Origin of the sequence: Mesonia ostreae, assembly GCF_031845265.1 — a bacterium.
Classification (GTDB): domain Bacteria; phylum Bacteroidota; class Bacteroidia; order Flavobacteriales; family Flavobacteriaceae; genus Mesonia; species Mesonia ostreae.
Map to the genome: position 1 here is coordinate 57,672 of NZ_JAVRBG010000011.1, position 50,061 is coordinate 107,732.

General features: G+C 34.7%; 48 protein-coding genes (1 of these 48 cut by a window edge). 16 read left to right on the forward strand and 32 right to left on the reverse strand.

Features of this window, described 5'->3' with window-relative positions; translation table 11 throughout:
- The 3 genes in view from RLT85_RS11495 to RLT85_RS11505 are tightly spaced (each overlapping or abutting the next) and all read right to left on the reverse strand, a layout consistent with a single transcriptional unit that may run on beyond the window.
- Positions 1 to 195: the 5' portion of a thiamine-binding protein gene (locus RLT85_RS11495; protein WP_311402199.1), read on the reverse strand. Its footprint begins 66 nt before the window's first position; 195 of the gene's 261 nt are visible here — the first part of the coding sequence; it begins with the start codon at positions 193 to 195; its stop codon lies off the left edge, out of view.
- Positions 152 to 904 (reverse strand): phosphoglycerol geranylgeranyltransferase, encoded by a 753-nt coding sequence (locus RLT85_RS11500; RefSeq protein ID WP_311402200.1) that lies wholly within the window; start codon positions 902 to 904, stop codon positions 152 to 154. Before RLT85_RS11500 ends, RLT85_RS11495 begins: the two co-directional genes overlap by 44 nt.
- Positions 901 to 1,545 (reverse strand): 4'-phosphopantetheinyl transferase family protein, encoded by a 645-nt coding sequence (locus RLT85_RS11505; RefSeq protein ID WP_311402201.1) that lies wholly within the window; start codon positions 1,543 to 1,545, stop codon positions 901 to 903. The genes RLT85_RS11500 and RLT85_RS11505 overlap by 4 nt, the downstream gene beginning before the upstream one ends.
- Positions 1,546 to 1,607: 62 nt before the next feature.
- On the opposite strand from RLT85_RS11505, the gene ahcY reads away from it, so the two are divergent.
- The gene (gene ahcY / locus RLT85_RS11510; RefSeq protein WP_311402202.1) at positions 1,608 to 2,924 is read left to right on the forward strand and encodes an adenosylhomocysteinase; all 1,317 of its coding nucleotides are present in this window, start codon (positions 1,608 to 1,610) and stop codon (positions 2,922 to 2,924) included.
- 138 nt (positions 2,925 to 3,062) lie between these two features.
- Here the strand turns inward: ahcY and rpmA are convergent, their stop codons facing one another.
- The 3 genes from rpmA to RLT85_RS11525 form a co-directional block, all read right to left on the reverse strand.
- Positions 3,063 to 3,323, reverse strand: coding sequence for a 50S ribosomal protein L27 (gene rpmA, locus RLT85_RS11515; protein ID WP_308865676.1), 261 nt, complete (start codon positions 3,321 to 3,323; stop codon positions 3,063 to 3,065).
- Between the two features lie 22 nt (positions 3,324 to 3,345).
- Positions 3,346 to 3,822: a 50S ribosomal protein L21 gene (gene rplU, locus RLT85_RS11520; protein ID WP_311402203.1), complete on the reverse strand. Its 477-nt coding sequence runs from the start codon at positions 3,820 to 3,822 to the stop codon at positions 3,346 to 3,348.
- A 150-nt stretch (positions 3,823 to 3,972) separates the two neighbouring features.
- The gene (locus tag RLT85_RS11525; protein WP_311402204.1) at positions 3,973 to 4,443 is read right to left on the reverse strand and encodes a DUF4199 domain-containing protein; all 471 of its coding nucleotides are present in this window, start codon (positions 4,441 to 4,443) and stop codon (positions 3,973 to 3,975) included.
- A 175-nt stretch (positions 4,444 to 4,618) separates the two neighbouring features.
- Between RLT85_RS11525 and RLT85_RS11530 the strand changes: the two genes are divergently transcribed.
- Both RLT85_RS11530 and RLT85_RS11535 read left to right on the forward strand, forming a co-directional pair.
- Positions 4,619 to 5,944 carry a M16 family metallopeptidase gene (locus tag RLT85_RS11530; protein ID WP_311402205.1) on the forward strand — a complete coding sequence of 442 codons (1,326 nt, stop codon included), beginning with the start codon at positions 4,619 to 4,621 and terminating at the stop codon, positions 5,942 to 5,944.
- A gap of 18 nt (positions 5,945 to 5,962) precedes the next feature.
- Entirely contained in the window at positions 5,963 to 8,029 is a 2,067-nt protein-coding gene (locus RLT85_RS11535) for a M16 family metallopeptidase (RefSeq protein ID WP_311402206.1), read from the forward strand.
- Positions 8,030 to 8,287: 258 nt separating this feature from the next.
- Here RLT85_RS11535 and RLT85_RS11540 read toward each other — a convergent pair whose 3' ends face one another.
- From RLT85_RS11540 to mutY, 5 genes are all read right to left on the reverse strand, one after another.
- A complete protein-coding gene (locus RLT85_RS11540; RefSeq protein ID WP_311402207.1) occupies positions 8,288 to 9,175 on the reverse strand; it encodes a DMT family transporter in 888 nt (295 codons plus the stop codon).
- A gap of 142 nt (positions 9,176 to 9,317) precedes the next feature.
- Complete coding sequence (gene gldD, locus RLT85_RS11545) at positions 9,318 to 9,926, reverse strand: gliding motility lipoprotein GldD (protein WP_311402208.1); 609 nt, start codon at positions 9,924 to 9,926, stop codon at positions 9,318 to 9,320.
- Entirely contained in the window at positions 9,916 to 11,238 is a 1,323-nt protein-coding gene (locus RLT85_RS11550) for a gliding motility-associated protein GldE (protein ID WP_311402209.1), read from the reverse strand. The genes gldD and RLT85_RS11550 overlap by 11 nt, the downstream gene beginning before the upstream one ends.
- Before the next feature lie 16 nt (positions 11,239 to 11,254).
- Complete coding sequence (locus RLT85_RS11555) at positions 11,255 to 11,725, reverse strand: single-stranded DNA-binding protein (RefSeq protein ID WP_311402210.1); 471 nt, start codon at positions 11,723 to 11,725, stop codon at positions 11,255 to 11,257.
- A 37-nt stretch (positions 11,726 to 11,762) separates the two neighbouring features.
- Complete coding sequence (mutY, locus tag RLT85_RS11560; RefSeq protein WP_311402211.1) at positions 11,763 to 12,827, reverse strand: A/G-specific adenine glycosylase; 1,065 nt, start codon at positions 12,825 to 12,827, stop codon at positions 11,763 to 11,765.
- A gap of 140 nt (positions 12,828 to 12,967) precedes the next feature.
- On the opposite strand from mutY, the gene RLT85_RS11565 reads away from it, so the two are divergent.
- From RLT85_RS11565 to RLT85_RS11575, 3 genes are all read left to right on the forward strand, one after another.
- The gene (locus RLT85_RS11565) at positions 12,968 to 13,258 is read left to right on the forward strand and encodes an HU family DNA-binding protein (protein ID WP_308865651.1); all 291 of its coding nucleotides are present in this window, start codon (positions 12,968 to 12,970) and stop codon (positions 13,256 to 13,258) included.
- A 279-nt stretch (positions 13,259 to 13,537) separates the two neighbouring features.
- Positions 13,538 to 15,079, forward strand: a complete 1,542-nt coding sequence (locus tag RLT85_RS11570) for an Rne/Rng family ribonuclease (RefSeq protein WP_311402212.1) — start codon at positions 13,538 to 13,540, stop codon at positions 15,077 to 15,079.
- Positions 15,080 to 15,142: 63 nt separating this feature from the next.
- Positions 15,143 to 15,610 carry a regulatory protein RecX gene (locus tag RLT85_RS11575; protein ID WP_311402213.1) on the forward strand — a complete coding sequence of 156 codons (468 nt, stop codon included), beginning with the start codon at positions 15,143 to 15,145 and terminating at the stop codon, positions 15,608 to 15,610.
- Here the strand turns inward: RLT85_RS11575 and RLT85_RS11580 are convergent.
- From RLT85_RS11580 to RLT85_RS11625, 10 genes are all read right to left on the reverse strand, one after another.
- Positions 15,605 to 16,474 (reverse strand): cupin-like domain-containing protein, encoded by an 870-nt coding sequence (locus tag RLT85_RS11580; RefSeq protein WP_311402214.1) that lies wholly within the window; start codon positions 16,472 to 16,474, stop codon positions 15,605 to 15,607. The genes RLT85_RS11575 and RLT85_RS11580 overlap by 6 nt on opposite strands.
- Positions 16,471 to 17,343 (reverse strand): cupin-like domain-containing protein, encoded by an 873-nt coding sequence (locus RLT85_RS11585; RefSeq protein ID WP_311402215.1) that lies wholly within the window; start codon positions 17,341 to 17,343, stop codon positions 16,471 to 16,473. The genes RLT85_RS11580 and RLT85_RS11585 overlap by 4 nt, the downstream gene beginning before the upstream one ends.
- Before the next feature lie 430 nt (positions 17,344 to 17,773).
- A complete protein-coding gene (locus RLT85_RS11590) occupies positions 17,774 to 18,187 on the reverse strand; it encodes a putative signal transducing protein (protein WP_311402216.1) in 414 nt (137 codons plus the stop codon).
- Positions 18,188 to 18,384: 197 nt separating this feature from the next.
- Positions 18,385 to 18,786: a monovalent cation/H(+) antiporter subunit G gene (mnhG, locus tag RLT85_RS11595; RefSeq protein WP_311402217.1), complete on the reverse strand. Its 402-nt coding sequence runs from the start codon at positions 18,784 to 18,786 to the stop codon at positions 18,385 to 18,387.
- Positions 18,783 to 19,088, reverse strand: a complete 306-nt coding sequence (locus RLT85_RS11600; RefSeq protein WP_311402218.1) for a cation:proton antiporter — start codon at positions 19,086 to 19,088, stop codon at positions 18,783 to 18,785. The genes mnhG and RLT85_RS11600 overlap by 4 nt, the downstream gene beginning before the upstream one ends.
- Positions 19,085 to 19,561: a Na+/H+ antiporter subunit E gene (locus tag RLT85_RS11605; protein WP_311402219.1), complete on the reverse strand. Its 477-nt coding sequence runs from the start codon at positions 19,559 to 19,561 to the stop codon at positions 19,085 to 19,087. The genes RLT85_RS11600 and RLT85_RS11605 overlap by 4 nt, the downstream gene beginning before the upstream one ends.
- A gap of 3 nt (positions 19,562 to 19,564) precedes the next feature.
- The gene (locus RLT85_RS11610) at positions 19,565 to 21,076 is read right to left on the reverse strand and encodes a proton-conducting transporter transmembrane domain-containing protein (protein WP_311402220.1); all 1,512 of its coding nucleotides are present in this window, start codon (positions 21,074 to 21,076) and stop codon (positions 19,565 to 19,567) included.
- The gene (locus RLT85_RS11615) at positions 21,073 to 21,426 is read right to left on the reverse strand and encodes a Na+/H+ antiporter subunit C (RefSeq protein ID WP_311402221.1); all 354 of its coding nucleotides are present in this window, start codon (positions 21,424 to 21,426) and stop codon (positions 21,073 to 21,075) included. Before RLT85_RS11615 ends, RLT85_RS11610 begins: the two co-directional genes overlap by 4 nt.
- Before the next feature lies 1 nt (position 21,427).
- On the reverse strand, positions 21,428 to 21,841 hold the full coding sequence (locus tag RLT85_RS11620) for a Na+/H+ antiporter subunit B (RefSeq protein WP_311402222.1): 414 nt from the start codon (positions 21,839 to 21,841) through the stop codon (positions 21,428 to 21,430).
- A gap of 19 nt (positions 21,842 to 21,860) precedes the next feature.
- Complete coding sequence (locus tag RLT85_RS11625; RefSeq protein ID WP_311402223.1) at positions 21,861 to 24,173, reverse strand: putative monovalent cation/H+ antiporter subunit A; 2,313 nt, start codon at positions 24,171 to 24,173, stop codon at positions 21,861 to 21,863.
- Between the two features lie 177 nt (positions 24,174 to 24,350).
- Here RLT85_RS11625 and RLT85_RS11630 point away from each other — a divergent pair, with 177 nt between their 5' ends.
- The 4 genes from RLT85_RS11630 (at position 24,351) to RLT85_RS11645 (ending at position 26,526) form a co-directional block, all read left to right on the forward strand.
- Positions 24,351 to 24,860 (forward strand): DUF2975 domain-containing protein, encoded by a 510-nt coding sequence (locus RLT85_RS11630; RefSeq protein WP_311402224.1) that lies wholly within the window; start codon positions 24,351 to 24,353, stop codon positions 24,858 to 24,860.
- Complete coding sequence (locus tag RLT85_RS11635; protein ID WP_311402225.1) at positions 24,857 to 25,369, forward strand: DUF2975 domain-containing protein; 513 nt, start codon at positions 24,857 to 24,859, stop codon at positions 25,367 to 25,369. Before RLT85_RS11630 ends, RLT85_RS11635 begins: the two co-directional genes overlap by 4 nt.
- Before the next feature lie 3 nt (positions 25,370 to 25,372).
- A complete protein-coding gene (locus tag RLT85_RS11640; RefSeq protein ID WP_311402226.1) occupies positions 25,373 to 25,576 on the forward strand; it encodes a helix-turn-helix domain-containing protein in 204 nt (67 codons plus the stop codon).
- An 89-nt stretch (positions 25,577 to 25,665) separates the two neighbouring features.
- Entirely contained in the window at positions 25,666 to 26,526 is an 861-nt protein-coding gene (locus RLT85_RS11645) for a hypothetical protein (protein ID WP_311402227.1), read from the forward strand.
- 84 nt (positions 26,527 to 26,610) lie between these two features.
- Here the strand turns inward: RLT85_RS11645 and RLT85_RS11650 are convergent, their stop codons facing one another.
- The 5 genes from RLT85_RS11650 to RLT85_RS11670 form a co-directional block, all read right to left on the reverse strand.
- Positions 26,611 to 26,889, reverse strand: coding sequence for a hypothetical protein (locus RLT85_RS11650; RefSeq protein WP_311402228.1), 279 nt, complete (start codon positions 26,887 to 26,889; stop codon positions 26,611 to 26,613).
- Between the two features lie 77 nt (positions 26,890 to 26,966).
- Positions 26,967 to 28,478: a F0F1 ATP synthase subunit beta gene (gene atpD / locus RLT85_RS11655; protein WP_311402229.1), complete on the reverse strand. Its 1,512-nt coding sequence runs from the start codon at positions 28,476 to 28,478 to the stop codon at positions 26,967 to 26,969.
- Between the two features lie 113 nt (positions 28,479 to 28,591).
- Positions 28,592 to 30,439: a glutamine--fructose-6-phosphate transaminase (isomerizing) gene (glmS, locus tag RLT85_RS11660; protein WP_311402230.1), complete on the reverse strand. Its 1,848-nt coding sequence runs from the start codon at positions 30,437 to 30,439 to the stop codon at positions 28,592 to 28,594.
- Between the two features lie 2 nt (positions 30,440 to 30,441).
- Positions 30,442 to 31,971: a BamH family beta-barrel-assembly machinery protein gene (bamH, locus tag RLT85_RS11665; protein ID WP_311402231.1), complete on the reverse strand. Its 1,530-nt coding sequence runs from the start codon at positions 31,969 to 31,971 to the stop codon at positions 30,442 to 30,444.
- A 4-nt stretch (positions 31,972 to 31,975) separates the two neighbouring features.
- The gene (locus RLT85_RS11670) at positions 31,976 to 32,797 is read right to left on the reverse strand and encodes a glycogen/starch synthase (RefSeq protein WP_311402232.1); all 822 of its coding nucleotides are present in this window, start codon (positions 32,795 to 32,797) and stop codon (positions 31,976 to 31,978) included.
- 111 nt (positions 32,798 to 32,908) lie between these two features.
- Between RLT85_RS11670 and panC the strand changes: the two genes are divergently transcribed.
- Genes panC through radA form a run of 5 tightly spaced genes read left to right on the forward strand, consistent with a single transcriptional unit; the run spans position 32,909 to position 37,688 of the window.
- Complete coding sequence (gene panC, locus RLT85_RS11675) at positions 32,909 to 33,754, forward strand: pantoate--beta-alanine ligase (RefSeq protein WP_311402233.1); 846 nt, start codon at positions 32,909 to 32,911, stop codon at positions 33,752 to 33,754.
- Positions 33,755 to 33,772: 18 nt separating this feature from the next.
- Entirely contained in the window at positions 33,773 to 34,123 is a 351-nt protein-coding gene (gene panD, locus RLT85_RS11680; protein ID WP_311402234.1) for an aspartate 1-decarboxylase, read from the forward strand.
- 58 nt (positions 34,124 to 34,181) lie between these two features.
- Positions 34,182 to 35,099, forward strand: coding sequence for a lysylphosphatidylglycerol synthase transmembrane domain-containing protein (locus tag RLT85_RS11685; protein ID WP_375712352.1), 918 nt, complete (start codon positions 34,182 to 34,184; stop codon positions 35,097 to 35,099).
- A 38-nt stretch (positions 35,100 to 35,137) separates the two neighbouring features.
- Positions 35,138 to 36,289: an alpha/beta hydrolase gene (locus RLT85_RS11690; RefSeq protein ID WP_311402236.1), complete on the forward strand. Its 1,152-nt coding sequence runs from the start codon at positions 35,138 to 35,140 to the stop codon at positions 36,287 to 36,289.
- A gap of 31 nt (positions 36,290 to 36,320) precedes the next feature.
- Entirely contained in the window at positions 36,321 to 37,688 is a 1,368-nt protein-coding gene (radA, locus tag RLT85_RS11695) for a DNA repair protein RadA (protein WP_311402237.1), read from the forward strand.
- Between the two features lie 163 nt (positions 37,689 to 37,851).
- Here the strand turns inward: radA and RLT85_RS11700 are convergent, their stop codons facing one another.
- From RLT85_RS11700 to RLT85_RS11710, 3 genes are all read right to left on the reverse strand, one after another.
- Positions 37,852 to 39,231 (reverse strand): OmpA family protein, encoded by a 1,380-nt coding sequence (locus tag RLT85_RS11700; protein ID WP_311402238.1) that lies wholly within the window; start codon positions 39,229 to 39,231, stop codon positions 37,852 to 37,854.
- 120 nt (positions 39,232 to 39,351) lie between these two features.
- Positions 39,352 to 40,548, reverse strand: coding sequence for a glycine C-acetyltransferase (gene kbl / locus RLT85_RS11705; RefSeq protein ID WP_311402239.1), 1,197 nt, complete (start codon positions 40,546 to 40,548; stop codon positions 39,352 to 39,354).
- Positions 40,549 to 40,569: 21 nt separating this feature from the next.
- Complete coding sequence (locus tag RLT85_RS11710; protein WP_311402240.1) at positions 40,570 to 43,728, reverse strand: UvrD-helicase domain-containing protein; 3,159 nt, start codon at positions 43,726 to 43,728, stop codon at positions 40,570 to 40,572.
- Between the two features lie 368 nt (positions 43,729 to 44,096).
- Between RLT85_RS11710 and RLT85_RS11715 the strand changes: the two genes are divergently transcribed.
- Positions 44,097 to 44,705 (forward strand): superoxide dismutase, encoded by a 609-nt coding sequence (locus tag RLT85_RS11715; protein ID WP_311402241.1) that lies wholly within the window; start codon positions 44,097 to 44,099, stop codon positions 44,703 to 44,705.
- A 57-nt stretch (positions 44,706 to 44,762) separates the two neighbouring features.
- Here RLT85_RS11715 and RLT85_RS11720 read toward each other — a convergent pair whose 3' ends face one another.
- The 3 genes from RLT85_RS11720 to RLT85_RS11730 form a co-directional block, all read right to left on the reverse strand.
- Positions 44,763 to 46,691 carry a tetratricopeptide repeat-containing sensor histidine kinase gene (locus tag RLT85_RS11720; protein WP_311402242.1) on the reverse strand — a complete coding sequence of 643 codons (1,929 nt, stop codon included), beginning with the start codon at positions 46,689 to 46,691 and terminating at the stop codon, positions 44,763 to 44,765.
- A 202-nt stretch (positions 46,692 to 46,893) separates the two neighbouring features.
- Entirely contained in the window at positions 46,894 to 48,792 is a 1,899-nt protein-coding gene (locus tag RLT85_RS11725; RefSeq protein ID WP_311402243.1) for an amidophosphoribosyltransferase, read from the reverse strand.
- Positions 48,793 to 48,873: 81 nt separating this feature from the next.
- Positions 48,874 to 49,797, reverse strand: coding sequence for a PfkB family carbohydrate kinase (locus RLT85_RS11730; RefSeq protein WP_311402244.1), 924 nt, complete (start codon positions 49,795 to 49,797; stop codon positions 48,874 to 48,876).
- Between the last annotated feature and the right edge of the window lie 264 nt (positions 49,798 to 50,061).

The following is a 50,061-nucleotide window of genomic DNA, read 5'->3' on the forward strand; positions in this document are numbered from 1 at the left end:
TACTGCATCTAGTGCTTCTTTCATTTCTTTATTCAAAACCTTCATCACCTCATCATAATCTCCATAGACTTGCGTGCTTAAAGGGTTTTCTTGTACTTCTAAACCTGATTCTCTCAGCGCATCGATAAAATTGATAATCGCTGGCTCGTACTCATCTTGAATTGGAGTAAGTGTTAACTCTACTGATATTTTCATGGGATTTCTGTTTAAATTCTTCTTCAAAAGCGGTACCTACCACGACCAAATTGGCTCCGGCTTGATAACACGCCTCTATTTCCTTTTCGGTTCGTAATCCTCCGCCTACAATAATTGGTAAATTTACTTCTTTTTTTACAGCTTGAATAATATTCGGGTGAACCGAAATAAGCGCACCACTTCCCGCTTCTAAATAAATTATTTTTTTTCCTGCCAATTGGCTTGCTAAGCAAATAGAAACAATTCTCTCTACTTCCAATTGTGGGATGGGTAAGGTTTCACTTACGCGTTGTACGGCGGTTTCTTTTCCCCCGTCAATTAAAACATAAGCGGTAGAAATGACTTCTAACTTACTAGCTATTATCGCTTTCGCGGATTTAATTTGCTGTCCTATAAGGTATTCTGGATTTTCTCCTGAAACTAAACTTAGAAATAAAATTCCGTCTGCTTCTGGAGTTACTTGAGAATAATCTCCAGGAAATAAAATAATAGGAAGTGAAGAATGTTTTTTTAATTCTTTAACTACCCGCTCACATTTTCCTGACTTAACTGTGCTTCCTCCAACAAAAAGATGAGTTGTGAAAGAAGGAATATCTTTTAGAAGCAAAATAATCTCTTGCTTCTCTACCTTATCTGGATCAATAAGAATAGCAAAGCTGCGTTCCCTTCCTATAATTTCTCTATATAATTGGTCTGGTGCCATTTTCATTTGAATTTCTTTTGTAGAGGTAGAGCATAAACACAGGTAAAACCTTCAAATTCTAGATAATCAATAATAAAGGTTTCTTCTTTTCCCTTATAATTTACTTTGGCTGTAGTTTTACTTTGATCAAAATCAAAATCTTCTATATATATATGATGCAAAAACAGCAATCCAGGAATGCTCATACATTTATAAATAGATTCCTTTGCCCCCCAAACAATAGTTAGCTTTCTTATGATGGCTTCATCGTTTGCCATCGTACGGTATTCTTTAAGCGGCGTAAACTTGTGCGCAATTTTCATGATTTTCTCCCGCTGCTTTTCTATATCAATACCAATGGGTTTATCGCTTATGATAATTCCTGCAAAGGTAAATGAATGTGTAATGGAAATATGTTTGCCATCTTTAAGGTGAGGCTTTCCGTTATCATCATAATACAAATCATGATCTGTATAGCCTTCCGCAGCCAATAAATGTCTAATACTCATAAAACCTCTACGATGGAGGTCGCTTTTCATACCATCTACTCGATTTTGGCAATGTGAGGTTAATTGAATACCATTACTAAGCCACTCAAAACTTTCTTCTATCTTCCAAATGAGAACTTTAGTAGATTCATCAATTGTTATTGTTTTGTAAAGAGCCATGGGTTTAAGTAGATATTATGTATTTTTGTAAGACAAAATTGCTTAATAACAAATATAAGAATATGAGTACGAAAACGGTAACATACACACCATATAAAGTTAAAGATATTTCTCTAGCGGCATGGGGTAGAAAAGAAATGGAGCTTGCTGAAGCAGAAATGCCAGGATTAATGTCTTTAAGAGAAGAATACAAAGACGAGCAACCTCTTAAGGGAGCAAGAATTGCTGGATGTTTACATATGACGATTCAAACTGCGGTTTTAATTGAAACACTTACCGCTTTGGGAGCTGAAGTAACCTGGAGCTCTTGTAATATTTTCTCTACCCAAGATCAAGCTGCTGCTGCCATTGCAGATAGTGGTGTTTCAGTTTATGCTTGGAAAGGGATGACCGAAGAAGAATTTGACTGGTGTATTGAACAAACATTATTTTTTGGAGAAGATCGCAAGCCTTTAAATATGATTTTAGATGATGGTGGAGATTTGACCAATATGGTTTTAGACCGTTATCCAGAAATGGCAAAAGATATTAAAGGCCTTTCTGAAGAAACTACTACTGGTGTTCACCGTTTGTATGAGCGTATGAAAAACGGAACGCTTCCTATGCCAGCGATTAATGTTAACGATTCAGTTACCAAATCTAAATTTGATAATAAATATGGATGTCGTGAAAGTGCTGTAGATGCAATTCGCCGTGCTACCGATGTGATGCTCGCAGGAAAACGCGTAGTGGTTTGTGGCTATGGTGATGTTGGTAAAGGTACTGCTGCTTCATTTAAAGGAGCTGGTTCTATTGTAACGGTAACAGAAATTGATCCTATTTGTGCTTTACAAGCTGCAATGGATGGTTTTGAAGTAAAGAAATTAGAAAACGTATTATCTAAAGCAGATATCGTTATTACTACTACCGGAAATAAAGACATTGTAAGAGGAGAACATTTTGAAGCGATGAAAGACAAGACCATCGTTTGTAATATTGGCCACTTTGATAATGAAATTGCCGTATCTTGGTTAAATGACAACTTTGGCGATACCAAAGATGAGATTAAACCTCAAGTTGATAAGTATACCGTTAATGGAAAAGATATTATTTTATTGGCAGAAGGTAGATTGGTGAATCTTGGTTGCGCTACTGGTCATCCTAGTTTTGTGATGAGTAACTCATTTACTAATCAAACTTTAGCGCAGATTGAGCTTTGGAAAAATACTGATAAGTATAAAAATGAAGTTTATATGCTGCCTAAGCACTTAGATGAAAAGGTAGCAAAATTACACTTAGAAAAAATTGGAGTAGAGCTTACTGATTTGTCTCAAGAGCAAGCAGAATATATTGGAGTGGAAGTAAAAGGTCCTTACAAACCAGAATATTACAGATATTAATTAAATGGTATAACACCAAATACAAAAATCCCTTCAAGCAATCTTGAAGGGATTTTTTAGTTTAAAAAAGACTTTGAACTTAACGCATAAAAAAACCTTCAGCAAAAACTGAAGGTTTTTTATCCTATAAAGAAAATACTAAGCTTCAAACGGTTCAATAGAAACGTATGATTTGTTATTTCCTTTTTTTGCAAATTTTACAACACCGTCAACTTTGGCGTGTAATGTATGGTCTTTTCCTGCATACACATTATCCCCAGGATTATGTGCAGTACCTCTTTGTCTTACGATGATATTTCCTGCAATAGCAGCTTGTCCACCAAAAATCTTAACGCCTAAACGTTTCGATTCTGATTCTCTACCGTTTTTAGAACTACCAACTCCTTTCTTGTGAGCCATAGGTTTATAATTTTAAAAGTTATTATTTACTTAGAGCTTCAATTAGCTCTGCTTTCTTTAAAGAAGAGTAACCTTCTAAGCCTTTTTCTTTGGCCATTTCTCTAAGCTCTGCCACAGTATGGTTGCTTAAATCATTGTCCTCTTTAGGCTTTTCTTCCTTCTTTTTCGTTTCCGTTTTCTTTTCTCCTTTAAGAGAAATATCACCGATAACAATTTCTGTTAAAGATTGACGGTGACCATTTTTTACACGGTAACCTTTACGTCTTTTCTTTTTAAATACGATTACTTTATCTCCTTTTAGGTGACGTGTAATCTTGGCTCCAACAAGAGCTCCTTCTATAGCCGGGGCGCCTAAAGTAATGTCATCTCCGTTTCCTGCTAAAAGAACTTTATCGAAAGATACTGAATCTCCCTCTTCTCCTGCTAAACGATGAACAAAAACTTTTTGGTCTTTTGCAACCTTAAATTGCTGCCCTGCTATCTCTACAATTGCGTACATAGCGTAATTTTATTAAAAATTTTGTTTAAAATGGATGCAAATATACCTATAAATCTTTAACCCACAAATCTATTATATATAAAATTACAAGAGATTCTAAAAAGGAAAAACTATTTTCTAAGCAGCTTTCGCTTTTTTGTGTGAATAAACCTATCGACCGGCTATTTTTTCATTGGTTTTCTTGGTGTTCCAACTCGTTTTAAAAAGCTGCATAAAAGAAAGTGTAAACACTAATGAAGTAGCAAACCCCATGGTTGCCACCACGAAAAGTAACATCGCAACGCTTGTATTGTTATCATTTTGCCAACCTTTTAAAATTTCACTAAGGAAAGTATCATCAAAATTAGTGGCATAAATCCCAAAAAATAAAGTAAAAATAAAGGTGGCCAAAAAACCAGCAACAAGACCTGCCATAAATCCTTTCTGGTATTTAAACTTTGCTCCTTTATATTCGTAATAACTTTTAATACATAAATATATACCAGCACCAGTAATTACACCATTGAATAAACTAAAAATAGGTTTAGTGTGTAAATCTAATAAGGACAAGAGTAAAAAATAAATAATTAAAGCTGCTGCTATTAACAATCCGAAGCGAATTGGTATAGATTGGTTTTTCATAATAATTTTATTTAAGTCTAAATTTCTAAAAAATTGCTGAATCCAATAGGCAACATATTGTTAATTTATGTGAAAATCAAAGATAAATTTAGGGATGTTTTTAAAATTCCTCCCATTTTTATGTAACAAAATGGTATTTTTGAATACTTATTTAAAAAACTTAAAATAATTAAAAATGATTAGAAAAATTAGCTCAGCTTTTTGTGCTCTATTCTTAACTTTTTCTGGCTTTGCTCAAGAGGTGGAATACACAGAGTATGATTTAGACAATGGCCTACATGTTATTTTGCATCAGGACAATACTGCTCCCGTAGTTACGGTAGGAGTAATGTACCACGTAGGGGCAAAAAACGAAGTAGAAGGAAGAACAGGTTTTGCCCACTTCTTTGAACACCTTTTATTTGAAGGAACAGAAAATATTGCGCGTGGAGAATGGTTTAACATTGTTGCCGCTAACGGCGGAAGCAATAACGCCAACACCACGGCAGACAGAACTTACTATTACGAGACTTTCCCGTCTAATAACTTAGAATTAGGATTATGGATGGAATCAGAAAGAATGGTTCATCCAGTCATCAATCAAATTGGAGTAGATACTCAAAACGAAGTGGTGAAAGAAGAAAAGAGATCTAGAGTAGATAATGCACCTTACGGTAAGATTATTTATGGCACAGGAATCAACCATTACATGTTTAAAAAGCATCCTTACAAAAACACCGTTATTGGTACAATGGAAGATTTAGATGCAGCAGAATTGGATGAGTTTAAGGCATTTTTTGATAAATTCTACGGACCTAATAATGCTACCTTAGTGATTGCTGGTGATATAGACACTAAGGACACCAAAGAAATGATCAAAAAGTACTTTGCTGGTATTCCAAGAGGAGCAGAAGTTGATCCTGTAAATATTAAAGAAGATCCTATCAAGTCTACAATAACGGCTAAAGAGTATGACAGTAATATTCAAATTCCTGCTAAACTATACGTATATAGAACTCCAGCAATGAATGAAAGAGACGCTTATGTTTTAGATATGGTTTCTTCTATTTTAACCGATGGAAAAAGTTCTCGTATGTATAAAACCATGGTAGACGATAAAAAAGAAGCACTACAAGTACTTGCATTTCCTAGAGCTCAAGAAGATTATGGAATGTATGTAATAGGAGCTTTGGCAATGGGAGAGACTCCTTTAGAAACTTTAGGAACTTCTATTGATGAGGAAATTAAAAAGCTTAAAACGGAATTGATTTCAGAAAATGAATACCAAAAACTTCAAAATAAATTTGAAAACAATTTTGTAAACTCTAACAGTAGCGTACAGGGAATTGCTTCTTCTCTAGCAACCTACCACACACTTTACGGAGATACAGATCTTATCAATAAAGAAATCGAAATCTATAGAGGAATTACAAGAGAAGACATTAAAAAAGTAGCTAATGAGTATCTAAAAGAGAATCAACGTTTAGACTTAGACTACTTACCTACTCCAGATTCTGAATAATTTTAAAAAAGCAAAACAATGAAATTTAAATTATATCCACTATTTATTATGTGCCTTATGGTCTTTGGAGCGCAAGCCCAAGTAGATCGTTCTAAGCAACCTCAACCAGGTCCGGCACCAAAAATTAACTTAAATAAACCAGCTTCTTTCAAATTAGATAACGGTTTAAAAGTTATGGTAGTAGAAAACCATAAACTTCCTAGAGTTAGTGCAAGTTTAATTATAGACAATAAACCAAATTCCGAAGGAAATAAAGAAGGTGTGAAAGCTCTTTATAGCGCCATGATGGGAACGGGAACCAATAGTATGTCTAAAGACGATTTTAATGAACGAATCGATTTTTTAGGCGCCAATGTGAACTACAGTACCCAAGGAGCTTCAGCAAGATCTTTATCTAAGTTCTTCCCAGAAGTTTTGGAATTAATGGCTCAAGGATTATTAGATCCTAAGTTTGATGCAGAAGAGTTTGAAACTCAAAAAGACCGTCTTATTGAAGGAATTAAAAGTAATGCTAAAAGTGCTGGGGTAATTGCTAGCAATGTTAGCCAAGCTTTAGCCTATGGTAAAAATCACCCATACGGGGAATTCGCTACAGAAGCTTCTGCAGAGAAAGTGACTTTGGCAGACGTGAACAAATATTATGAAAACTACATTTCTCCAAAAAACGCTTACTTAGTAGTCGTTGGAGACATCAAAGAAAGAGATGTAAAGAAATTAGTAAGAAAGCTATTTAGTGACTGGCAAGCAGATGTTCCTCCTTCAGGATCTTTACCAAGCCTTCCTAAAGTGCAGTACACCCAAATTAATTTTGTAGATGTTCCCAATGCAGTACAGAGTGAATTGTATGTTCAAAACACGATTGACTTAAAAATGGCAGATGAGGATTACTTCCCAGTATTGGTAACTAACCAAATTTTAGGAGGTAGCTTCGGAAGTTATTTGAATATGAATTTACGTGAAAAGAACGGTTATACATATGGAGCGAGAACTTCTACGGGAGATGACAAGTATGCAAGTAGATTTTATGCTTCGGCAAGTGTTAGAAATGCGGTAACAGATAGTGCTATCGTTGAAACCTTTAAAGAAATTAAGCGTATCAAATCAGAAAAAGTTTCTTACGAGGATTTAAGCAATGCCAAAAACAAATTTGCGGGAGATTTCGTATTAAGATTAGAGCGTCCCTCAACGATTGCGAGCTATGCCTTAAATATTGAAACAGAAAATCTTCCTTCTGATTTCTATACGCAGTTCCTAAAAAAGATCAATGCGGTTACACAAGAAGACATTATGAGAGTAGCCAATAAATACTACAAAACAGATAAAATGCAGATTGTAGTTGCTGGAAAAGGTGCAGAAGTTTTAACAAACTTAGAAAATGTAAAGATTGACGGAAAAAAGACACCTATTTTCTTTTTCAACAAAGAAGGTGAAAAAGTCGAAAGACCAGTGTACACCAAGGAAGTACCAGAAGGTGTGAGTGTTAAAACTGTTTATGAGGATTATATTAAAGCGGTAGGAGGCGAAAAAGCAACTAAAGCAGTAAAAAGTATAGTTTCTACAGGAAGTGCTTCTGTACAAGGGATGAACCTTAGCTACAGCAGCAAAAACACCGCAGATGGCAAAAGTCTTACCTTGGTACAAATGAACGGTATGACATTGAGCAAACAAGTATTTGATGGTGAAACTGGTTATACTGAAGCTCAAGGGCAGCGTATGGATTATACCGAAGATCAAATTATCGCAGCCAAAAGAGATGCTAAATTATTTACTGAGTTGGAAGCGTCTGCAAGCGATAAGCTTACCGGAATTGAAGTTGTAGATGGGGAAGATGCATATGTTATAGAAACTTCTAAAGACTCTAAAAATTACTACAGCACCAAAACTGGTCTTAAACTACAAACCGTGACTACGGTTTCTCAAGGAGACCAGTCTATGACCACCACTATGGGATACGATGATTACAAAACGGTAGAAGGAGTAAAGCTACCACATTTAATCTCTATTAATATGGGGCCACAAACGATTGAGGTAAGCATGAACCAAGTAGAATTAAACAAAGGAGTTAGCGACGCCGACTTTAAGTAACCTTCTTATTCAATTAAATTAACCGACTTTAGTTTCGACTATAGTCGGTTTTTTTTATTGCTTTACGGAAGAAATTCTCCGAAGAATTAATGATGATATGTAAAAAATATAATTAGCAATGCTGGCGAACTACAACTATATTAGAAAGAGATCTCATTTTAAACCGCTTTATTGATCTCACGTACTTTTTATACTGAACGCTATACCATTATATAGAGAAAGATCTAAATAAATCTGATGGATTGCAGCAAATAGTTTTTAGGCTTTAACCCTCCGCTTTTTGTTTGCAAAATAAACGCCAATTAAGATTACTATTCCGGAGACGGCTTGCCAAAAGCTAAAAATTTCTCCGTCTAAAACTCCCCAAGTTAAAGCCACCACAGGAATTAAATAAGTGACTGAAGTTGTAAACACTGGGTTAGAAAGTTGCACCAATCTATTAAAAAGGATTTTTGCGATTCCCGTTCCAACAACAGAAAGAATGGCGATATAACCTATAGAAACTTGCACTTCTGGCTGCTGTAGCAACTCCGTTTTAAAGAAGCCTGAAAAATACAGTACAGCCAAAGACGGAAACAGTAAAATAATAAAGCAACCCACCGTAATACTCAAAGCTGGTACTTCTTGTAAATACTTTTTAATAATGTGTACATTAAAGCCATACATCGTAGTTGCAACCAAAGGTAAAAGCGCATACCAATAATTTTGATGCGTGTTCACAGTAGCTCCGCTTCCAATAAGGAAAATAGAACCCAACAATCCTACAAAAACTCCAATCACTTGATTCTTAGTAGATCGCACTGAAAAAATTAAAAACCCGATGATAATTGATAAGATGGGAACGGTAGAATTTAAAATAGAAACAATGGCGCTATCAATTTCCAATTCCGCGAAAGCGAAAAGAAATGCAGGAAAAAACGAACCTAAAAGTCCAGAAACTACAATCCACTTCCATTGCTCCTTTTTGATTTTTTTGATACTCCTAAAACCAATAATAAGTAGAAAAATAGCAGCCAATGCAGTTCTTAAAGCCCCTAATTGAAGTGCGGTTAACCCCACCAATCCTTTTTTGATAAGAATAAAGGAACTTCCCCAAACCAAAGAAAGCAAGATTAGATATAACCATTTGTAATGTGATTGCTGCATGCGTATTTTTTAGAAGCTGCAAAATTCATCATTATTTATGAACTGCCCTAACTTTTTAAAATCCAATTGTACTGTGGGTAAAGGCAAAAAAAAGGTTTACGCATAAAAAAGTCTCTCTTCTATCTCATTATTTAAGAGAAAACTATTTTTTTAAAGCCTCCCTATTAAGCTTCTGCGGAAGCGTATCTTCTTTCCAAGTGAGGCTTTCCATTAGATGCTTAATGTCGTTTTTAAGGTAATTGGCCGCGGGAACAATAGAATCGTAATTGGGCTTACTTCTAAAGTAAATAGAACCAGTGATAAAGTGATTCACACTATCGGTTACGTAAAACTGTGCTTGTGAAGCTGCATCCCCACTAACTTCGTAGAACGTTCCAAAAGCTTTTTTCTTCTCATTTATATAAGTATCTGCCTCAATTTCATCGGCTTTCACAGTATGTTCTAAAGGAAGTTTTTGGGCGTCCATTAGCAATTCTTTTAGGTTATTGCGCACAGGTTGGTAGGTAATAAAAATGGTTCCGTCAAGAAGAGCGTAATCTATATTCACCCAGCAATCTTGCTGTACTTTGGGCTCTTTTAATTGCGCAATGCTATTAATCTCAAAAGAGTAAGAACAAGGGAATTCTATTTTTTTATAGTTGGGTTCTGGGTATTCTAATGCCAAAAAAGCTTTGGGTTTAGGCTGAGCAGCATCCTCCCCACAACTCACAAATATACACGCAATCGCAATTAAAATAAGGCTATACTTCATGAGCTATACTTAATTTTACCTGTTTAATACGTTTATTATCCACCGCTTCTATGGTAAATGTAAAATGTTCTACTTTAAGCTCTTGATCTCTTTTAGGAAATTCTCCCGAAATTTCTAATAAAAAGCCTGCTAAGGTTTCGGCTTCTCCTCTCTTTTCCTCAATAAAATCGTTTTCTTCTAGCTTAATTACTTTATAAAAATCTTTTAAGGGCGTTTTTCCTTCAAACACAAAGTTATAATCATCCAACTTAGAAAAAACCAAATCTTCATCATCAAACTCATCACTAATATCTCCTACAATTTCTTCAATAATATCTTCTAGAGATATGATGCCGCTAGTTCCCCCATATTCATCTACCACAATAGCCAAATGATTTCTCTTTTCTTTAAAATCATTGAGCAAATCATCTAATTTTTTATTTTCTGGCACAAAGTAAGGCTCTCTTAGCAGGTCCTGCCATTCAAAATCTTTTTTATCTAAGTGAGGTAAGAGATCTTTAATGTAAAGAATACCTAAAATATTATCTATACTATCTTCGTAAACCGGAATTCTAGAATAGCTCTGCTCTACAATTTCTTCAATAACTTCTGTATAGGGCTGATTCTTATTCAACGCAAACACATCCATTCGGTTTTTCATCACTTGCTTAACCACTGTATTTCCGAAGGAAACAATACCTTTTAAAATTTTTTGCTCCTCTTTTGTCGTATCTTCTTCACTGGTAAGTTCCAATGCTTGGGAAAGTTGATCTACGCTTAAATTAGATTTTTGCTTTCCTAGTTTATTATGAATTAAGACCGTCACATAACGCATAGGCAGACTAAAAACGCTAAATAGTTTATCTAGAACCCCAAGCGGATACGCCATAAAGTGAGAGAATTTCACCTTATTTCTATTCGCATATATTTTTGGTAAGATTTCGCCGAAAAGCAAAATAAGAAAAGTTACAATAATTACCTCCAACACAAAGCGCACGTTAACTCCGTAATACACCGTATTGATTCCATCAAAGAGACTACTTGCCAAAGAGTCAAAAAGAAGTACAATGGCAATATTTACAAAATTATTGGCCACCAAGATAGTTGCCAATAATTTTTTAGGCCGGTCTAGAAGACGAATTAAAATTTGTTGCTTGGCCGAAACTTTGCCATCATCCACATCAAAATCTGATGGGATTAAAGAGAACAAAGCCACCTCTGATCCAGAAATTAAGGCAGAACATCCCAATAATACAAGCAAAAGTATGCCACTAAGAACATCATAAGATCCTAGCGATAATAAAGTAATTAAACTGGAAGGGTCAGGGTCCAAATGGCGTAGGTTTTAATTAAAACGGTAAATCGTCCTCTTCCTGTTCTTGCGACTGCACATCAGGCTTTGATTGATTTTGCTGCGGAATAGATTGCGGCTGAGGTGAAGGTGAAGCTTGTTGTTGATTGTTTCCCGTTGACCCAGCTTGGTCTTTAGGAGTTAAAAAAGTAAATTCAGTACATTGCACCTCTGTAGAATAGCGATCCATTCCCTTATCATCGGTCCATTTTCTGGTTTTTATTCTTCCTTCAATATAAACTTTATCTCCCTTTTTAAGGTACTTTTCGCAAATCTCGGCACCCTTGTTTCTCACTACAATATTATGCCATTCTGTATTGCTTACGCGTTCTCCAGAGTTTTTGTTCACATATTCTTCGTTGGTTGCTAATGGAAATCTCCCAATGCAGCCGCCGCCTTCAAAATGGTGCATTTTTACATCATCTCCTGTATGTCCTATCAGCATTACCTTATTTAATGTACCCGCCATAATATTTTGTTTTAATAGTAAATGTAAGCAAAAAGAATTATTTGCTAAAACCGTAAGCCTCAATAAATTTTTGAATCACTACGGGAACTGCAAAAGTATCTATTTGATTAGTTATAAGAAGTGACTTTGGCAGATTTTCTACTAAATTTAATTTTTCTACTTCCACAATCCAAAATTTAACCCATAATTTACGGTGAGAAAGCAAGTGTTTTATAGGTTTAGCATTATAAAGAGAAGCTTCTCTAAGTATATTCTGCGGAAGAATTTTATCATTACTCATTAGAAGATCTTCTGAAGTTTCGCAGGATTTGCTGGATTCAATTAAAGGAAACTGGAATAAATTCTTCCAAATTCCTTTCCCTGTTCTTTTTTCTAGAAACACATTTTCTCTACTATCTAGGATCACAATATAATTGTAATGTCTCTCTAGTACTTTGGTTTTCTTTAGCTTCCGCGGAAGCGATTCTACTAAACTTTGCCGAAATGCTACACAATCTATCTGCAAAGGACATACGGCACAATCTGGAGATTTGGGGGTACATTGCAAGGCTCCAAACTCCATAATTGCTTGGTTATAGATATCTGGTTGCTCTTTATCTAGTAATTTTTCGGCTAAAGTTTTAAACTCTTTAATTCCTTCTGTAGAATTAATAGGCGTATCTATTCCAAAATATCTACTTAGTGCGCGGTAGACGTTGCCATCTACTACTGCCACCGGCTCTTGATAACAAAAAGAAGCGATCGCACTTGCGGTATAGTCTCCCACTCCTTTCAGGTTTTTTAGATCTTTATAAGTAGTTGGGAAAATTCCGTTAAGCTCATATGCCACATATTTTGCAGTAAAATGAAGGTTTCTAGCGCGAGAATAATAACCTAAGCCCTGCCATAGTTTAAGTACTTTATCTTCACTGGCTTTTGCGAGGTCAAAAACTGTGGGAAAAGCCTTAATAAATTTTAAAAAATAAGGCAAACCTTGCTGTATTCTAGTTTGTTGCAACATAATTTCACTCAGCCAAATAGGATATGGTTCTTGCGTGTCTCGCCAAGGCAACTCCCTCGCATTTTCTAAATACCAATTGATGAGTTTGTTATGAAATTTCATAGGTGTTTTTATTAAAAAGCGAAAGTAAAAGTTTATTGTGTTACTATTTAAACATTTAGGTTTGATTTATTGATAATTAAATTAGTATATTTGCACCCTCTTAAAATGATAACCCATATATAATAAAAAATAATTGTAAGATGACGAAAGCAGATATTGTAGCAAACATTTCGGATAAGTTAGGAATGGAAAAAGGTGACGTACAGGCTACTATTGAAACCTTTATGGAAGAAGTAAAAAACTCTTTAGAAGGCGGTGACAACGTTTATTTAAGAGGTTTTGGGAGTTTTATAATTAAAACCCGTGCAGAAAAAACAGGAAGAAACATTTCTAAAAATACAACGATTAAAATTCCTGCACACAACATCCCTGCATTTAAACCGGCAAAAGTTTTTGTAGAAGGTGTTAAAACAAACGTAGAAGTAAAATAAAACGAATTATTAATTTAAATACATATTTTTATGCCAAGTGGTAAAAAAAGAAAAAGACATAAGGTAGCGACGCATAAGCGTAAGAAAAGAAGAAGAGCTAACCGACACAAGAAAAAGTAGTTTTCATACTACTTTTTTTTTATTAAAAAACGTTCATTGAAATCGAAGCTTTCAAAAAGCTTCATCAGGATTTTTTTACAAAACCCTGTGAAAAATTTTTGTTTAATCCATCTATACGTGAATTTCATGTATGGATAAAAATCTAATTAGCTAGGAATAATGGATAAAGAATTAATTATTAGATCAGATTCCTCTGCTGTTGATTTTGCCTTATTAAAAGATGGAAAACTAGTAGAATTACATAAAGAAAAAGACGATAGCAATTTTGCGGTTGGAGATATTTTTATCGCCAAAGTAAGAAAAGCAATACCTGGTCTTAATGCTGCATTTGTTAATGTAGGTTATGAAAAGGATGGTTTTTTACACTATCACGATTTAGGTCCGCAAGTCTCTACTTTATTAAAATTCGTAAAACGTGTAAGCACAGGTAAATTAAAAGACTTTTCTTTAAAGGATTTTCCTTTAGAGCAAGATATTGATAAAGATGGCAGTATTGTAGATGCCGTTAAATCAAATCAGTCTTTACTGGTACAAGTCGTAAAAGAACCAATTTCTACAAAAGGCCCAAGAATAAGTAGCGAACTTTCCTTTGCGGGAAGGTACATCGTTCTTGTTCCTTTTTCTAATCGCATTTCAATTTCTCAAAAAATTGACAGCAAAGATGAAAAAGAACGCCTCAAGAGATTGGTAAAAAGCATTAAACCTAAAGGTTTTGGTGTAATTGTGCGAACTGTAGCAGAAGGCAAAAAAGTAGCAGAACTAGACAAAGACCTTCAAAATTTGATGGGTCGTTGGACAGCCATGTGCAAGAAATTGTATAAAGCCCACCATCCTACAAAAGTATTGGGAGAGTTAAATAGAGCATCTTCTATTTTAAGAGATATCTTTAATGACTCTTTCACTTCTATTTGTACCGATGATGAAGCACTTTATACACAAATTAAAGATTATGTAGGAGAATTCTCTCCTGCAAAAGAGTCAATTGTGAAATTATATCAATCTAACGTCCCCATTTTTGAAAAAAATGGAATCGAAAGGCAAATTAAAACCGCCTTTGGTAAAACCGTTTCTATGAGTAAAGGTGCTTATTTGGTTATTGAACATACAGAAGCTATGCACGTTATAGACGTAAATAGTGGTAACCGAAGTAGTAAAGCCAAAACTCAGGAAGAAACCGCTCTAGAAGTTAACCTTATAAGTGCTTCTGAAGTGGCAAGACAGTTGCGATTAAGGGATATGGGAGGAATTATTGTAGTCGATTTTATTGACATGAATAAAGCCGAGAACCGTAAAGCCCTTTTTAATCATTTACGAGATGAAATGAGTGATGATCGCGCCAAACATAAAATCTTACCCCCTACCAAGTTTGGACTGATACAAATAACAAGACAACGCGTAAGACCGGAAATGAATATCAAAACAAGAGAAGAAAACCCTAACGGAAACGGTGGGGAAATTGAAGCTCCAATTGTTGTGATTAATAAAATAAACGCCGACTTACAAAAAATTATTAAAAAAGGACATAAAAACGTGAGTCTTACCGCTCATCCTTTTGTGGCCGCTTTTTTAACAAGAGGTATTCCATCACCTAGAAGTAACTGGTTTATAGACCATAAACGCTGGGTAAAAATATTACCAAGAGATGCTTACACGTATCTAGAATATCACTTTCACGATAAAAACGGGGAAGAAATACTCTAAAAAAATTGACACCCTGTAAAGTTATACTTTACAGGGTTTTTTTATTTTTATAAAAACTTTTGTTTGGACACTTACAAGACCTTTACTGTAAAAGAAGCTACGTTAAAGCTTATGAATTATTGTGCCTACCAAGAGCGATGCCACCAAGATGTAGAGCAAAAGCTCATAGAATTGCGCATGATACCAGAGGCTAGACAACAAATTATACAAAAACTCTTAGAGGATAATTTTCTTAATGAAGAGCGCTTTGCTCAAAGTTTTGCTCGGGGAAAATTTAGAATCAAAAAATGGGGAAAAATTCGTATTCAACAAGAATTAAAAAGACGTAATGTATCTAGATTTAATATTGTCTCGGCGCTTAAAGAAATAGATGAAACTGAATATGTTGAAACTCTAGATCAACTTTTTATAAAAAGATTAGATAGCTTAACGGAAAAAAATCCGCAGAAGCTAAAAAAGAAAATAGCAGACTACTTATTATATCGAGGTTGGGAAAGTCATCTTATCTACGAAAAACTAAACACCTTATAGATTTGCTTTCTTGTAAGTTTGTTTTATAGATTGCTCATTCTTGTGGGCTAGCCATTTATCTCCTTTCCATCTGCGCATGATGTTATCATAGTGACGCATTATAAAAATATTATAAACCGCTTTTAAAAGATGCTTGGGCTTTTTAGGAGCCGATCTTAAACTCATAGAAAATCCTGGCGTTAAATAGGTCATAAAGTGCCAATAGCCCTCTGGCATATACAGCGCATCGCCGTGTTCTAAATAGGCTTCCATCCCTTTAGCTTTTCTTAAAGCAGGAAATTTATCAAAATCTGGCTGGTTAAAATTAATCCCTTCGTTTGCAATCAATGCATGGGGTACTTTATACAAATATTTACTTTCTGAAGGAGGAAACAACAAACAACGTTTTTTTCCGTGGAAATGAAAATGCATAATGTTGGCATAGTCGATGTCATAGTGCATAAAAACACTAGAGTTTTTTCCGCCAAAAAATAAAAAAGGCAATCCTTTCAAGAATTTAAGTCCTATATTGGGATATTTAAAATCTTTCTGCAACGCAGGTATTTCTTTTAACAAACTATATAAAAAAATACGGTAATTAGTAGGTTTTGAACGCAGCAAATCTATATACTCACCCATACTCATTTTAGCATGAGGTTCATTAAATTTATCCTTACTACTCACTGGCCGGTTGTCATAAAGAGGTACTTCTTGATCTTTTGCCACCTGTTTTATGTACTCTAGATTCCATTTTTTATAAGCTGGCCAATCTTTAGTTAGGTTTTGTAAAACCACAGGTTTTTGTGGTTTTACATAGTTCTTTACAAACTCTTCCTTAGTAATATTGCTTACTCTTGGTATTTCCTGTAAATGAAAATCTTTCATAATAGCTTATTATCTTCAGTTGCCTTATGGGCAATTTTAATAGCTTTTTGGTTTTTGTAATCAACCCACTTTTGTCCCTTTAATTTACGCATAATATTGTCAAAATGCATCGTAAATAATATACTTCTAAGAAATTTTGCCTTCTTAGGGAATGAGCTAGGGAAAGATCTTAGCGTTAAGGATACACTTGGTGTTTTATACCTAATATAATGCCAGTATCCACTAGGAATATAAAGCATATCTCCTGGTTGTAATAAGACTTTAAAGCCTTTAGCGTATTTTAAGGCGGGAAACTTATCATAATCTGGATCATCAAATTCTATGCTTTCCATAGCGACGATGGAATGCGGTACGTGGTATAAAAAAGTTTTTTGATCATGCGGAAATAAAATCACTTCTTTTTCCCCCACAAAATTAAAATGTAGGTTGTTGGCAAAATCCATATCATAATGCAATAAAACCCTAGAACCCGCGCCTCCAAAAAATAGTACGGGTAACTTCTTGAAAAATTTAATTCCCAAATTAGGATATTTAAAGTCACCCATTAACTGTGGCGCTTTTTGTAACATATTAAAGAAAAATATACGCAAATCAGTAGGTCCATTTTTAAGAAGTTCTACATAATTTTTCATGAGCATTCGCGCAGCAGGTTTTCTTGAAAGTTCCTTTCCTTTTGCTGGCTCACTATTGTATAATGGCACTTCTACCTCGCCTACTTCTTGAGCAAAATAATCTAAGCTCCATTTTTCTCTTGCCGGCCAATCCTTAGATAATTCCTTTATTACAAGAGGTATTAATGGCTTCACATAAGATTCTTTAAAATCTTTTGCCTCTATAATGTCGACAGTTTTTATTTTTTCTAAGTGCATCTTTTCAATATTACTATTAATAATGCTTTTCTTTTTAAGGGCTATCTTGTGACCTGTACTTCTTCTCAAAAATAAGAAATGCTGCGGATTAAATCTCTATAAACACTCATTGTTGTCCGATAAAGAACCAAGACCGCTGCGCTTTTTAGAACCAAGAATCAAGACTTAATTGTAACTAACTGATAAACAGTGATGTTCTAACATAAAATTATTATCACATTCTCGATAGAATCATTTTCAAGAAAGAAAGGTATCTATTTTAAAATCTTATTAAATTTCAGACATAAAAGATTCAATAAGTTTATATTATTTTTATCAGACAAGGATAATAAGCAATATACTTAACCTAAATTAACGTGTGTTTTAACTCTTCCAGAGTTTGAAATTTGTGTGAAGACAGTTAAGGTATGTTTCTAGACTAAAGTGGTGCTTAAATTTTCTTGAATTTAGTATGGCATTGTTCACAACGATACTCGTATGCTGCATAAAACGGTAAAGCTGCCACCAGCCAACTTCCTAAAAAAGCCACGAATGATTTAAAATCTTGTATGGTTGTAAAATAATGAATTTGCGTGCTGTTGCAATTAGGACAATGAATCTTCTCTCCTTCATTAGTTAAAGAGTACTTAGGCATTTTTTCCAAGATTTCTAAGGCAAAATCCCGATCTACTTGACGAACTTTTAATTTTACTCCGCCAATGGCATGACTCATTAAAGGGTCTGTATCTATCGTATATTCGTCTTGTATATACACAAGGATGCCTTCGGCTTCTAGACGCCCTTTAAAAATTTGAGCTTCTGAAGAATACTGATAATTTGCTATCACCACCCAACTGGAATCCATACGCTGTTTTAAAATTTTATTGGCTTTTGTACATCAAATAAATTATGCTAAAGATAAACTTTCAGGAGCTAACGAATACAAAAAAACTTCAAACCAACTATATTTTGTAAATCAATAAATAAAATAGAATACTTTACGGAATTTCTTCCGCTTTAAGCGAAATTAAAGAGAAATTGAAAAAGGTTTAGTAAGACAAATTACCCTTTCTCTTTCTCCTCTTCTGTTTCTTCCTCATCCTTTAAATCATCTCCACTATCTAATTTATGTGAGAATTTTTTATATTTCCCTTCCAACTCATCCATCACCGATTTATCCCACATTTTTACTCCCAAAAAGTAGGAAGCTCGCCCTATTAAATGAGCGCCAACGGGAGCTGTTAAAATAATAAATAGTATAATTGCGAGCACCCGTGAAGTAACTGAAAGTTCATCAAAATAAATGGCGGCGCTCACTAAAATTAATCCTACACCTAGAGTAACGGCCTTTGTAGTAACCGAGATTCTCAAGTAAGTATCTGGCATACGTAGAAAACCTACGGCCGCTAGTAGTATAAAAATAGCGCCTAAAGTGGATAATATGATTATTAAAGCATCTGTCATTCGTTTCGTTTTCTCTTTTTTTCGTCCATCTCCAGCTTATTTCTTTTCTCTAAATAATACGAAAAGGCTACAGTACTTAAAAAGGCAATTAGTCCTAAAATAAGTGCAATATCTAAGAATGTAGATTGATCATACACAATGCTATAAATGGCAATAATCGTAATCCCAATGGTGATTAACAAGTCTAAAGCTACCACCCTATCTGCTATTTTGGGGCCCATCACAAAACGGATAAACACCAATAAAACCGATACGGCTAAAATGGGTAATATGATATAATATAAGTATTCTTCTACGGTCATCTTAAAATTTCAAGTAAGCGTTTTTCAAAGCCTTGTTTAATGTCTTGTATAAATTCTTCCTTATCTGTAACATACATAGCATGTACATACAAAACCTTGCGGTCGTCTGAAACATCTAAACTAAGCGTTCCTGGCGTTAGTGTAATCAAGTTGGCTAAAAGTGTGATTTCTAAATTGGTTTCGGCATCTAGAGGAACTCTTACAATCCCAGGATTCATATAAAATTTAGGCGTCACCACATCGTAAGCTACTTGCAAATTCGCTTTCAGCAATTCATACAAAAAGAACAAAATAAAAGAAATAAGCTTTGGTACAATTTTAAAGTACTTGGCATTTCCTCTACCCTGGGTAATTACATAAAGTATAATAAAACTCAATATAAAACCAAAGGCATAATTGGAAAACTCAAAGCTTCCAGTGATGGCTACCCAGATAAATGTTAACAATATGTTTGATAGAAACCTATTCTTCATGATTTAGCTTTTGGGCATTACTGCATCTATATATTGTTGTTTATTCATTAATTCGCCTGCGATTCTAGTAGAAAGTTGTTGAACACTTTCTGCGCCAAAACCAATATACAAGGAAACTCCCGTTAAAAAAACAATAGGAAGAAGCATTTGAAGCTTCCGCGTGGTGGTCATTTTACTAAAATATAAAAAATGATCTCTTTTAGGTAAATCGGCGGGATTTTTCCAAAATACTTCCGACCATAATTTTGCCATTACAATTAGGGTAAGCACGCTAGCAAAAATTACCGCTCCTAATACCATATAATTTTCCGTATTAAAACTGGCGATAATCAGAGATATTTTTGGCCAAAATCCAGATAATGGCGGAATTCCAATTAAAGAAAAGAAAGGAATAGTCATCAATAAACTCAGCTTAGGGTATTCTTTATACAAACCTCCCAACGATTTTATATTGTTACTTCCTTTAATTCTATAAATAAGACCGCTAATCATAAACAAATTGGTTTTTACCACAATGTCATGAATTAAATAGAATATCGCTCCGGCGATTGCCAACTCTGTAAACATACCCAAACCTGCAATCATAAATCCAATATGACAAATGATAAGGTATGAAAACACTTTTCGCATATTCTTTTGCACCAAGGCTCCAATCGCACCGCTAAACAAGGTAAGAATCGCTATAACCATTAATACCTCATCTATAAAAACATCATCGACAAAAAGAAGGGTAAATACCCTAATTAAGGCATAAACACCTACTTTAGTTAGTAATCCACCAAAAATCGCGGCCACTGCAGATGGTGGCGTATGGTACGATGCTGGCAACCAGAAATACAAGGGGAAGACGGCAGATTTAATCCCGAAGCCTACCAAGAATAGGATGGCTGCGACTTCTACCAAACCTCTATTTTCAATTTGTGGAATAAGTATGGCCAAATCTGCCATATTTAAAGATCCTGCCAAACCATACAACACGGCAATCGCCGTAAGAAAGATAATAGACGCGAGAAAATTGAGCGTAAAATATTTCACCGCTCCTTCAATTTGCGCTTTTTCACCACCCAGCGTAATCAGCACAAAAGAGCTAATGATAATAATTTCGAACCAAACATATAAGTTAAAAATGTCTCCTGTTAAGAAGGCACCTATTAAACCTAAAAGTAGAAAGTGGAATATTGCAAAGTAACCAAACTTTAATCTGGCAGGAATTATGGATGCTGAAGAGAAACTAGATACTGCTAATCCTGCAATAGAAGTTAACAAAACTAGAGTAGCAGAAAGAGTATCGGCTACAAAAGTAATTCCGAATGGCGCTTCCCAGCCTCCAGCTTGTATAGTTTGCGTTCCAGACACTAAAACTTTATAAAAAAGTATCCCAGAAAGAACGAGACCTATCACACTTCCTAAGATACTCATCACGCGCTGCACGTTAATGTGTCGCCAAGCAAACATCAATACAATACTCATTAGTAATTGCCACAATAGCGGATATAGTAATAATTGCTGCATCATATTTCTTCGTCTAGAGTGTTCATTTCATCCAAATCGTCTGTTTTAACCACTTTATAGGCTCGTTTTACCAGAATAATAGCAAAAGATTGCAGTCCAAAACTAATTACAATAGCCGTAAGGATTAAAGCCTGCGGAAGTGGATCTGCATAAATACTAGTAAATACATCTGAAGATTCTTCAATAATAGGAGGATTTCCTTTGGTAATTCTTCCTAAGAGAAAGATAAGAAGGTTGGCTCCATTGCTAATCATTATTAATCCTATAATAAGCTTTACCAAGCTACGTCTAAGCATCATATACAGTCCTGCTGCATAAAGAATTCCCGTCATAATTGCTAATAAAAACTCCATATTAAGCTGATTCTGAAATAGTAAAAATGATGGTTAATGTAACCCCTAAAACAACGATATAAACGCCCACATCAAAAAATAAAGCAGTTCCTATAGAACCAATTACCGGAATGGGGTCTTGCATCCAAAGTCCTGTCATAAACGCTTGATCTAACACAATCACGGGCAATAAACCACTTAAAAAAGCAAGAGATAATCCTGCAGGCATTAAGAATCCTGGATGAAATTTTAAAAGTTTTTTGGTGTCTTTTAATCCGTTGGCAAACGCGTGAAGTACAAACGCAATAGACGCAATTAAACCTCCCACAAATCCGCCGCCAGGCAAATAATGACCTCTTAACAATATAAATATAGAGAACAGCAGCAATATAGGTAGCAGATAGTTAGAAGCCGTTCTTAATATGATTGTTTTCATTTATTCTCTTTTCAAAAAATTACTTTTGTTTTCTTTCTGATGATTTTAATCTCAATTTTAAAAGTCCGAATACTCCAATGGCAGCTATGGCCAATACCGATATTTCTACCATCGTATCTGTTCCTCTAAAATCTACTAAAATCACGTTCACTACATTCTTTCCGTGCGCAAGAATATATGCATTTTCTGCATAATAGTTGCTTATTTCTTCATTTACTGGTTGTGCTAAAACTTCTAAAGCGAGAATGCTAATTAATCCGCCAAAGGCGATAGAAAGTACCGCATCTTTTACCCTCGTTTTATAGTCAGATAGTTTTAAATATTTAGGCAATTTATACAGTACCAATACAAATAAAATTACCGTTAAGGTGTCTATGGTAAATTGTGTCATCGCCAAATCTGGAGCCGAGTAGAATACAAAGAACAAACAAATAGAGTACCCCATCACTCCCGTAGCGGCAACCGCAGCCAATCTAGATTTTGTAAATACGGCAAAACCTATAGACATAATCATAATGCATAAAGTGACTACCTCGTATATAGTTAAGCGGGAAAATGACGAATAATCTATGCGATAGGTGGTGTTTTCTAATAAGGTGAGCGAAACTAAACCTACTAAAAATAAGATGATCACCGAGATGTAATTACGCAAATATCCATTCTGAAAAATATTCGTCCATACATCTGATGCTTTTTCAAAAAAAACAGCAAGGCTTTCTAAGATATGTTTTGGAGACAGCTTCTCGAATCTTTCAATAAAATCTTCTTTGCTTTTGGTTGGTTTCCAGAAGAAATAAGCAAGCAATCCAAGACTAATTGTTAAGACACTTAAACCTAATATTGGAGTGAAACCATGCCATATTTTTAAATGCACTTCGGAAGGATTTTGTCCTACGGAAGTCAAAATAGGTTTGATTAAACTTTCTTGAACTAAACTAGGAAACATCCCAAACACAAAACCTAGCACTCCTAAAATGATGGGGGGCAACCAGATTAATAAAGGTGGATAATCTACATGTTCCATCCCAGTAGGTAGTTTCCCCACAAATGGTTTTATACCTGTCACATATCCCGCATACGCAATCAAAACATTGGTTGCCACTGCTAGACCCGTTAAGAAAATCGCCGAGTGGTTAAAATTTAAAGTACTTTCATAAATAAGGTCTTTTCCTAAGAAACCGACACTTGGAGGAATTCCTGCATTAGAAATAGCGGCTAAAATACCAGCAATAGCAATAGGCAGCATCACTTTTCTAAGTCCCGAAAGTACAGTCACATCTCTGGTTTTTGTTCCTTGGTCTATCGCTCCTGTCATAAGAAACAAGGTCGCTTTATATAAGGCGTGTACGAGAATAAACATTCCTGCGGCTAGCAAGGATTCGTGAGTTCCTAAACCTATTAAAAAGGTTAATATTCCTAAGGCTGCAATGGTAGAATAGGCTAAAATTCCTTTTAAATCGGTTCTAAAAAGAGTATGAAATGCCGCATAAAACATAGTCACCGCACCCACAATTAGCAACGTGGTATTCCAAAATTCTTGTCCGCCTAAAACTGGAGTTAATCTAAAAAGTAAGTAAATTCCTGCTTTTACCATAGTTGCGGAGTGCAAGTAGGTAGAAACTGGCGTGGGCGCTTTCATCGCTCCTGGCAGCCAAAAATGGAAAGGAAACTGCGCAGATTTGGTAAAGGCTGCTCCAAAAATGAGGGCTACTGCCAATACATAATGAGCGTTCTGGGCTATAATTTCGCTTAGCGGAATCATTTCTGAAATTTGATAGGTACCGGCAATGCTTCCAAGAATTAAAGCTCCTGCCAAGAAAAGCAAACCACCTATTCCCGTTACAGCTAGCGCCGTTTGCGCAGAACGTCTCGAATCTGGGTTGGTGTTATTAAATCCGATAAGGAAAAAAGAACTAATACTCGTTAGCTCCCAAAATATAAATAAGCTGATGATATTGTCTGAAAGTACCAAACCAAGCATCGCCGCCATAAAAACCAGTAAATAGGCATAAAAGCGGTCTAAATAGACATGGCCTTTTAAGTAAGAAGAAGTGTAAGCAAAAACCAAGGTTCCTATCCCAGTAATCATTAAACTAAAGAGCATCGCCAATCCATCTAAACGAAAATCTAGGTTAACGCCAAAAGAGGGAATCCACTGCTGACTTTCGGTCACAATCTGATTGCTCGCAATACTGGGTATGTATTGCAAAAAGTAAATAAAAAGTCCTAAAGGAATTAATGAAATAAGTATAGAAAGCTTGCCTTTAAAAAATTTTCCTGCGAAAGCGAGAAAGAGTGCAAAGACAAATCCTATTAAAATTGCTATTAGCATAGGTTTTTAAAAAATACTGAAGCGCAAATATAAAAAGGAAAAGTGTAGAATGCTTACAAAAGCATTGGTTTATCTAAAGGTTTAACACGCTGGTAACATAGAGAAGTTGACAGAAATTAGGTTTTATTATCGTTTATCAATAATTTATGTATATTTGTTATTGTAAAACGATAATTTATGAGAAAATTAATTTTACTTAAATCCTTAGTAGACTTTATTTGGATTGTAACTGGAGTTCCAGCCATTCTATTGGGAATAGCTTTAATTCCTTGTCTTTTTATCTATACCTCTATTTTTGAAACTTTTTCTATTCTTCCAGAAGAAACATTGGTTACGAATAATTTTTTGGTTCAGTTTATGGTATTGATTTTAATTCTTTCGTTCCTATCTAGTATGTATAGTTTTTATTTATTTAGAAAAATAATACGTTATTTTCAGAAAGCGCAGCCATTTGATCTATTCGTTATAAACAGTTTTAATAAAATAGGATGGATTTTATCTATAGCGGGTCTTGTGAGCTCCATAACGCTAATTCTTCTTAGGCTTATGCTAGAATCTAGAATTACCATTCGTTTGGGCGCGACACCTTATTTAATCATGATATGCTTAGGTTTATTTTTCATGGTGTTAAGCGAAACCTTTCGTGTTGCTAAAAATCAAAAAGAAGAAAATGAGTTAACGATATGAGAACCAATCTTATTTTAAAAACAATTATCGATATCCTATTCTTTATTTTAAGTTTAGGAGCACTTGGAGCCGTTATAATTAGTCTGATGAGTCTTTTTACATTAGATCTAGACCTATTATCCTATACTTCTTACCCGCTACCCATCAATCACGAATGGATTATCCCTATTAGCATTCTAAATATACTCATTCCTATTTTTTTCTTTTTAGGAATTGGCTACTTACGAGAAGTCGCTAAATGTTTTCTGAAGAAGAAATGGTATCATGAAAAAATCGTTAAGTATTTTAGACTATCAGGTAGGTATTTAAGCATAACCGCTATTATAGGTTTTGTCTCCTATTTCCTTTACACATTTACTACTGAGAATCGGTGCAGTTTACCCGCTTCTTCTTTAAAAAATCCTCATTTGATATTGTTTATACTTATTACCGGCCTTTGCTTTATTATGATTAGCCGAATATTAAAAGAAACTATTGAAGCCAAACAAGAAAACGAGTTAACCATCTAAGTTATGCCAATAGAAATTTTCTTAGATGAAGTGCTCGAAAAACGAGGAATTAAATCGGTAGAGTTGGCTGAAAAGATTGGCATTACCACTGCTAATTTATCGATTCTCAAAACCGGGAAAGCAAAAGCGATTCGATTTTCTACTCTGGAAGCGATTTGTAAAGCTTTGGAATGTGAACCCGGAGATATTATTAAGTTGAGTAAATAAAAAATAAATTTGTATCTTTAAGTAACTCAAACTAAACGATGATGAAAACTACTAAACTTTTTATTTTCTTGTGCATAAGCTTGGTTTTAATGATATCCTGTAGCCAAGATGACACTTCACAAACAATTCTTGAAAATGAGAATACAGAAGTAGAAGATGAGAATGGAGAAGATGAAGGTGATAATGAAGAGACTCCTACTGAATCCAATTCTTTAAAATCATTTACAGTTGATAAAAACGGAGATTTATATTCTTTTTATTTTCATTATGACAACAATAAAATTGATAAGCTAGCTTATGTAAATAAGCTAGATGAGATTACCTATTATTCTTTTGAGTACAATGAAACCGAGAGAATTCAGGAAACGATTAAATATATAGCAAATCCTAGCAACACTAGCGTTGACTTTTCCAATTCAAACAATTTTAGCAATGCTGAAAGTTCGCTAACTCATAGCTATCACACTAATAATAAACTCCAGGAAATCGCCGGCTTTGGCTATGCTTATACTAATGGTTTAGTAGATCAGATTATGTCTACAACTATGTTCCCAACCACCAATATATCTTATGATGCCAATAATAAAATAGAGAAAACGGAAACCTATCTAAACAATCATGATCCGGGTTCTCCAAGATATTTTGAGTTTGACAATAAAATTAACCCCTTTTATAAATTATTTGATGAGTTTGGATTTGTTGTGGACAAAAATTTAAGCATTCCAAATAACGGCTCTATAGCTTCAGAAATAAATAGGGTTTTAAATGATCTATACTGTATTAGTCCCTACAATATTGATCAAAAAAGAGATGAGAATAACTACCCTTCTTACAACGTAGAATATACGTATAACAATGATGACTATCCTTTAGAAGGTGTTTTTACTTACGAAGATCAGAATCAACAAGAAGTTATAAAATACACTATTTTTTACGATTACTTTTTATAGGTACTTTTTATAGGACCAAATAAATAAAACAAAAAAAGCGCCTCTAGAAGAAGCGCTTTTTATCTTATATAGTTTAAACAGGTCTTAATCTGCTAAAACAATAGCTTTGTTATTTTTAAATTCTAAAACACCACCTTTAATGTGATATTCTAATCTCCCATCTTCCCCCGTTGTAAAGTCATCTTTTACTTCTTCCGCCAAGCTTACATTTCCACCAATTTTCACTTCTCCTTTAACAAGTACAGAAACGATGGCTTCGTGATCGCTTAGCATTTGAAATTCTCCTTCTACACCAGGAACTGCTACAGATTCTACTTCTGCGCTAAGCAAGATTTTCTCTGGGGTTATAATTTCTAAATGCATATGGATATAGTATTGAAATGTGAGGTATAAGATATGAGGTTCTCTAACACCTCTAATCTAATCTCTCAAATCTATTTTTAGGATTCAGCTAACATTTTTTCTCCAGCTTCAATTGCTTCTTCAATAGTTCCTTTCAGGTTAAAAGCAGCTTCTGGATATTTATCTAATTCCCCATCCATGATCATATTAAACCCTTTGATGGTTTCTTTAATATCTACCAAAACTCCTTTAAGTCCTGTAAATTGTTCTGCTACGTGGAAAGGCTGAGACAAGAAACGTTGTACACGTCTTGCACGAGATACAGCCAGTTTATCTTCTTCAGATAATTCTTCCATACCAAGAATTGCAATAATATCTTGTAATTCTTTATAGCGCTGTAGTAACTCTTTTACGCGTTGTGCGCAGTCATAATGCTCGTCACCTAATGCAGCAGCGCTAAGCATTCTAGAGGTAGATTCTAAAGGATCTACTGCTGGATAAATACCAAGTTCTGCAATTTTACGAGAAAGTACTGTGGTTGCATCTAAGTGAGCAAAAGTAGTTGCTGGTGCTGGATCTGTTAAATCATCTGCAGGTACATAAACTGCCTGTACAGAAGTAATGGATCCTCGTTTTGTTGAAGTAATACGTTCTTGCATCGCACCCATTTCTGTTGCTAATGTAGGCTGGTAACCTACCGCAGATGGCATACGTCCTAAAAGTGCTGATACTTCTGAACCTGCTTGCGTAAAACGGAAAATATTATCTACGAAGAAAAGTACATCTTTTCCTTGTCCTTCTCCTGCCCCATCACGAAAATACTCTGCAATGGTTAATCCTGAAAGTGCCACACGAGCACGTGCTCCTGGTGGTTCGTTCATTTGTCCAAAAACGAAGGTTGCTTTAGAATCTTTCATCGCAGACTTATCTACTTTTTGAAGATCCCATCCGCCACTTTCCATAGAGTGCATAAAATCATCTCCATAGTTTATAATACCAGATTCTAGCATTTCTCTCAAAAGGTCATTTCCTTCACGTGTTCTCTCTCCTACTCCTGCGAATACAGAAAGACCACCGTGACCTTTTGCAATATTGTTAATCAATTCTTGAATAAGTACTGTTTTACCTACTCCTGCACCACCAAACAATCCAATCTTACCTCCTTTTGCATACGGCTCAATTAAATCAATTACTTTGATACCCGTAAATAAAACTTCTTGAGATACTGATAAATCTTCAAATTTTGGTGCTTCGCGGTGAATAGACATACCATCTTCACCTGTTTTTGGCAGGTTTCCAAGACCATCAATCGCATCTCCTGTTACGTTAAAAAGACGTCCGTAAACATCATCTCCAATGGGCATTTGAATTGGATTTCCCGTAGCAAGAACTTCTGTCCCACGGCTAAGACCGTCGGCAGAATCCATGGCTATGGTTCTCACTGTGCTTTCTCCAATATGGGATTGAACCTCGAGAATCAATTTAGAGCCATCTTTATTAATAATTTCTAACGAATCGTAAATTTTTGGTAACTCAGCGTTTTCTGTGCTAAACACAACGTCGACAACAGGACCAATAATTTGTGCAACTTTACCTGTAACTTTAGACATTATCTAATGGTTTTATTATAATATTAAATAAAGGAAAAAATGCTCTCTTTTTCCGGCTGCAAAGATAGATTATTTTTATGAAATAAAACACCCCTAATTTTGAAAAATATTTATTACTCTACCGTAACTGACTTTGCAAGGTTTCTTGGCTGATCTACATTTTTACCAAGCATCACTGCAATGTGATACGAAAGTAGCTGAAGCGGAATAGTAGTTAGTAAAGGTGTAAATGCTTCTACAGTATCTGGCACTTCAATCACATAATCTGACATAGATCGTACATCTGTATCTCCTTCGGTAACAATTCCTATAATTCTCGCTTCTCTAGATTTAATTTCCTGAATATTGCTCACTACCTTTTCATAATGTCCTTTTTTGGTCGCAATGACAACCACAGGCATATTTTCATCGATTAAAGCAATAGGTCCGTGTTTCATCTCTGCCGCAGGGTAGCCTTCTGCATGAATATAGGAAATCTCTTTTAATTTTAAAGCTCCTTCTAAGGCCACAGGAAAATTAAAACCTCTTCCTAGGTACAAGAAGTTAGCAGCGTTCATATACTTTTTCGCCACCTCTTTAATATGTTCGTTAGCTTCTAAGGCTTTTTTTATTTTTCCTGGAATTAAATCCAATTCTTGCAAATGATAATGAAAATCTGTATTACTCATATTTCCTTTTGCTTTTGCCAACTTAAGCGCCATTAAACTTAACACAGTAATTTGCGTAGTAAAGGCTTTGGTAGAAGCTACCCCAATTTCTGGTCCTGCATGCGTATATGCTCCTGCATGAGTTTCTCTAGAAATAGAAGACCCTACTACATTGCAAACTCCAAAAACAAAAGCTCCTTTTGATTTTGCTAATTTAATAGCTGCCATCGTATCTGCAGTTTCACCAGATTGTGAAATTGCAATAACCACATCGTTTTCGTCTATAATTGGGTTTCTATATCTAAACTCTGAAGCGTATTCCACCTCAACAGGTACTCTAGCAAAATCTTCAAAAATATATTCTGCTACCAAACCTGCATGCCAAGAGGTACCACAAGCCACGATTAAGATACGCTTTGCATTCACGAACCTTTCTATGTTATCGTCCATTCCTGCCATTCTAACCATACCCTTATCTACTAGCATTCTTCCCCTGTAGGTATCTACAATAGCACTAGGTTGCTCGTAAATTTCTTTCAGCATAAAATGCTCATAACCTCCTTTTTCAATCTGCTCTAAATTCATTTGCAGTTCTTGAACGTAAGGCACTATAATACTATCATCTTGAATTTTACGCACTTTCACTTCTCTTCCTAAACGAACAATCGCCATCTCTCCATCTTCCAAGTAAATTGCACTTTTGGTAAATTCAATAAAAGGCGAAGCATCAGAAGCGATAAAAAATTCGTCTTCACCAACTCCTATGGCTAGCGGACTTCCCAAACGAGCTACAATAATTTCATCTGGCTTATTTCTATCAAATACCGCAATAGCGTATGCGCCTATAGTTTGATTTAAAGCAATTTGCACCGCTTTTCCCAGTTTTACATTTTCTTTTTTCTTTACATCTTCAATAAGATTTACCAACACTTCCGTATCTGTATCCGATTCAAAAGTATAGTCTCTAGAAGTTAACTCCTGTTTTAAGGAAGCATAATTCTCAATAATTCCATTATGGATGATTACTAAATCTCCCGAGTTAGAATAATGTGGATGTGAATTTACATCATTTGGCACCCCGTGAGTGGCCCATCTGGTATGCCCAATTCCTATGTTTCCTTCAGTAATATTTTCTGCTTCCATCTTATTTTTAAGATCAAGCACTTTTCCTTTTGTCTTACAAACATTTAAGTTTTCGCCGTCATAAAGTGCAATACCTGCACTGTCATAACCTCTATATTCCAAACGCTGTAAACCTTTTAATACAATAGGGTAAGCGTCTCTACTCCCTATATAACCTACAATTCCACACATAATTAATTCGGTTCAGTATAATATATATTCAATTTCAACCTATTTGCTTCTGGTGCATCTGGACCATACAAAACAGTACTTTGAGGGGTCAACAATATAGGAGAAGGAATCACCTCTATTTGAGAGCCTTCCTCAATATTTTCTTCTCCTTCTACCTCTGCCTTTAAAGGATTAAATATGTTTACATTATTACTAACGGTTAACCCAAGGCGAGTATTTGTAGAGTCTTTATTAATAATGTCACTTACATAAGAAGTAAGTTTTAATTTGTAAAATCTTTTACCGTTATTATCTTTATCTAATCTCCCTAAGTGAATCAATCTAGATTTAAGCGGATTGTTATCATTGGCACTTATATCAAATGTATAATCTTGTAAAACTTTATTGTTTTTTATATCATAGACAAACAATCGCTGCGGCTGATTATGATCTTCACTGATTTGATTTTCGTCTACATAAAAGGTAAGATTGGCTTCATTAATTAACCATTCTGAAGCTCTTAAGGTCTCCAACTCTGCAGGATCTGTAAACAAATCTATGGTTGCCATAGAACCCTGCCCTCCTTTTAAATAAATCTCATTTCCTGTCGGAATAGTTTGATCCTCTGTATTAAATACATTTACAATATTAGACCCAAAATATAATTCATACTCTTTTTGCTGCAACTCCTCATCTGAAGGATCTTGCACATCAGAAGTGTTAAAGTATAAGCTAATTTTTGCTTCTTCAGATCTTAAATTTAACAAAGACAAAGCGGTGATAGGAGTTTCTAAAGTATTAACTGGCTTTATGTACAGGCCTCTAAAAAAGTTTTGAAAATTAGAGTTACTCAATAACTCTGGCTGTCCTTCTTTATCAAAGATCAATTCCTTAAAATATTGAAGAGGCAATTTGATTCTTGTTCTTGGACTTGCTACGATGGTATCAAACTCTCCTCTAGAATTCACTTTTCTAAACCGAACTTCTGCAGCAGAGGGTTGAAAATTTACAATCGTATCAAATGGCTGAGCATCTAAATAGCTTTCAAAAAGATCTCTTTGATTAGAATAGTAAGCCTGAGGTGCGTAATCATTTTCTGGATCTTCACTTCTTAAAAAGTAATTGGATCTATAAAGCTCTAGGTTAATGGGAACATTTCCGTAGATAGAATCCAGTTTATATTGAGTTCCTGTCTCATCTTGAGATATAGGTTTGCTGTAATACGGAATGGATAAAACTACACTATCCAATTCTGGATAAGCTCCAAACCCAGGATCTGGATTTTGAAGTCTCAGCTGCGTTAAAATACTAGCAGAGTAATTTCCATAAACTTGATCTGTATAAAAACCTAAAGAATAGCTATTCAGGGAATTAGATTGCATTTTAACCAAAGGTTTTGTTGCAACTTCTAGTTGGGAAGCATCATACAATAGTGCATTAAAATTGTTGTTATTGACTAAGTCACTTCCTGCTTCTGCAAAATCATCTTCACAAGAGATAGTAATTAGAACCACTCCTAAGAGAAGTAAAGTTAACCGACCTATTTTTTTCATATATTTATTCTTTTTCTTCAAGTAAGACTTTTGTAAAATAAAAATCTTGGTATGCTTGAGCAAATTCTTCTTTAGACTTGTATTCTAACGTTGGTAAATCTTTTTCTTCTAAATATCTTTCTAAATCCTCTGGCAACTCTTCACTTCCTTTAATCAAAGCGTCTGAATTATCAATAGCTGTTTTCATAATATTTTCATACGTCGGCTTTTCTAAATGAGCCACCACATCATCTTCCAAACCATCAAATAACACTTTCTTTTGCATCTCTTCATCTAACATTCCCTCGAAGCCTTTATTGTATACAGAGGTAATAATTTTTGAATTTGAAAAGAGCGGTTCGTGACCGTAGTAGTTTCGCAAATAAAGCGGAAGTAGCGAGGCTAACCAACCGTGAACGTGAATAATATCTGGAGACCAGTTCAATTTTTTAACAGTTTCAATAACTCCTTTTGCAAAGAAAATAGCTCTTTCGTCATTATCTTCAAAAAGATTACCATCCTCATCTGTAAAGGTTGCTTTTCTCTTAAAATAATCTTCATTATCAATAAAATAAACTTGCATACGTTCTTTGGGAACCGATGCCACTTTTATAATGAGAGGCATGTCTAAATCATTAATTACCAAATTCATTCCAGAGAGACGAATAACTTCGTGCAATTGATGTCTTCTTTCATTAATATTACCAAACCTTGGCATAAAAATACGAATTTGCCCTCCTTGATTGTTAATCATTCTTGGGGCTTCGAATGACATGGACGATATTTCGGTTTCTGGTAAATAAGGAATTACCTCGGAAGACACGTACAAAATGCGCTTATCTTTCATAAATGATATACTATTGCTGTTACTATTGAATATAAAAAGCAGGCAAAATTACGAAATTTTATGCAGTTTACCAGTAATATATTAATTTTGCGCAACCTAAACTTCAAAAACGTGCTAGTATTTAAAGAAAAAAGCGCACTTAGAGATTATCTATCTGCTCAAAAAAAAGCGAATAAAACAATAGGTTTTGTTCCCACGATGGGTGCGCTTCATGACGGTCACCTCTCGTTAATTGAATTTGCAAAAAACGCCTGTGATATCGTCGTTGTTAGCATATTTGTAAATCCTACACAATTTAACAACCAAGAGGATCTAGAAAAATATCCTAGAACTTTAGACAACGACATCCAATTAATTGAGAAAAAAACTGCTAAGAATAGTATTGTTTTCGCTCCTTCTGCGCAAGAAGTTTATGGCGAAAATGTATCTTCTTCTCATTTCAATTTTGGACCAGTGGCAAGCTTTATGGAAGGAAAATACCGAAATGGTCATTTTGACGGAGTAGGAACTATAGTCAAAAAATTATTCGAGATGGTAGAGCCAGACAAGGCATTCTTCGGCGAAAAAGATTTTCAACAGTTATTAATTATAAAAAAATTGGTAGAACTCACCAACCTCCCAGTAGAAGTGATTGGTTGTGAAATAAACCGAGAAAAATGTGGGTTAGCAAGAAGCTCTAGAAATGCTTTACTATCTAAAGAGGATCGATTGGAATCTGCTTTTATCTATGAAATTTTACAACAAGCCAAAGCAGACTTTGGCACAAAATCTGTTATTGAAATAGAGGAAGATATAAAAACAGCATTTCAACAGCATCCCGTATTAAAATTGGAATATTTTGAAATAGCTAATGCTAAAACCTTAGCGCCTTTTTCTAGTCAAAAAGAAAAATATCGCGCTTTTATTGCCGCTTATGTCAAAAATGTAAGGTTAATTGATAACATTGCACTAAACTAAAAGATTAAAAAAGAAAAAATGCAAATTCATATTGTAAAATCTAAAATTCATCGCGTAAAGGTTACGGGAGCCGATTTAAATTATATTGGCAGCATCACTATTGATGAAGATCTTATGGACGCTGCCAATATTGTGGAAGGCGAGAAAGTTCAAATTGTAAATAATAATAACGGCGAAAGATTAGAAACTTATGCCATTCCTGGTCCTAGAAACTCTGGTGAGATTTGCCTAAATGGAGCTGCCGCTAGAAAGGTAGCAAAAGGCGACATTCTTATTTTAATTACCTACGCTATTGTTGATTTTGAGGAAGCAAAGAACTTTAAACCCTCTATTGTATTTCCTAACGAACAGAACAATCTCTTGAACTAAAAATCTTCTGTTGAACAAAAAAAAATTAATAAAGAGTCTAAAAATAATACTCCCACTTTTGTTGGGAGTTTTTTTAATTTGTATTTCTATCTATCGCTCCACAGAGGCAGAAAGAAATCAACTGTATGAGAACATCGTTCAAGCAGATCTTCTTTTTGTATTCTTATCTCTTTTCTGCGGTTTTTTATCCCATCTTTCTCGAGCGTACCGGTGGAAATTTTTACTCGCTCCTTTAGGATATAAAATAAAGCTTCACAATAGTTTCATGGCAGTGATGTCTGGATATCTAGCCAATTTGGGAATTCCAAGGTCTGGGGAAGTTTTAAGGGGTGCGAGTATTGCAAATTATGAACAGGTACCTTTTGAGAAAGCCTTTGGAACTATTATTTCTGAAAGAGTGGCAGATTTAGTTATGCTGTTGCTTATTTTGAGTATCGCTTTTTTCTCTCAAACAGAATATATCATCATGGTCATGGACACCTATCAAATCAATCCGTTTTTCGGGATTTTAATTTTGGTTATCCTGTTCCTTTTAGGAATTTTATTTTTGAAAATTATTAAAAAATCGACCATCCCAATAATTGTGAAAATAAGAAATCTAGGAAAAGGTATCTTAGAAGGAATGAAAAGCATTCTAACTATGAAGAATAAATTTGCTTTTCTATTCCACACTTTTTTTATTTGGGGAATGTATCTTCTCATGTTTTACCTTATCAAATTTGCAGTCCCGGGAGCTTCAGTAATTGACATGGGGCAAATTTTAGTTGCTTTTGTGGTAGGATCTTTTGCCATCTCTGTGACTAATGGTGGGATTGGCGTCTACCCTATTGCTATAGGAGCTGTTCTTGTTCTTTACGGAATAAATCAACAAACTGGAGAAGCTTTTGGTTGGGTTATATGGGGCTCTCAAACACTCTTAAACCTAATTATTGGCGGTTTATCTATTATTTTGATGCCGTTAATCAACAAAAAGTAATTTTTCCTATCTTATGAATTAATTTTAGAGACCAACTTATGAAAACATCTTACTTACTATTATGCTTTACTTTACTCTTCTCTCACATAGGTTTTAGTCAAGTAGAATACAAAGTTTTAGAATCAAAAAAACTACAAGCAGAACGAGAGATTAAAATACAACTTCCACGAAATTACAAATCGAATACAGACAAAACCTACCCGCTAATTTTGGTGCTAGACGGGGATTACCTATTTGAGCCTATTGCTGGGAATGTAGATTACTACAGCTACTGGGAAGATATGCCAGAAGCTTTAGTTGTTGGTATTAATCAGTCCGAAAGTAGAAAGGAAGACACTAGATTAGATATACAAGATCAGCTTCCTTTAGACAAAGGAGCAGATTTTTTTGAATTTTTAGGTGGCGAACTTCTCCCTTTATTAGAGGAAAATTACCGTCTATCTAATTTTAGAATTATTGCCGGGCATGACAAAACTGCCAATTTTATGAACTATTATCTGCTCAAAGAAAATCCTATTTTTCATGGATACATTAATTTGAGTGCAGATTATAACGATAGGATTGCAAACAACCTTCCAGAAATCATTTCTTCCTCTAATAATAAAATCTGGTATTATATAGCGACGGGATCTGATGATGCAGGCAAATTAGAAGAAGTAAATTCTCAAATGATTGTTGAACTAGAAAAAATTGATAATGAAAAATTCTTTTTCTATAGTAATAATTTTGAAGATGCAACTCATTATTCCTTGGTGGCAAGAGCAATTCCCGATGCTATAGAAGGTATATTCTCCTCTTATCGACCCATTAATACCAAAGATTATGAAGATGAGGTATTGACAACAAAGGGTTCTTTTTATGACTATTTAATAGATAGATATGACTTTATTGAAGAATTATACAACCTAGACATCAAATTTCGTATAAATGATATCATGGCCATTTCTGCGGCTATTGAAGAAAAAGAGAAATTTGATCAATATAAAGATTTGGGAAAACTCGCTCAAAAGGAGTATCCAGATAGTATGATAGGAAGTTATTTCTTAGGTCGTTATTATGAAGAAAATGGAAGGCCTAAAAGAGCCAAAAAAGAATATTTAGTAGCGTTTTCCTTGAATGAAACCTCGTACCTAACCAAAGATATGATGTTAGAAAAAATTAATCAGCTTAAAGAAAATTTTGGATTATAAACTTTACATATTTTAGCATAAAATTCTTCTTATGGCTAAAACTAAAACCACCTTCTTTTGTCAAAATTGTGGAACCCCACATTCTAAATGGCAGGGGCAATGTTCTTCTTGCAAACAATGGAATACTTTGGTTGAAGAGGTTGTTCAAAAACAAGACAAAAAAGATTGGAAAAGCTCTTCCCCTGGTTCTGGTAAACCAAGAATCGCTAGCCCCGCTCTTCTCAAAGATATTCAGTACGAGAAAGAAAGAAGACTTTCTACAAATAATGCTGAGTTAGATCGTGTGCTAGGTGGTGGGCTTATTCCTGGTTCGTTAACGCTTCTAGGGGGAGAGCCCGGAATTGGAAAGAGTACGTTATTGCTTCAGGTTTCTCTAAATTTAAATTACAGAACTCTATATGTTTCTGGAGAAGAAAGTCAACAGCAAATAAAAATGCGTGCAGAACGCGTTAACCCTAATCCATCAGATTGCTACATTCTTACAGAAACAAAGACCCAGCATATTTTTCAGCAAATTGAAAAATTAGAGCCAGAAATAGTTATTATAGATTCCATTCAAACGCTACACAGTGACTTTATAGAAAGCTCTCCTGGTAGTGTTTCCCAAATTAGAGAATGTACCTCAGAGCTTATTAAATTTGCTAAAGAAACGCATACTCCGGTATTACTTATTGGTCATATTACCAAAGAAGGCAGCATTGCCGGACCGAAAATTTTGGAGCATATGGTAGATACCGTTTTACAGTTTGAAGGGGATCGCAATCACGTATATAGAATTTTGAGAGCGCACAAAAATAGATTTGGTTCTACCAATGAATTGGGTATTTATGAAATGTTAGGAGAGGGTTTGAGAGAAGTTAGCAATCCCTCGGAAATACTATTGAGTAAAGGCAACCAAGAGCTAAGCGGTACCGCAATTGCAGCTACTTTGGAAGGCTTAAGACCTTTGATGATTGAGATACAAGCCCTTGTAAGTACTGCTGTATATGGTACTCCTCAACGTTCTACTACGGGGTATAATGCTAAACGTTTAAATATGATTTTGGCTGTATTAGAAAAAAGAGCTGGATTTAGATTGGGAGCTAAGGATGTCTTTTTAAACATTACTGGAGGAATTTCTGTAGATGACCCAGCTATTGACTTGGCTGTTGTTGCGGCAATTCTATCTTCTAATGAGGATATTTCTATAGCAAAAAATATATGTTTTGCAGCAGAAATTGGTTTGGCTGGAGAAGTAAGACCTGTACCAAAAATAGAACAACGTATTTTAGAAGCCGAAAAATTAGGTTTTGAGACGATTGTGGTTTCTTCACAAAATAAACTCAATACAGGTAAATATGCCATTAAAGTACATTTAGCTTCTCGAGTAGAAGAAGTAGTAGAGTTTCTCTTTGGCTAATCTGTAACCTGCTAGAAATTTAATTAAATCTTACATTGAATTAACACACTTTACCTTTCGAGAATTCTTTTAGCAACTACATGCATTTGGTTTAACTCAAACTGACAACTAAAAAAAAACCGCCTCAACTGAGGCGGTTTTTATTTGGATTGAAGAGAAAGAATTACTCCTTGTCTCTGTTCTTTTCTAAAGAAACTTCTACACGTCTGTTTTGCTGTCTTCCAGCTGCAGTCTTGTTAGTTGCGATAGGTTGAGTTTCACCGTAACCTTCAGAAGTAATTCTTCTAGAAGAAATATTAGCTTCATCTACTAAATAATCTTTAACTGAGTTTGCTCTCTTTTTAGATAATTCTAAGTTATAAGAATCTCTTCCTTGACTATCTGTATGTCCTTCAATATGGAATACAGTATTAGGATACTCATTCATAATTTCAGAAATAGACTCTAAAGCATCGTAAGATTCTTTACGAATACTTGATTTGTTAAGATCAAATAAAATTGTTTTAGAGTATTCATTTAGTTCGTTAATTACTTCAACAGTAACCTCAGGACAACCATTGTTTGCTTTTGTTCCAGCCACATCTGGACATTGATCATCTTTATCTAATACACCGTCGCCATCACGATCTTCGAATGGACAACCATTGTTAGATGCAGGACCAGCTTCTTCAGGACAATCATCTTCACTATCTTTTATTCCATCACCATCAGCATCAGGACATCCATTTAAAGATTTTAATCCAGCTTCAGTAGGACATTCATCTTGAGGGTCTGGGATTCCATCACCATCAGTATCAGGACATCCGTTAAATTCTGCTAAACCAGCAATATTTGGACAGTCATCTTCACTATCTTGGATTCCATCACCGTCAGAATCTGGACAACCGTTAAATTCAACTAAACCTGGAGTTTCTGGACACTCATCATCTTTATCAAATACTCCATCACCGTCTGTATCTTTTCCTCCAAAAGCTAATTTAAAACCAGCAGAATGCTGGAAGTGATCTAAACCTGCATCACCTAAACCGTCTTTATACGTAGACTGGATGTTAAAAGCAATATTATCTGTTAACCAAAGGTCAAAACCTAAAGTACCATTAACAGAACCTTGCCCGTCATCGTCAATCCAAGTATAACCTCCACCAATACCTAAGTAAGGATCAAACCATCCTTCTTGATTGATAAGGCTTCTAAAACTATATCTAATAGCTCCATCTGCTCCATAATAAGACAAATCATTTCTTCTTTCGTCTCCAAATTTATCAATTTGGTTTACAGAACCTGCAAGTTGAACAGAAAATCCTGCACCTACATATCTACCAACGGTAAGTCTTGAAACTGAAGGTAAAATATTGTAATGATCTCCTAAGTTGAAGTATTCATCAAACATACCACCTTGAGGTGCATCTTCACCTACAGGATAGAAATCTACGGCGTTGACACCAATACCAACTGCCCAAGGATTGTTCTCATCTTGTGCCTGTACAGTCGTAAGACCTAAGAAGAACAATGAAACTAATAAAAATCTGCTAAGATGTTTCATATTTTAAAATTTAATTTTTAAGTGTTAATTATTAACAAAAGTAAACGCTTGTTAAGTATTAAAAAAAGAAATAATAATAAAATTTTCTTAACACTTTTGGCAAGTGTCCTATATAGCTGCTTATATGACGTTTAATTTCTTTCCAACTTTCTTAAATGCATCTACTGCTTTAACTAAGTTTTCTCTACTATGAGCGGCAGATAGTTGAACTCTTATTCTCGCCTTACCCTTTGGTACCACTGGGAAGAAGAATCCTATTACATATATACCTTCTTCTAAGAGCATATCTGCCATTTGTTGTGAAAGCTTGGCATCATAAAGCATTACTGGCACGATAGCAGAGTCTCCATCTATGATATCAAAACCTGCATCTTTCATTTCTTTTTTAAAGAATTTGGTGTTTTCTTCCAATTGATCTCTTAATGCTGTATTATCAGAAAGCATTTCAAAGACTTTAATGGAAGCCCCTACAATAGCTGGTGCTAGAGAATTAGAAAACAAGTACGGTCTAGAGCGCTGTCTTAGCATATCTATAATCTCCTTTTTCCCTGTGGTATATCCTCCCATGGCGCCGCCCATCGCTTTTCCTAAAGTTCCAGTAATAATATCAATACGACCCATTACATTTTTCTCCTCTAAGGTTCCTCTTCCAGTTTTTCCTATAAAACCAGTTGCGTGACATTCGTCAATCATCACCAAAGCATCATATTTATCTGCCAAGTCACAAATTTTATCTAATGGTGCTACTATGCCATCCATAGAGAAAACCCCATCGGTTACAATAATTTTAAAACGTGCTCCGTTTTCATTGGCTGCTTTTAATTGCTCCTCTAAATCTTCCATATTGCTATTTTCATAGCGGTAACGCGCAGCTTTACAAAGTCTAACGCCGTCAATTATAGAAGCATGGTTTAAAGAATCTGATATAATTGCATCCTCCTTAGTAAGAATAGGCTCAAAAACACCTCCATTGGCATCAAAGGCCGCAGCGTATAATATGGTATCTTCGGTTTCATAAAAATCTGCAATATCTTTTTCTAATTGCTTGTGAATGTCTTGAGTACCACAAATAAAACGAACACTACTCATTCCAAACCCATGAGAATCCAAGGTATCTTTCGCCGCCTGAATCACTTCTGGGTGAGAGGAAAGTCCCAAATAATTATTGGCACAAAAGTTAATCACCTCTTCGCCTGTATCAATTTTTATGACAGCATCTTGCGGTGTCGTAATAACTCTTTCTTTTTTGTAGAGACCATTTTCTTTGATCTCATTCAGTTCATTTTGTAGGTAATCCTTAATTTCTTTACTATACATGGTTTGATAATTTTAATAAATTCAAATGTAAACAATCTTTAGCTCAGCCGTGTCTTGTAGGTAAACTAATATTTTTTTTATGACCCTATAACCCAAACTTTCTACTGCCATAGCATAGGTTTTGATTTGATTTTCGTGTGTAGACGAAAAAGCTCCCGTTTTATAATCAATTATTATTGCTTCTTTTTCTTTTATACATAAACGGTCCAATCGCTTGAATTCTCCCTCGTATAAAATTTCTTTTTCGTTATAAATAATATATTCTTCAGAAAAATAAATTTTAAGCTCTGGGTGCTCTACCAAATTTAAAATCGAATCTTTATACAGCGAAGTTTCTATTTTTTCTATTAAAGAAGACTGAATCGCTTTTTTTAATGCTTTTTCTACATCGGTCTTTACTTCAATATCATTTAAAATTTCGTGTAAAGTATTTCCAAAATCTATGGAAGCCTCTTGATGAGTATCCCATAAAACTCCAGATTTAGTTACTACATCAATATCATGCTGTGTGGGTGCCGAAGAAATCATCTCTTGATAAATCAATTCTTCTTGTTTTTCTTTTATTTCTTGCTGATTTTTGAGTTCTCCAAAAGAATAACTCAAGGAATCGTTCCACTTATTCTTCAGTTTTAAGTAATCAATCAAAATTCCAGAAATTTTATTTTTCTTCGGAAGGTTATTTTTGTCCAATTCCAGTTCAGATAAAATATAAAGCTGATTTTTAGCCCTTGTAAACGCCACATATAGCACATTGAGCACATCAAATTGTTTTTCCTGAAGCAACTGAGTGTATTTTGATGCGGCATCTCCCTTAAAATCCAAAAGATTTTTGGAAGCTCTTAAATACCCCAAGGGAATAGGCAAACTTTCGTCTTGCAACTCTACCCATAAAAAATCTTTCATCGTATCATCTAAAGCAGAATTCGCATAGGGATGAATCACAATTGGAAACTCCAAACCTTTAGACTTATGAATGGTCATAATTTGTACAGCATCTTGTCCTTCTGGCGCTACAATGCTCAACCTATCTTTTTTATGTTCCCATTCTTCTAAAAAATGCAATATACCTCCACTATTTTTCTGCGTAAATTCATACACAAAGTCTAAATAAAATTGCACATAGGCATTAGAACTATGCATCAGTTTAAAACTGCGCAACACATATTCTACACCATCATAAAAAGGAATTTTCTGAAAATTACCAAGGTTAAAAAACAGCTCGTATTCTTCTAAAGAATCAAAAAATTCCTGTCCTGTTAAAGAAAGTTTTGCGTTTACGAAGGTGAAAAAATCTACATCGCCTACTTGATGCTCCCATAAATAATGCAAAACGCCAAACTTGGCCTGTTGATCTAGAGGGTAAACGCTAAGCTGCAATATATGAGTAACAAACTGCACTTCCATAGACTGATTTACCAACAAAGTTTCCGAAGAGATTATAGGAATTCCGTATTCATTTAGATACTCGGCAATGGCATATCCTTCGCTTTTTCTTCTTACTAGAATGCAGATATCTTCTTTACGGTAGCCTTTTTCTTCTAAATCTTGGATGAGTTTTAGAATTCTCTGCGGATAAATTTCATTTTTCTCTGCGGCATTTTCGGCTTCTATAAAATCTATTTGCACATAACCTCCTTCTTTCTTCTCTACTTTCTGCGCTGCATTCAAGAAAAGATCTTCGTAAGCCGGAGTTTCAATATAGGAAGCCGCATGTGCAAAAAAATCATTATTAAAGTTGACTACCTCTGCTTTACTTCGCCAGTTTGAAGGGAGATTTTCTACCGTTTTAGAAACCGAAAAAGGATTGTTAGAAATTCCTTCATTCTCACTACTCAAATCAATAAATTGCTCGGCTTTTCCTCCGCGCCAACGGTAAATAGATTGTTTGGCGTCCCCTACCAAATGCAAACTTCCTAATTTTCCTGCGGAAGAATACGAACTCAAACTGCTAGAAATTAAAGGAATTAGATTATTCCATTGCAGTTCTGATGTATCTTGAAACTCATCTACAAAATAATCCTGATATCTTTCGCCCAAACGTTCATATATAAAAGGAACCGGTTGATTTTTTACGCTTTCGCTGATTTTTTTATTAAAATCTGAAATCAATAAAATATCTCGTTCTTGCTTTAGCAATTCTACTTCGCGTGAAATGGCATTTAATAAGGATAAAGAATTTAAGTTTTTTAAAACTTGTCTAAAAAGCTCTTGCTGAAAAGCCGCTTTTTCTACCAAGCGATACTGGGCGGCAATCTGTGGTAAAAGCGCATCCATAATGCTCTTTTTGTCATCGGTTTGTTTTTTTGCATAAGGAGCGTTGGTTTCTATATCTTGCTGCCATTTACTGCCAGCAGGATACCAATTGCCGCCATCAATTACCTTTTGAAAATATTTTGGGATATACCCAGAACTAAAATCTTTAGTTTCTAATCCATTTTGATTCATGAGTTCCATAAAACTGTTCGCTTCGGCTTTAGCGATTTCACCAAGCAATTTTACTTTTTCACGAATTAGCTTTTCGAAAGTTTTAAAATCTCTTAACTCATACTTTTGTAAAATACTTAGTGGCTCAATGTAATTTTCATTGATAAGAAGTTTTGCAATATCGTTTAGATCCTTGGCGATGTCCCAACTTTTATCATCATCTGCCTTGCTTAAAGAAAAATCGATTAAGATTTTAGTGAGTTCTTGGTCTTTTCCTGCTTTTTCTATGATTCGGTCTACGGCTTCGCTTAAGACCAAACTTGTATCCATTTCAACTTCAAAATTAATGGCGATGCCCAAATCTTTAGCGAAGGTGCGTAAGACTCGGTGGGTAAAACCATCTATGGTAGAAATTTCAAAAGCAGCATAATTGTGCAAGATACTTTCTAAGATAAGTTTACTTTTTTGATGCACATCTTCCGCAGTTAGCTGGGTTTCTTCTTCAATAGCCAAACGTAAAGCTACATATTTAGCTGGCGTTTCTCCTTCCGCGAAAGCGCGCAAAGCATCTATAATTCTACTTTTCATTTCGGCCACAGCCTTATTGGTAAAAGTAATGGCCAAAATATTCTTATAAAAATCCTTTTGAGAAGATTCAAACAAGAGGCTTAGGTATTTTTTTACAATGGTAAAGGTTTTACCAGAACCAGCAGAAGCGTTAAAGACATAAAATGAAATAGGATTGGGATTTTGCAATACGTATGTTTTTTATAGTCATGTCCGACTAAGTTGTTAAACCATTGCCCTTTTAGATGCTAGAAATTAGATCTAAATTCTAGTATCTAATAAACGGTATTTTTAATTCCGTAAATATAACTCTATTAAGATAGGTAAACTGTAAGTGTTAACGGGCTTGTTCGTTACCTACTATGAGCAATACAATTTAATATTCATTTTAGACACTCCTAATTATTTTTACTAAAATAAGAAATGTAAGCCTATACCGAAGCCTAAGAAGAAAGATTTTGTATTTAAGTATTTTATAACATTATATAATTTTTAAAGTCTCTCTTAATAGTTAAGTTTGATTGAAAATTTACTATTAACAAAAAAAATTTATAATTATGGCTTTTGAACAACCAAAACTTGACTATGCATACGATGCATTAGAACCTAATATTGATGCGAAAACTATGGAAATTCACTATAGCAAGCACCACGCTGGGTACACAAAAAAATTAAATAATGCGGTAAACGGAACTGATCTAGAAGGAAAAGATATTGAAAAGATTCTTACCAATTTAGATATGGATAATAAAGCAGTAAGAAATAATGGTGGCGGTTTTTATAACCACAACTTATTTTGGGAAGTAATGTCTCCTAAAGGTGGAGGAGAACCTACTGGTGATTTATCTAAAGCAATTGATGAAGCTTTTGGAAGTTTTGATACTTTTAAAGAAGAATTTTCTAAAGCAGCTGCCACGCAATTTGGCTCTGGATGGGCTTGGCTTTGTGTACATAAAGGTGGGAAATTAGAAATTTGTTCTACCGCAAACCAAGATAATCCATTAATGCCAGAACAAGGCTGTGGAGGTCATCCTATCTTAGGATTGGATGTTTGGGAACACGCATATTACCTAAATTATCAAAATAGAAGACCAGACTATATTGATGCATTTTTTAATGTAATTAACTGGGAAAAAATTGGAAAAAAATATGCAGAAGCTAAATAGTTTAGTCTGCTAATTTATATTTTAAACTGTCTAGAAAAGTAATTTTTTAGACAGTTTTTATTTTTTAGGAATAGCGATACTCACTAATGTACCCTCAGAATTGTTAGTAGCATCCAACAAATCTGTATAGCTAATGGAAAAATCATAACGGTGTTTTTTATAAAAATTGGCAAGCAGCTCTTTGGTAATCGTAATTCCTACAGATTTCTTTCTTAATTCTTTTTTAGATTTTGCTATTGCTGCCTGTTTTCTACCAATACCATTATCCTTTACCTCTAAAAGCAAATGATTTTTTTGTTCTAAAACCGAGATGCTTATGACCTTCTCCCCTTCTTCTTTTGGCAACAAGCCATGCCATAAAGAATTTTCTACAAAAGGCTGCAAAAATAAAGAGGGTACGGGAACCTCTTCCAAATTATAGTCGGTTTTAATATCTATCGTGGAAGTGATTTGTTCGTTAAACCTAATATTCTCTATTTGCAGGTAAAGCGCCACTGTTTCTAATTCTTCTGTTAAAGGAACTTGCTTAGATAATGAAGATTCCAAAATTTTCCGCATAAGCTTAGAAAATTTATTAAGGTAATAAACCGCATTCTTTTTTTCGTTTTGAATAACGTGCAGCTTAATAGCATTAAGCGCATTAAAAATAAAATGCGGATTCATTTGAAAACGCATTAATCGTTGTTCTAGATCCAAAATATTTCTTTCTGATTTTAATTGCCGCTGTCTATAAAATAAGTAAATACTTATTACAGCTAAACCAGCCAAAACAGAAATGATGATCCAAATATTTTCTTGTCGTTCGTGTTTTAATTCGCTAATTCTATTTTCCGCAGATAAATTTTTTATTTTTTCTGATTTCTTTACAGATTCATATTTTATAATAAGATCATTGATATATTGAGCTTTTTTTAAACCCGTTAATTCAGTTTCTAAGGCTTGGTGTTTTTTATAATGCATTAATGCTTCTGAAGGTTTATCGTTTGCCTCATAAAGTATAGATAAATACCGATGCAAATTGGTTTGCAAGTCTTTTAAATCTTTCTCTTGGGCTTCTTCTAAACTTTTGAGATAGATAGTTTCTGCTTCCTCATAATTTTTATATGCAAAGGCTAGTTTCCCTTTATTAATGGAAATAAGCAAGTTATAAAAATCACTGTTCACACTTTTTGCAATGGGAATAGCCATTTCTATATATTCTTCAGCTTTTTGCGCATTGTTCTTTTTAAGGTAAATGCTCGCCAAGCGATTATAGCAAATCATCCTACCAAAATGATTTCCTAAGTCGGTATCTATATCCAGTGCTTTTTCTACATAAAAAATTGCTTCATCATACTCTCCAATTTTCTCGTAGGTCTTACCTATATTTTCATTATTAATAGAAACCGACCAGCGGTTACCAGATTCTGCTGCTATTGCCGAAGCCTTTTTAAAACTTTCTATAGCCAGTTTGTACTGCTCTAATAAAATATATACATTTCCTATAGAGTTATAGGAAACTTCTTTACTTCTTAAAATACCATTAGAATGATTGTTTATTTTTTCTGCAATCGTTAAGGCTTTTGCATGAAAATCTATAGAAGACTCGTACGCATTCATTTTACGGTAATCGACACCAATCATATTTAAACTGAAGATCTCAAATTCTTGATTGCTTGCTTTTTTTGCATAAATCAATGCTTCTTGGTGCATTTCTAGAGCCTTAGTATGCAAGGCGTGTTTTCTATAAATGTTACCCAGTTTTATATACTCATAACTTGCTGCGGTAAAATATTTCTCTTTGGTGAAGCGTAAAATTGCATCTTTTACTTGAGTAGAATCTCGCTGAAAAAATTTTAATTGATCATTTATACTCTTATAAGTTAATGGTCGTTCTATTAATATGCTGTCTATAGCTTGTGCAGGAGTAGTTTTTGTCCAGCAGGTAAAAGAAAATAGAAAACAAAAACACAGCGTTAGAAAAGAGCTTTTGATTGATGGGATCATTTTTCAGTTTCTTTATAAGTAAGGTTTCAAAATGGTACCAATGAAAAAAAGGTGGTTAAAAAAACCACCTTTTTGCCCCAAATTTTACCATAAACTTAACCTACTTAGTTATGGAATTATAAATATATATAATTATTGTTGATTTATCAAAATAAACTGCGGATTATTCTAAATATTTTCGGTTTATATTTAAAATCCTTATTTAATAGGCTCTTTTATTATTTCCTTCATAAAAGTTTATAAATGCTCTATTTACAACTCGATTCCCGCCAGCCGTAGGATAATCGCCTGTAAAATACCAATCTCCCAAGTTCTTAGGACAAGCTTCGTGCAATTTTTCTACGGTTTGATAAATTACTTTTACTTCTGCCTTAATGGAATCATCACTTAGCAATTCTCCAATTTTATCTGAAATTTGCTTATCTGTAAAAGGTTCGTATACTTCTTTTACAAAATTTTGCACTTCTGTATCGTCCAATTCAGTTTGATCTTTGCATTTCTTGTACACCCCTTCAATAATAGCATACTTATCGTGGTCTTTTAAAAGCTCTAATGCTGCTTTAAAAGCTATAAAATCTTCTAGTCTAGCCATATCAATACCGTAACAATCTGGATAACGAATTTGTGGAGCCGAGGAAACTACAATAATTTTTTTAGGCTCTAAACGATCTAGCATTTTTAAAATACTCATTTTAAGCGTCGTCCCTCTTACAATAGAGTCATCAATTATCACTAGATTATCTGTTGGTTTTACTACTCCATACGTAATGTCGTACACGTGTGCTACCAAATCATTTCTACTACTATCTTCAGTTATAAAGGTTCTCAGTTTAACATCTTTAATCGCGATTTTCTCTGTACGTAGGCGGTGAGAAAGGATTTCTGTAAGACGTTTATCTGTAAGATTTTCTTTTTCTTCTAATATCGCTTCGTTTTTTTGTCGGTTCAATTCATCTTGTGCGGCTTCCACCATTCCGTAGAAAGAAGTTTCGGCAGTATTTGGAATAAAAGAAAAAACCGAGTTAATGGTATCGTAATCGATGGCTTTTAAAACATCTGGCATAATAAATTTACCCAAATTTTTACGCTCTTGGTAAATTTCGGCATCACTTCCTCTAGAAAAGTAAATACGTTCAAAAGAACAAGCTTTTCTTTCTAAAGGTTCTACAATTTTCTTGATGGAAGTTTTTCCATTTTTCTTGGTAATTAAAGCGTGGCCTGGTTCTAGCTCTTTTACGTCTTCAAAAGCAACATCAAAAACCGTTTGTATCACAGGCCTTTCTGAAGCTACTACTACGGCTTCATCATCCATATAATAATACACCGGTCGTATTCCTGCGGGATCTCTAAGTACAAAAGAGTCTCCGTGCCCTATAAGACCAGCCATAGCATAACCTCCATCCCAGTCTTTGGAGGATTTTCTTAAGATCTTTGCTACATTTAATTGTTCAGCAATATGCGGGGAAGCTTGCTGTTTAGAATAGCCTTCTTTTTTAAGTTTTTTATATAGCTTTCTAACTTCAGAGTCTAAAAAGTGACCTATCTTTTCCATTACCGTGACCGTATCTGCCTTTTCCTTGGGATGCTGTCCCAATTCTACCAAATTGTCAAACATTTTAGACACATTGGTCATATTAAAATTACCCGCAACGATAAGATTACGATGCATCCAATTATTTTGACGTAAGAATGGATGAACGCTTTCTATACTATTTTTTCCAAAAGTACCATAACGCACGTGCCCTAAAAAGACCTCTCCTATATATGGGATATTTTTTTTTTGAGCTGCGACATCGGTGGTATATTCAGGATGTTTGATAAGCTCTTCGTTAATACGATCGTTAATCTGAGCAAATATATCTTGAATAGGCTGCGCATGATTAGAACGCACTCTACTAATATACCGTTCTCCAGGGTCTGTATCTAATTTTATACTTGCTAATCCTGCACCGTCTTGACCTCTGTTATGTTGTTTCTCCAACATGAGGTACATTTTATTTAATCCATAAAATGCGGTACCATATTTCTTCTTATAATACTCTAAAGGCTTTAGAAGTCTTACTTGTGCAATTCCGCATTCGTGTTTTATAGCGTCGCTCATAATGATAGATTCCTTTGAAATTTGTGGTGTTGTTATTCTTGTATAAGTATCAAAAAACCCTGCGCTGGGCAGGGCATTTGTTTAATTTAAATCTATTTTAAATTGAGTAAGAGATTTGAAAACTTTTAATCTTTTATCAATTTCATCGCCTTCCAAATCAATCATTCTTTCGGTGCCGAACTTCTCTACACAGAAGGAAGCTAAATTGGAGCCGTAGATAATCGCATTCTTCATATTCTCAAAGGAAGTATCGTTGGTTTGGGTTAAATATCCTGCAAAACCACCGGCAAAAGTATCTCCTGCTCCTGTAGGATCAAAAACATCCTCTAGAGGCAAGGCGGGTGCAAAGAACATCTCATTTCCATGGAATAACAAGGCGCCATGCTCTCCTTTTTTTATCACCACATATTTTGGCCCCATCTTAGAAATCTTACGCGCTGCTTTTACCAATGAATATTCTCCAGAGAGTTGTCTTGCTTCTTCATCATTAATTGTAATGACATCTATTTTTGCAATCACTTGGTGTAGCTCATCCAAAGTGTTATCCATCCAAAAATTCATCGTATCTAAGATGATCAGCTTAGGGCTATCCATTTGTTCAATCACGCTTAATTGGACGAGTGGATGTAAATTTCCTAACATAACCACCTCTGCATCTTTATAACTCTTTGGAACCATTGGTTCAAAATCTGCCAGCACATTTAATTGGGTATCTAAGGTATCTCGTGAGTTCATATCATTATGATATTTCCCGCTCCAAAAAAATGTCTTACCATCTTTAACGACTTCCAAACCTTCTGTATTAATATTTTTTCGCTGAAATAAATCTAAATATTTCTGCGGAAAATCTCCACCTACAACGGAAACAATCGCGCTATCTACACCAAATTTTTCGGCTGCCAGGCCGATATAAGTACCAGCTCCTCCTAAAATTTTATCTGTTTTTCCAAAAGGAGTTTCTATAGCATCAAAAGCAACAGTTCCTACAATTAAAAGTTTACTCATGGGTTATGTAATTTTGCTGCAAATATACGCGGTTTTAGATAATATGTAGAATCTTACCACCGAAATTCCTTTTTCTATAATTTGTTATTTTTTTTCTGAAGTTAAAGCATGAAAAAAGCTCGTCTAACGAATTAGACGAGCTTTTATATATACACTGGGAATCTTATTTTTCTACAAGGGTAAAAGAAGATCTTCTATTAAGTTCAAATTGTTGTTCGGTACAAGGTTCGCAGTCTACTTTTGGTGCAGACTCTCCCATTCCTT

Bases quoted from the DNA above. Each gene is read 5' to 3' on its own strand.
- RLT85_RS11500 (WP_311402200.1), bottom strand. From the start codon at position 904: ATGAAAATGGCACCAGACCAATTATATAGAGAAATTATAGGAAGGGAA.
- RLT85_RS11505 (WP_311402201.1), bottom strand. From the start codon at position 1,545: ATGGCTCTTTACAAAACAATAACAATTGATGAATCTACTAAAGTTCTC.
- ahcY (WP_311402202.1), top strand. From the start codon at position 1,608: ATGAGTACGAAAACGGTAACATACACACCATATAAAGTTAAAGATATT.
- rpmA (WP_308865676.1), bottom strand. From the start codon at position 3,323: ATGGCTCACAAGAAAGGAGTTGGTAGTTCTAAAAACGGTAGAGAATCA.
- rplU (WP_311402203.1), bottom strand. From the start codon at position 3,822: ATGTACGCAATTGTAGAGATAGCAGGGCAGCAATTTAAGGTTGCAAAA.
- RLT85_RS11525 (WP_311402204.1), bottom strand. From the start codon at position 4,443: ATGAAAAACCAATCTATACCAATTCGCTTCGGATTGTTAATAGCAGCA.
- RLT85_RS11530 (WP_311402205.1), top strand. From the start codon at position 4,619: ATGATTAGAAAAATTAGCTCAGCTTTTTGTGCTCTATTCTTAACTTTT.
- RLT85_RS11535 (WP_311402206.1), top strand. From the start codon at position 5,963: ATGAAATTTAAATTATATCCACTATTTATTATGTGCCTTATGGTCTTT.
- RLT85_RS11540 (WP_311402207.1), bottom strand. From the start codon at position 9,175: ATGCAGCAATCACATTACAAATGGTTATATCTAATCTTGCTTTCTTTG.
- gldD (WP_311402208.1), bottom strand. From the start codon at position 9,926: ATGAAGTATAGCCTTATTTTAATTGCGATTGCGTGTATATTTGTGAGT.
- RLT85_RS11555 (WP_311402210.1), bottom strand. From the start codon at position 11,725: ATGGCGGGTACATTAAATAAGGTAATGCTGATAGGACATACAGGAGAT.
- mutY (WP_311402211.1), bottom strand. From the start codon at position 12,827: ATGAAATTTCATAACAAACTCATCAATTGGTATTTAGAAAATGCGAGG.
- RLT85_RS11565 (WP_308865651.1), top strand. From the start codon at position 12,968: ATGACGAAAGCAGATATTGTAGCAAACATTTCGGATAAGTTAGGAATG.
- RLT85_RS11570 (WP_311402212.1), top strand. From the start codon at position 13,538: ATGGATAAAGAATTAATTATTAGATCAGATTCCTCTGCTGTTGATTTT.
- RLT85_RS11580 (WP_311402214.1), bottom strand. From the start codon at position 16,474: ATGAAAGATTTTCATTTACAGGAAATACCAAGAGTAAGCAATATTACT.
- RLT85_RS11585 (WP_311402215.1), bottom strand. From the start codon at position 17,343: ATGCACTTAGAAAAAATAAAAACTGTCGACATTATAGAGGCAAAAGAT.
- RLT85_RS11590 (WP_311402216.1), bottom strand. From the start codon at position 18,187: ATGGATTCCAGTTGGGTGGTGATAGCAAATTATCAGTATTCTTCAGAA.
- mnhG (WP_311402217.1), bottom strand. From the start codon at position 18,786: ATGACAGATGCTTTAATAATCATATTATCCACTTTAGGCGCTATTTTT.
- RLT85_RS11600 (WP_311402218.1), bottom strand. From the start codon at position 19,088: ATGACCGTAGAAGAATACTTATATTATATCATATTACCCATTTTAGCC.
- RLT85_RS11605 (WP_311402219.1), bottom strand. From the start codon at position 19,561: ATGAAGAATAGGTTTCTATCAAACATATTGTTAACATTTATCTGGGTA.
- RLT85_RS11610 (WP_311402220.1), bottom strand. From the start codon at position 21,076: ATGATGCAGCAATTATTACTATATCCGCTATTGTGGCAATTACTAATG.
- RLT85_RS11615 (WP_311402221.1), bottom strand. From the start codon at position 21,426: ATGGAGTTTTTATTAGCAATTATGACGGGAATTCTTTATGCAGCAGGA.
- RLT85_RS11620 (WP_311402222.1), bottom strand. From the start codon at position 21,841: ATGAAAACAATCATATTAAGAACGGCTTCTAACTATCTGCTACCTATA.
- RLT85_RS11625 (WP_311402223.1), bottom strand. From the start codon at position 24,173: ATGCTAATAGCAATTTTAATAGGATTTGTCTTTGCACTCTTTCTCGCT.
- RLT85_RS11630 (WP_311402224.1), top strand. From the start codon at position 24,351: ATGAGAAAATTAATTTTACTTAAATCCTTAGTAGACTTTATTTGGATT.
- RLT85_RS11635 (WP_311402225.1), top strand. From the start codon at position 24,857: ATGAGAACCAATCTTATTTTAAAAACAATTATCGATATCCTATTCTTT.
- RLT85_RS11640 (WP_311402226.1), top strand. From the start codon at position 25,373: ATGCCAATAGAAATTTTCTTAGATGAAGTGCTCGAAAAACGAGGAATT.
- RLT85_RS11645 (WP_311402227.1), top strand. From the start codon at position 25,666: ATGATATCCTGTAGCCAAGATGACACTTCACAAACAATTCTTGAAAAT.
- RLT85_RS11650 (WP_311402228.1), bottom strand. From the start codon at position 26,889: ATGCATTTAGAAATTATAACCCCAGAGAAAATCTTGCTTAGCGCAGAA.
- atpD (WP_311402229.1), bottom strand. From the start codon at position 28,478: ATGTCTAAAGTTACAGGTAAAGTTGCACAAATTATTGGTCCTGTTGTC.
- glmS (WP_311402230.1), bottom strand. From the start codon at position 30,439: ATGTGTGGAATTGTAGGTTATATAGGGAGTAGAGACGCTTACCCTATT.
- bamH (WP_311402231.1), bottom strand. From the start codon at position 31,971: ATGAAAAAAATAGGTCGGTTAACTTTACTTCTCTTAGGAGTGGTTCTA.
- RLT85_RS11670 (WP_311402232.1), bottom strand. From the start codon at position 32,797: ATGAAAGATAAGCGCATTTTGTACGTGTCTTCCGAGGTAATTCCTTAT.
- panD (WP_311402234.1), top strand. From the start codon at position 33,773: ATGCAAATTCATATTGTAAAATCTAAAATTCATCGCGTAAAGGTTACG.
- RLT85_RS11690 (WP_311402236.1), top strand. From the start codon at position 35,138: ATGAAAACATCTTACTTACTATTATGCTTTACTTTACTCTTCTCTCAC.
- radA (WP_311402237.1), top strand. From the start codon at position 36,321: ATGGCTAAAACTAAAACCACCTTCTTTTGTCAAAATTGTGGAACCCCA.
- RLT85_RS11700 (WP_311402238.1), bottom strand. From the start codon at position 39,231: ATGAAACATCTTAGCAGATTTTTATTAGTTTCATTGTTCTTCTTAGGT.
- kbl (WP_311402239.1), bottom strand. From the start codon at position 40,548: ATGTATAGTAAAGAAATTAAGGATTACCTACAAAATGAACTGAATGAG.
- RLT85_RS11715 (WP_311402241.1), top strand. From the start codon at position 44,097: ATGGCTTTTGAACAACCAAAACTTGACTATGCATACGATGCATTAGAA.
- RLT85_RS11720 (WP_311402242.1), bottom strand. From the start codon at position 46,691: ATGATCCCATCAATCAAAAGCTCTTTTCTAACGCTGTGTTTTTGTTTT.
- RLT85_RS11725 (WP_311402243.1), bottom strand. From the start codon at position 48,792: ATGAGCGACGCTATAAAACACGAATGCGGAATTGCACAAGTAAGACTT.
- RLT85_RS11730 (WP_311402244.1), bottom strand. From the start codon at position 49,797: ATGAGTAAACTTTTAATTGTAGGAACTGTTGCTTTTGATGCTATAGAA.